Source organism: Martinezella miluonensis, assembly GCF_900094545.1.
Classification (GTDB): domain Bacteria; phylum Pseudomonadota; class Alphaproteobacteria; order Rhizobiales; family Rhizobiaceae; genus Rhizobium; species Rhizobium miluonense.
Genome location: NZ_FMAH01000042.1, coordinates 1 through 56,034, shown reverse-complemented (window position 1 = coordinate 56,034; position 56,034 = coordinate 1). Strand labels below are relative to the sequence as shown.

51 protein-coding genes and 2 pseudogenes are annotated in these 56,034 nt (G+C 58.6%); 23 read left to right on the top strand and 30 right to left on the bottom strand.

The genetic code is table 11. The features are described 5' to 3' along the window. Positions 1-309: integrase core domain-containing protein (locus tag GA0061102_RS26135; RefSeq protein ID WP_139115033.1), on the top strand; the 309-nt coding region annotated here is incomplete at its 5' end. On the opposite strand, the pseudogene GA0061102_RS26130 reads toward GA0061102_RS26135, so the two are convergent. Then, positions 306-1,183 (bottom strand): annotated as a pseudogene (locus GA0061102_RS26130) (IS5 family transposase). The gene GA0061102_RS26135 and the pseudogene GA0061102_RS26130 overlap by 4 nt on opposite strands. Positions 1,184-1,930: 747 nt before the next feature. Beyond that, the gene (locus GA0061102_RS26125) at positions 1,931-2,788 is read right to left on the bottom strand and encodes a GNAT family N-acetyltransferase (RefSeq protein WP_092854625.1); all 858 of its coding nucleotides are present in this window, start codon (positions 2,786-2,788) and stop codon (positions 1,931-1,933) included. Between the two features lie 262 nt (positions 2,789-3,050). Between GA0061102_RS26125 and GA0061102_RS26120 the strand changes: the two genes are divergently transcribed. From GA0061102_RS26120 to GA0061102_RS26070, 11 genes are all read left to right on the top strand, one after another. After that, on the top strand, positions 3,051-4,379 hold the full coding sequence (locus GA0061102_RS26120; RefSeq protein ID WP_092854613.1) for an NAD(P)/FAD-dependent oxidoreductase: 1,329 nt from the start codon (positions 3,051-3,053) through the stop codon (positions 4,377-4,379). A gap of 8 nt (positions 4,380-4,387) precedes the next feature. Beyond that, the gene (argE, locus tag GA0061102_RS26115; RefSeq protein WP_092854623.1) at positions 4,388-5,515 is read left to right on the top strand and encodes an acetylornithine deacetylase; all 1,128 of its coding nucleotides are present in this window, start codon (positions 4,388-4,390) and stop codon (positions 5,513-5,515) included. A 30-nt stretch (positions 5,516-5,545) separates the two neighbouring features. Beyond that, a complete protein-coding gene (locus GA0061102_RS26110) occupies positions 5,546-6,469 on the top strand; it encodes a 2-hydroxyacid dehydrogenase (protein ID WP_092854611.1) in 924 nt (307 codons plus the stop codon). A 24-nt stretch (positions 6,470-6,493) separates the two neighbouring features. Continuing rightward, complete coding sequence (locus tag GA0061102_RS26105) at positions 6,494-6,847, top strand: cupin domain-containing protein (protein WP_092854609.1); 354 nt, start codon at positions 6,494-6,496, stop codon at positions 6,845-6,847. A 17-nt stretch (positions 6,848-6,864) separates the two neighbouring features. Beyond that, complete coding sequence (locus GA0061102_RS26100) at positions 6,865-7,299, top strand: GNAT family N-acetyltransferase (RefSeq protein WP_092854621.1); 435 nt, start codon at positions 6,865-6,867, stop codon at positions 7,297-7,299. A 100-nt stretch (positions 7,300-7,399) separates the two neighbouring features. Further along, complete coding sequence (locus GA0061102_RS26095) at positions 7,400-9,442, top strand: hydantoinase/oxoprolinase family protein (RefSeq protein WP_092854607.1); 2,043 nt, start codon at positions 7,400-7,402, stop codon at positions 9,440-9,442. 2 nt (positions 9,443-9,444) lie between these two features. Then, complete coding sequence (locus GA0061102_RS26090) at positions 9,445-11,412, top strand: hydantoinase B/oxoprolinase family protein (RefSeq protein WP_092854605.1); 1,968 nt, start codon at positions 9,445-9,447, stop codon at positions 11,410-11,412. Between the two features lie 21 nt (positions 11,413-11,433). Then, positions 11,434-12,336 (top strand): LysR family transcriptional regulator, encoded by a 903-nt coding sequence (locus GA0061102_RS26085; RefSeq protein ID WP_092854619.1) that lies wholly within the window; start codon positions 11,434-11,436, stop codon positions 12,334-12,336. Positions 12,337-12,429: 93 nt separating this feature from the next. Then, a complete protein-coding gene (locus tag GA0061102_RS26080) occupies positions 12,430-13,893 on the top strand; it encodes an aldehyde dehydrogenase family protein (RefSeq protein WP_092854603.1) in 1,464 nt (487 codons plus the stop codon). Between the two features lie 12 nt (positions 13,894-13,905). Next, positions 13,906-14,949 (top strand): tartrate dehydrogenase, encoded by a 1,044-nt coding sequence (locus tag GA0061102_RS26075; protein ID WP_092854601.1) that lies wholly within the window; start codon positions 13,906-13,908, stop codon positions 14,947-14,949. Positions 14,950-14,963: 14 nt separating this feature from the next. Further along, positions 14,964-16,421, top strand: a complete 1,458-nt coding sequence (locus GA0061102_RS26070) for an NAD-dependent succinate-semialdehyde dehydrogenase (protein WP_092854599.1) — start codon at positions 14,964-14,966, stop codon at positions 16,419-16,421. Between the two features lie 68 nt (positions 16,422-16,489). Here the strand turns inward: GA0061102_RS26070 and GA0061102_RS26065 are convergent, their stop codons facing one another. Further along, positions 16,490-17,764 carry an NAD(P)/FAD-dependent oxidoreductase gene (locus GA0061102_RS26065; protein WP_092854597.1) on the bottom strand — a complete coding sequence of 425 codons (1,275 nt, stop codon included), beginning with the start codon at positions 17,762-17,764 and terminating at the stop codon, positions 16,490-16,492. Positions 17,765-17,779: 15 nt separating this feature from the next. After that, on the bottom strand, positions 17,780-18,448 hold the full coding sequence (locus tag GA0061102_RS26060) for a haloacid dehalogenase type II (protein ID WP_092854595.1): 669 nt from the start codon (positions 18,446-18,448) through the stop codon (positions 17,780-17,782). Positions 18,449-18,768: 320 nt separating this feature from the next. Here GA0061102_RS26060 and GA0061102_RS26055 point away from each other — a divergent pair, with 320 nt between their 5' ends. From GA0061102_RS26055 to GA0061102_RS26025, 7 genes are all read left to right on the top strand, one after another. Beyond that, the gene (locus tag GA0061102_RS26055) at positions 18,769-19,608 is read left to right on the top strand and encodes a GNAT family N-acetyltransferase (RefSeq protein ID WP_092854593.1); all 840 of its coding nucleotides are present in this window, start codon (positions 18,769-18,771) and stop codon (positions 19,606-19,608) included. 13 nt (positions 19,609-19,621) lie between these two features. After that, positions 19,622-20,995, top strand: a complete 1,374-nt coding sequence (locus GA0061102_RS26050; protein WP_092854591.1) for an aspartate aminotransferase family protein — start codon at positions 19,622-19,624, stop codon at positions 20,993-20,995. Positions 20,996-21,230: 235 nt separating this feature from the next. Then, positions 21,231-21,953: an HAD-IA family hydrolase gene (locus tag GA0061102_RS26045; RefSeq protein WP_092854589.1), complete on the top strand. Its 723-nt coding sequence runs from the start codon at positions 21,231-21,233 to the stop codon at positions 21,951-21,953. Positions 21,954-22,022: 69 nt separating this feature from the next. Continuing rightward, positions 22,023-23,633 carry an ABC transporter substrate-binding protein gene (locus GA0061102_RS26040; RefSeq protein WP_092854587.1) on the top strand — a complete coding sequence of 537 codons (1,611 nt, stop codon included), beginning with the start codon at positions 22,023-22,025 and terminating at the stop codon, positions 23,631-23,633. A gap of 93 nt (positions 23,634-23,726) precedes the next feature. Next, complete coding sequence (locus GA0061102_RS26035) at positions 23,727-24,677, top strand: ABC transporter permease (protein ID WP_092854585.1); 951 nt, start codon at positions 23,727-23,729, stop codon at positions 24,675-24,677. Continuing rightward, positions 24,674-25,525, top strand: a complete 852-nt coding sequence (locus tag GA0061102_RS26030; RefSeq protein WP_092854583.1) for an ABC transporter permease — start codon at positions 24,674-24,676, stop codon at positions 25,523-25,525. Before GA0061102_RS26035 ends, GA0061102_RS26030 begins: the two co-directional genes overlap by 4 nt. A gap of 2 nt (positions 25,526-25,527) precedes the next feature. Further along, complete coding sequence (locus GA0061102_RS26025) at positions 25,528-27,183, top strand: ABC transporter ATP-binding protein (RefSeq protein ID WP_092854581.1); 1,656 nt, start codon at positions 25,528-25,530, stop codon at positions 27,181-27,183. Positions 27,184-27,208: 25 nt separating this feature from the next. Here GA0061102_RS26025 and GA0061102_RS26020 read toward each other — a convergent pair whose 3' ends face one another. Next, the gene (locus GA0061102_RS26020; RefSeq protein ID WP_092854579.1) at positions 27,209-27,685 is read right to left on the bottom strand and encodes an Lrp/AsnC family transcriptional regulator; all 477 of its coding nucleotides are present in this window, start codon (positions 27,683-27,685) and stop codon (positions 27,209-27,211) included. 234 nt (positions 27,686-27,919) lie between these two features. Between GA0061102_RS26020 and GA0061102_RS26015 the strand changes: the two genes are divergently transcribed. Next, positions 27,920-29,245: an NAD(P)/FAD-dependent oxidoreductase gene (locus GA0061102_RS26015; protein ID WP_092854577.1), complete on the top strand. Its 1,326-nt coding sequence runs from the start codon at positions 27,920-27,922 to the stop codon at positions 29,243-29,245. A gap of 178 nt (positions 29,246-29,423) precedes the next feature. Here the strand turns inward: GA0061102_RS26015 and GA0061102_RS26010 are convergent, their stop codons facing one another. From GA0061102_RS26010 to GA0061102_RS26000, 3 genes and pseudogenes are all read right to left on the bottom strand, one after another. Further along, a complete protein-coding gene (locus GA0061102_RS26010) occupies positions 29,424-30,851 on the bottom strand; it encodes an aldehyde dehydrogenase family protein (RefSeq protein ID WP_092854575.1) in 1,428 nt (475 codons plus the stop codon). A gap of 312 nt (positions 30,852-31,163) precedes the next feature. Then, positions 31,164-31,418 (bottom strand): annotated as a pseudogene (locus GA0061102_RS33685) (Lrp/AsnC family transcriptional regulator); the annotation flags it as partial. A 171-nt stretch (positions 31,419-31,589) separates the two neighbouring features. Next, positions 31,590-32,315, bottom strand: a complete 726-nt coding sequence (locus GA0061102_RS26000) for an SDR family oxidoreductase (protein ID WP_092854573.1) — start codon at positions 32,313-32,315, stop codon at positions 31,590-31,592. A 215-nt stretch (positions 32,316-32,530) separates the two neighbouring features. Between GA0061102_RS26000 and GA0061102_RS25995 the strand changes: the two genes are divergently transcribed. Continuing rightward, complete coding sequence (locus GA0061102_RS25995; RefSeq protein ID WP_092854571.1) at positions 32,531-33,424, top strand: NAD-dependent epimerase/dehydratase family protein; 894 nt, start codon at positions 32,531-32,533, stop codon at positions 33,422-33,424. Positions 33,425-33,587: 163 nt separating this feature from the next. Here the strand turns inward: GA0061102_RS25995 and GA0061102_RS25990 are convergent, their stop codons facing one another. The 17 genes from GA0061102_RS25990 to GA0061102_RS25905 all read right to left on the bottom strand — a co-directional run bounded on the left by GA0061102_RS25990 (position 33,588) and on the right by GA0061102_RS25905 (position 49,064). Continuing rightward, on the bottom strand, positions 33,588-34,313 hold the full coding sequence (locus GA0061102_RS25990) for an amino acid ABC transporter ATP-binding protein (RefSeq protein ID WP_092854569.1): 726 nt from the start codon (positions 34,311-34,313) through the stop codon (positions 33,588-33,590). Next, positions 34,291-34,950, bottom strand: a complete 660-nt coding sequence (locus GA0061102_RS25985; RefSeq protein ID WP_092854567.1) for an amino acid ABC transporter permease — start codon at positions 34,948-34,950, stop codon at positions 34,291-34,293. Before GA0061102_RS25985 ends, GA0061102_RS25990 begins: the two co-directional genes overlap by 23 nt. Further along, on the bottom strand, positions 34,947-35,618 hold the full coding sequence (locus GA0061102_RS25980; protein ID WP_092854565.1) for an amino acid ABC transporter permease: 672 nt from the start codon (positions 35,616-35,618) through the stop codon (positions 34,947-34,949). Before GA0061102_RS25980 ends, GA0061102_RS25985 begins: the two co-directional genes overlap by 4 nt. A gap of 63 nt (positions 35,619-35,681) precedes the next feature. Next, on the bottom strand, positions 35,682-36,455 hold the full coding sequence (locus GA0061102_RS25975; RefSeq protein ID WP_245298142.1) for a transporter substrate-binding domain-containing protein: 774 nt from the start codon (positions 36,453-36,455) through the stop codon (positions 35,682-35,684). A gap of 1,099 nt (positions 36,456-37,554) precedes the next feature. Beyond that, positions 37,555-37,842, bottom strand: a complete 288-nt coding sequence (locus tag GA0061102_RS25965) for a hypothetical protein (RefSeq protein ID WP_092854561.1) — start codon at positions 37,840-37,842, stop codon at positions 37,555-37,557. 164 nt (positions 37,843-38,006) lie between these two features. Continuing rightward, positions 38,007-38,207 (bottom strand): hypothetical protein, encoded by a 201-nt coding sequence (locus GA0061102_RS33995; RefSeq protein ID WP_159432211.1) that lies wholly within the window; start codon positions 38,205-38,207, stop codon positions 38,007-38,009. Between the two features lie 294 nt (positions 38,208-38,501). Beyond that, entirely contained in the window at positions 38,502-39,983 is a 1,482-nt protein-coding gene (locus GA0061102_RS25955; protein WP_092854559.1) for an NAD-dependent succinate-semialdehyde dehydrogenase, read from the bottom strand. 72 nt (positions 39,984-40,055) lie between these two features. Further along, positions 40,056-41,132, bottom strand: a complete 1,077-nt coding sequence (locus GA0061102_RS25950) for an ABC transporter ATP-binding protein (protein WP_092854557.1) — start codon at positions 41,130-41,132, stop codon at positions 40,056-40,058. Next, a complete protein-coding gene (locus tag GA0061102_RS25945; RefSeq protein WP_092854555.1) occupies positions 41,129-41,929 on the bottom strand; it encodes an ABC transporter permease in 801 nt (266 codons plus the stop codon). The genes GA0061102_RS25950 and GA0061102_RS25945 overlap by 4 nt, the downstream gene beginning before the upstream one ends. Before the next feature lie 3 nt (positions 41,930-41,932). Next, complete coding sequence (locus GA0061102_RS25940) at positions 41,933-42,790, bottom strand: ABC transporter permease (protein WP_092854553.1); 858 nt, start codon at positions 42,788-42,790, stop codon at positions 41,933-41,935. Positions 42,791-42,864: 74 nt separating this feature from the next. Continuing rightward, positions 42,865-43,875, bottom strand: a complete 1,011-nt coding sequence (locus GA0061102_RS25935) for an ABC transporter substrate-binding protein (protein ID WP_092854551.1) — start codon at positions 43,873-43,875, stop codon at positions 42,865-42,867. Positions 43,876-43,912: 37 nt separating this feature from the next. Continuing rightward, positions 43,913-44,242, bottom strand: a complete 330-nt coding sequence (locus GA0061102_RS25930) for an NIPSNAP family protein (protein ID WP_092854549.1) — start codon at positions 44,240-44,242, stop codon at positions 43,913-43,915. Positions 44,243-44,246: 4 nt separating this feature from the next. Beyond that, positions 44,247-45,710 carry an aldehyde dehydrogenase gene (locus tag GA0061102_RS25925; RefSeq protein ID WP_092854547.1) on the bottom strand — a complete coding sequence of 488 codons (1,464 nt, stop codon included), beginning with the start codon at positions 45,708-45,710 and terminating at the stop codon, positions 44,247-44,249. Between the two features lie 8 nt (positions 45,711-45,718). After that, the gene (locus GA0061102_RS25920; protein WP_092854545.1) at positions 45,719-46,756 is read right to left on the bottom strand and encodes an LLM class flavin-dependent oxidoreductase; all 1,038 of its coding nucleotides are present in this window, start codon (positions 46,754-46,756) and stop codon (positions 45,719-45,721) included. Continuing rightward, the gene (locus GA0061102_RS25915) at positions 46,753-47,679 is read right to left on the bottom strand and encodes a flavin reductase (RefSeq protein WP_092854544.1); all 927 of its coding nucleotides are present in this window, start codon (positions 47,677-47,679) and stop codon (positions 46,753-46,755) included. Before GA0061102_RS25915 ends, GA0061102_RS25920 begins: the two co-directional genes overlap by 4 nt. A gap of 13 nt (positions 47,680-47,692) precedes the next feature. After that, complete coding sequence (locus tag GA0061102_RS25910; RefSeq protein ID WP_092854542.1) at positions 47,693-48,487, bottom strand: alpha/beta fold hydrolase; 795 nt, start codon at positions 48,485-48,487, stop codon at positions 47,693-47,695. Then, on the bottom strand, positions 48,462-49,064 hold the full coding sequence (locus GA0061102_RS25905) for an amino acid synthesis family protein (RefSeq protein WP_092854540.1): 603 nt from the start codon (positions 49,062-49,064) through the stop codon (positions 48,462-48,464). The genes GA0061102_RS25910 and GA0061102_RS25905 overlap by 26 nt, the downstream gene beginning before the upstream one ends. 98 nt (positions 49,065-49,162) lie before the next feature. On the opposite strand from GA0061102_RS25905, the gene GA0061102_RS25900 reads away from it, so the two are divergent. Continuing rightward, positions 49,163-49,852, top strand: coding sequence for a GntR family transcriptional regulator (locus GA0061102_RS25900; RefSeq protein ID WP_092854538.1), 690 nt, complete (start codon positions 49,163-49,165; stop codon positions 49,850-49,852). Between the two features lie 583 nt (positions 49,853-50,435). Here the strand turns inward: GA0061102_RS25900 and GA0061102_RS25890 are convergent. The 5 genes from GA0061102_RS25890 to GA0061102_RS25870 form a co-directional block, all read right to left on the bottom strand. Continuing rightward, on the bottom strand, positions 50,436-50,900 hold the full coding sequence (locus tag GA0061102_RS25890; protein WP_092854534.1) for a hypothetical protein: 465 nt from the start codon (positions 50,898-50,900) through the stop codon (positions 50,436-50,438). A gap of 144 nt (positions 50,901-51,044) precedes the next feature. Next, positions 51,045-51,638 carry a hypothetical protein gene (locus GA0061102_RS25885; protein ID WP_139115106.1) on the bottom strand — a complete coding sequence of 198 codons (594 nt, stop codon included), beginning with the start codon at positions 51,636-51,638 and terminating at the stop codon, positions 51,045-51,047. 99 nt (positions 51,639-51,737) lie between these two features. Then, positions 51,738-53,516 carry a ShlB/FhaC/HecB family hemolysin secretion/activation protein gene (locus GA0061102_RS25880; protein ID WP_092854530.1) on the bottom strand — a complete coding sequence of 593 codons (1,779 nt, stop codon included), beginning with the start codon at positions 53,514-53,516 and terminating at the stop codon, positions 51,738-51,740. Between the two features lie 18 nt (positions 53,517-53,534). Then, entirely contained in the window at positions 53,535-54,125 is a 591-nt protein-coding gene (locus tag GA0061102_RS25875; RefSeq protein ID WP_245298141.1) for an invasion associated locus B family protein, read from the bottom strand. Between the two features lie 472 nt (positions 54,126-54,597). Beyond that, positions 54,598-54,957 carry an SPW repeat protein gene (locus GA0061102_RS25870; RefSeq protein WP_092854617.1) on the bottom strand — a complete coding sequence of 120 codons (360 nt, stop codon included), beginning with the start codon at positions 54,955-54,957 and terminating at the stop codon, positions 54,598-54,600. Positions 54,958-55,767: 810 nt separating this feature from the next. On the opposite strand from GA0061102_RS25870, the gene GA0061102_RS33340 reads away from it, so the two are divergent. After that, the coding region (locus GA0061102_RS33340; RefSeq protein WP_208858705.1) for a hypothetical protein at positions 55,768-56,034 on the top strand (267 nt) is incomplete at its 3' end.

Genomic DNA, 56,034 nt, shown 5'->3' with positions numbered 1-56,034 from the left:
TGCATTCACCACACGGATCGCGGATGCCAATACGCAAGTGAGACCTATCGACGGGCGCTCGATGCCGCTGGTCTACAGGGTTCCATGAGCGCCGTCGGCAACCCTTATCATAATGCGCAGGCAGAGAGCTTCATGAAGACCTTGAAAGTGGAAGATATCTACCCCGCTGGCTACGAGACCTTCGCGGACGTGGCTGACCGCTTGCCCAGGTTCATCGAGGAGATCTACAATGCCAGGCGGTTGCACTCAGCCCTTGGCTATCGATCGCCAGCAGAATTTGAAACCCAACTCGCCCAGCAGGCGGCTTAGTTTGACGCGCATCGCTGGTCCAGCCCCAGGGGTTCACTCCAGCGTCGGGTCAGTATTCGGATGTGGGCGATGACGATCCAGGCTTCGGCTGATGCGATCGATTTCTCCCAATCCTTTGCCAAACGTCGGCATCTGCCAAGCCATGCGAAGGTGCGCTCCACGACCCAGCGGCGCGGTAGGACTTCGAAACCCTTGGCCTTATCGGTCCGTTTGACGATCTGAAGCGTGAACGCCGCGACCTTCTGCAATGCGCCCCTCAGTTTTGGTCCGGCATAGCCGCCATCGGCGAAGATGTGCCTCAGCCAGGGCCAGCGCTTGAGAATGGTTTTGAGAACGGCAGGTGCGCCGTCGCGATCCTGGATATCGGCACTGTGAACCACGAGCCCAACCATCAATCCGAGCGTGTCAACGACGATGTGCCGCTTGCGACCCTTGATGTCAGCGCAAACGCAGTTTGTCGCGTCTTACCGGCGTCATAGCCGGCAACTCCTCCGCTTTCGGTGGTTTTAACGCTCTGGCTGTCGATCACCCCAGCAGATGGGGAGGCCTGTCTGCCTTCCAGCTCGCGCGTTTCCATCACAAGCCGGTGGCTGATCCGGCCCCATAATCCAATGGCTCGCCATTCGTAGAAGTAAGCCTGAACCGTCGTAAAGGGCGGAAAATCCTTCGGCAGCATCCGCCACTGGCACCCCGTCGTGGCAATGTAAAGCAACGCATTCACGACCTCGCGAAGATCGGTGCTGCGCGGCCTGCCCAACCGCCTCGGGCCGGGCAGGCAAGATGAAATTAACCCCCATTCCCGGTCCGTCAGATCGCCTGCATACCGCCTTGCACGTCGGGCATATTGCCCACGGGTGAAATCAGTCCAGCCCATTGTGGTCTCCGTTCGTCCTAAGCAAACAAACAGAATCACAAACGATTGATTTCACTCAACTCTTTTTCGGTCAGGCTCTAAGACTGGCCGATCGCGCCAGAAGTGCCTTTGACATGCCCAAGCCCAAGCCTGCGGGAGCTTTTTAGCAAGCGAGGCAACCCAGCAACGGGAGGAAGCCAGGGTTCTCGGCGAACCGTTCAGACCTCCGGCATCGGCTTGATGTCGTAGGGGCTGGTCCGGAGTTTCGAGGAAGATTTCGACACCGCCGTAGAACTGAGGAAATGGCGCGAACCGCTTAGAGGGTCGCAGCAATTCACCCAGGCGATCATCTTACGGAGCATGTTGTGGTGTTGACCTGCCACTGAACTTTCATCCCGCGGCGATTAGACCGCATGTTCGCAATAGAACCGTCTTCCCTTTTCTCCACGGGAGAAACGTTCAAGAGAATATGCCGAACCTCGCCGTCGCAAGCCGTGTCAACATCGTCTACAGTCAGATCGAAAGGACAAAGACAAGCTGTTTGTAACTGCCGTTGCAGTAGGCAAAGACGGCAAGCCTCCGGGATCCTATCGAGAGACTTAACTTTCGCAGCGAGATAAACCTTGGGCGACCGCAGGCGATCAACTTCCAGTGTTCTATCTTCTAGATTTCGGTAACAAGATGAGCATCAGCGGGAAGGCCCATCGCAACATCGTACATAACGGCTCCCGCTACAAAAGACACCGCAACGGCAACAGCAGTTAGACGTCAACCAAGCGTCTGACTGGCAAGTGCATATGTGGTCGTTGTCTCAGTTGCTGCCCTGTTTCTATTGGGGGGATGTTTTCCAAGCGACATGGTCAGGACGGTATCGTCGACGATCATTCCAGATTGCACGAGGTAAGACGCAAAATCACCTGCGCCCACATGCGTATCGAGACGAAGAAATTGGCCGGTATTGCGGACCACATGCGGAGAGACGACTGCAATTGCGTCGGCATCATTCGACGCAACGACCGGTCCGACGACATGGCCGCGTCCAAACGGCCGGCATAGAGAAAAAGCATGCAAATCCTGGCCATGAAACAGGCCATAGCCGATCGACTGCTCATCGAGACGCCCGATCAGTTCCGACCGATCGACACCGAATGCAACGGCGTCGAGCTGGGAGATCGCCGCAAGATCGTCGGCAACAAGCTGCCGTACCGCGCCCTTCAAAGGCAGCGAAGCAAAACCCTTTGCGATCCTTGCCTCCCCCTGGCATTGGTAGACCGTTTTCTCCGGCTTGAAATCTAGCGAAAGATACAAGCGACGCGACGCCCGCGTTGCGCTGAGGCTAAGATGGCGACCGGCAACCGCATCGAGAATCTGGTTCATCAGCCATTGGCCGGTGCCATTGGTCTGCAGGCGTGGCGAAGTAATCACCATGCCAACGGTGGCAAACCCGTCTCCATGCGGAAACCACATGGCAGATCCCATTACGCGCCCGATCTCATCGAGTGCGACGATCCCACTGCCCGTCTGTCGCAAGAACTCCCAGTCCTCGGCTCGATGCGGCCACTGGACCGAGATCGACAGCGCGTGCAACTGGTCGAGCTCCACGTCTTTAATGTCGCCGATATGCATCGAGAAAGCATCGACCCGCAAACTGTCTGATACCTTCACTGGATCACCTCAAAGATTGCCACCCATAGCCACGCGCCAAATTGAGGCGCTCCCCGCAAACAAGGATAGGCGATGCGGGTCGGTACAATTTGCTCGAATTGCCCATGCCAACACAACAATTGACTGAAACACTCCGACATTCGGCATGCAATCACGAATATAGACGGCGATCCTCTTGGGCGAAGTATGTGCAAATTGCCATATCTACCGACGAGATCGAACAATGTCTCCACCCGTGCGGAAAGTCGCTACCGCCAGCCAGATCCCCCAATCTGCGGATGTCGTTATCGTTGGTGCTGGCATGGCAGGCATCGCGGCCGCACTCTATTTGGCACGCCGTGGTACTTCAGTCGCCGTTGTCGAAAAGGGCATCATCTCCGGCGAACAATCCTGCCGAAACTGGGGCTGGTGCCGGCAGCAGAACCGCGATCCCCGCGAGTTGCCGCTCGCACAGCTTGCCCTTCGTGTCTGGAGGGATATCAACCAGGAGATCGGAGAGGAAACCGGCTTTCGTGAAACGGGCCTAGTCTATGCCTCCAACAGCGCTGCGGACATCGCGACCTGGGAAAACTGGGGCAGGACTGCTCGCGAACACGGTGTGGACACACGCATGCTCTCAAGCGCCGAGGTCAAGGCGAAGCTGCCCGGCAACAGCCGGCACTGGCTCGGAGGCGTCCATTCTCCGAAGGACGGTCGGGCGGAGCCGGCCCTTGCGGTTGCCGCACTCGCAAAAGCTGCAATGGCCGCCGGAGCAACCATCGTGCAGAATTGCGCCGTCCGCGCCTTCGAGACGAGCGGCGGTTCCATTTGCGGCGTGGTAACGGAACAGGGACTGATCCGCTGCCAGGCGCTGCTGGTGGCCGGCGGCGCATGGAGCGGCATGCTGCTTCGCCATCACGGCATAAAATTTCTTCAGGCATCGGTGAAATCGACATCCTTCTATACCGAAGCCGCCGAGGCTGTCACCGAAGGCGGAGTGTCCATGCAGGATGTGACGATCCGGCGTCGCCTCGATGGCGGTTACACCGTGGGCTTAAGCGGCCGGGGCCAATTGCAGGTGACGCCTTGGGGCCTCCTGCAGGCCAAAGCCTTCTGGCGAACATTCAAAGCCCGTCGAAAAGGCCTGACCTACGCGATCGGACGCCAGTTCATCGATGGCCCCGAGGCACTGACACGCTGGCGTGCCGACGGCATCTCGCCGTTCGAGCGCATACGCACACTCGATCCGGCACCAGATCTGCATCTGGTGAGGAAAGGACTGGCCAAACTTCAGGAGATCTATCCTGCGCTCACCGGCATCAAGGCAGCACAAAGCTGGGGCGGCATGGTGGACTCGACACCCGATGCCATTCCCGTGATAGCGCCGGTCCGCTCCAGGCCCGGGCTGTTCATCGCTTCCGGCTTCAGCGGCCATGGGTTTGGCATAGGCCCAGCCGCGGGCCAGCTTGCTGCCGATCTCATTCGCGGCGACAGGCCTTGCGTCGATCCCGCGCCCTATCGCTACGAACGCATGGTCGACGGCTCCGATCTCGGCAAGCCTGGCATGCTGTGAGGGACATCGTGGACACTGTTGAAATCCTTGCTCGCCTTGTTGCCTTTCAAAGCGTCGTCGGTACGCCGAATGCAGCGATCGTTGATTGGATCAGGACATATCTGGAAGGCCTCGACATCCACGTCACCGTGCTTCCTGGACCCGAAGGCGACCGATCCAACCTCTTCGCCACGATCGGTCCCCGGGATGTCGCTGGCTATGTCCTGTCCGGACACATGGATGTCGTCCCCGCCGCACAGCCAAACTGGAGCTCGGAGCCTTTCACGCTCAGAAGGGAGACCGGCCGGCTTTACGGGCGTGGAACGACCGATATGAAAGGGTTTCTTGCCGCTGCGCTCGCTGCTGCGCCGGAACTTGCCAGGGCAAATCTTAGCCGACCTATTCATCTGGCATTCTCTTATGATGAGGAGGCCGGATGCCGTGGCGTGCCGCATCTGCTAGCGCGCTTGAAGGAGCTTTGTGCTCATCCGCTAGGCGCTATCATCGGCGAGCCAAGTCGCATGCAGGCCGTGCGTGCGCACAAGGGCAAGGCAGCGGCTCGCGTCACGATCGGTGGACGCGCGGGCCATTCCTCTCGGCCAGATATCGCGCTCAATGCCATTCATGCCATGTCGAAAGTGCTCAACACCGCGGTCGACGAAGCCCAGAAACTGACGCGTGGCCCATTCGACCTCGTATTCGAGCCCCCTTATTCGACGCTTCAGGTCGGGATCATTTCCGGCGGACTGGCGCTGAATATCGTTCCCGACAATTGTCGGCTCGAGCTTGAGGCACGCGGCATTGCCAATGCGAAGCCCGAGGAACTGCTCGCCCCCGTTCGGCGTAGCGCCGAGATACTGACGCAACAGGGCTTCTCCGTGGAGTGGACCCCGCTCAGCGTCTATCCTGCGCTGTCGCTTGCAAAGGAGGCACTGCTCGCAACCTTGCTGGAGGAGATCACCGGCAGGCCATCGCTTGCAGCAGTCAGCTACGGGACCGAGGCCGGCCTCTATCAGGCGGCCGGGATCGATGCAATCATCTGCGGGCCTGGCGACATAGATCGCGCACACAAGCCCGACGAATATATTCTGGAGGATGAGCTCGACGAGTGCCGCCGAACAATCCTGGCCTTGGCCATGCGATGTGCACGAGCATAACGGAGCGATCACCATGAGAAAGCGATTGTCATGACATTTCTCTTCAATTCAGACGCCAAGCGCGGTGCGATTTTTGCCCGGGCCTTTGCCGACGAACTGCCGGATCTAGTCTTCTCCATGGATGCGGCGAGCGTCGATCCCGATGAGGTGCATTTTCTGATCACATGGACGGTACCGGAGGATCTTGCCCGTTATCGCAATCTGGAAATCCTGTTTTCAATCGGGGCCGGCGTCGACCAGTTCAAGACGGAGCTCGTGCCCGATCATGTGAAGATCGTCCGCATGGTCGAGGATGGCATCGTCAAGATGATGCAGGAATATGTGACGCTTGCCGTGCTTGCGCTGCATCGCGACCTTCTCTCCTATCTTGCCCAGCAACGCGCCGGAGAATGGCGCGGCCTGCCTCAACGTCAGGCGCATGAAAGACGGATCGGTGTTCTGGGATTGGGTGTATTGGGAACGGCGGTGCTCGAGCGGCTGAAGCCCTTCGGCTTTCCGCTTGCGGGTTGGAGCAGATCCGCCCGAACAATCGAAGGTGTCGAGTGCTATCAAGGCGAGGCTGGCCTCAAGACCATGGTAGCGACGACGGACATTCTCATTTGCCTGCTGCCTTTGACCCAAGAGACCATGGGCTTCCTGGATGCCAGATTGCTTGGCACCCTTCCTGCAGGTGCGATGCTCGTGCATGCCGGCCGTGGCCAACAGCTCGATGCGCCGGCCCTGATCGAAGCGCTTGATACCGGTCATCTCACAGCAGCAGTGATTGACGTTACCGACCCGGAGCCCCTGCCCCCTGATCACCCTTTGTGGAGACATCCGAGAATAATGCTTACCCCGCATATCGCCAGCGTGACGCAGCCCGGCACAGCGGCGCATACGGTGATCGACAACATCAAACGTCATCGCGCCGGCCTTGCCCCCATCGGGCTCGTCGATCGGCGGCGCGGATATTGAACCCACTGCAATGAAAGGATCAACATGTCTCTCCTCAAGACCGTTATGACCAACCCCGGTTCGGCCCCGCGTGAATCCAAAGCCTTGCCAGAAAGACTGATTGCCGGCGATCCATCATTCAGGACCTGGGCACAGGACGAGGCGAAGGACGGTGCAGTGCGCACCGGCATCTGGGAGGCTACGCCCGGCGAGACCCGGTCGATCAAAGGCGAGACCTTCGAATTCTGCCACATCCTGTCCGGTATCGTCGAAATCACCCCTGACGGCGGTGAACCTGTGGTCTACAAGGCTGGCGACAGCTTTGTGATGAAACCGGGGTTCGTGGGCCGATGGAAAACGATCGAGACTGTTCGCAAGATCTACGTAACGGTAGGATAATGGCTGGAGGCGGCCGCATGTCTATCCACGTCGCCCATCGGAACGGTTATATCTTGAGTACGGATCCTGCATTGATCGATATCGGTATCGTGCATGGCTTTCTCGCCAACGACTCCTATTGGGCAAAGGATCTGAAGCTCTCGACGCTTCGGCGCGCGCTCGATCATTCACTGGTGATCGGCATGTATGCTGCCGGCGGAGCGATGGTGGGTTTCGGCCGCCTCGTCACCGATTATGCGATATTCGCCTATCTCCGCGATGTTTTCATCCTTCCCGACCATCGCGGTCAAGGGCTTGCGTCATGGCTTGCCCAGGAAATACGCAATCATCCTGAACTTGCGACCGTGGAAAGCTGGATGCTGGCGACGCAGGATGCGCATGCGGTCTATGAAAAGGCTGGATACCGGCCCGCACCTCGGCCGGGCAACTATATGACGGTGCCTAAGCTCTGAGATCACCCATAACTCCTGGTTATGGATTCCCCTCGAGTTTTCTGTGGTGCCCTTCGTACCGGTTTGCGAAGCTTCCCCTCGCAAACAACGGAGTGGAAGCATGACCTATCGGGTTGGCGTAGATGTCGGCGGTTCGTTCACGGACTTTGCCGTCTTCGATGAAGCAACGAATGCGCTATCCACGCTCAAGGTCTTTTCTCGACCGGACGCGCCCGGCGAGGAAATTCTCCTCGCCCTCGACAGGCTTCAGGCCCGAGATGGCATGGACCCGGCCGATATCGCCTATTTCACCCACGGCACCACGGTCGGCATCAATACGGTCATCCAGCGCAATGGTGACGACATCGCACTGTTCACCACGCAGAACTTTGAGGACGTACTGGAAGTCGCCCGGCTAAAAATCCCTCAGATCCACAACCTATATTCGGCGCGGCCACGGCCGCTCGTGCCGCGTGAGCGCGTCTTTGGCATCAAAGAGCGGATGCTTGCGACCGGGGAGGTCTTGCGTGCGCCCGACGAAGCCGATGTCGCGCGCGCCGTTGAAGCGGTCGTCGCGGCGGGCTGCAACGGCATTGTGCTCGCCTTTCTGCACGCCTACCGCAATCCGGCCAACGAAAAAACCGTGAAGGCAATGATCAAGCGTACCGCGCCACATTTGAACGTCATCTCTTCGGCTGAGACCTGGCCGGTGATCCGCGAATACGAACGGACCATCACAGCCGTCATTAGCGGCTATGTGCAGCCGCGGGTCTCGCATTATCTTGATAGGTTCGAAGCCGTCCTGCGCGGAAAGGGCGTCACCGGCCCTCTGACCACCACCAAGAGCAATGGCGGCCTGATGAGCATCGATCAGGCACGGGCGGAATGCGTACAAATGATCCTTTCAGGGACTGCGTCTGGCGTTATCGGAGCGAGCTACCTCGCTCATGCCAGCGGTTTCGATCGCATCCTGAGCCTCGATATCGGTGGCACCAGCGCGGATGTCGCCGTCATCATCGACGGACAGGCACAATATGGGAGCGGCGAACTGATCGGCGATTTCCAGATTCATATCCCATCGGTCTCTGTCAGTTCCGTCGGTCAGGGCGGCGGCTCCCTTGCGTGGCTCGATACGCTCGGGACATTGCATGTCGGCCCGCAAAGTGCCGGTTCGACGCCCGGCCCTGCCTGTTATGGCCGAGGCGGTAAGAGCCCGACGATTACCGATGCAATGGCCGCAGCCAATCTCATCGGCCACATGCCGCTCGGCTATGGCGCGGTGACGGTGGATCATGCAGCTGCCAGGCAAGCGCTGGCGCCGATTGCGCGTAAGCTCGAAACACATGTCGAGACTTTGGCTGGCAACATCATCGATATTTCCGTTTCCGGCATGTATGCCGAAGTCAGCGCTCTGCTTTCCCGCTACGCCATCGATCCGCGCGAGTTCCATCTCTTCGCCTTCGGCGGTGCAGGCGCGATGTTGGCCTGTTTCCTGGCCAAGGAACTCGACATGAGGGGTGTCATCGTGCCGCTTGCACCCGGCGTCGTGTCGGCACTTGGAGGCCTCGTCGCCGACTTGAAGAACGATTTCATCCGGACCGTGTATTGCGGCGTCACCGACGACCAACTCGCCGCACTCGCACCGGTACTCGACGAACTCGAAACCAATGCTCGGACTTGGCTCGCCGCACAAGGATACAATCGTCCCGGTATCATGCGACTGACGGCGGATATGCGGTATGAGGGACAGTCCTTCGAGATCGAGACTGACATCGAAGCCGATTGGCTGCGCATCGGCGATGCACGAACCGTTGCGGCGGCGTTCCACCGGGAGCACGAGAGGCTTTACGGCCATGCCGACACGGATGGCTCCGTGCAACTCGTCAACCTTCGCCTCGTGATCGTCGGCAAAACGCAAAAGCCTGTGTTGCGGGAAATGCTCGCCACCGGACGCCCGCTTCTGCCTCTGAAACAAGTCGAAGGCTGGTTTAATGGTCGCTCCTGGCTGACCGGCGTCTATCAACGCCAGGATTTCGGGGCCGGCGACAAGCTGACAGGTCCGGCGATCATCGCGCAGGACGACACGACAACAGTCGTTCCTCCCGGCTTTGAGCTTGTGGTCGATCGCTTCGGCAATCTCGTCATCACCAAGTCGGAGTCCTGATCGTGACGATAGACAGACGCAACATCAAGGTCCTCGCCAACTTCTGCGCAGCCGCAGCCGACGCCATGGCGTTCACGCTGATGCGCACCGCCCATTCGGCCTTCGTCAAAGAGACGGAGGACTTCTCTTGCCAGGTGGTGACCCGAGAAGGGCTAGCATTTGCCAATCCGCGCCAATTCGGCGCACCGTGGTATTCCGGCATCGATTATGCACCGCTACTACAGGCATTCGACAGCTATGCCGAGAACGATATCTGCATCACCAACGACCCCTATAGCGGCTTCGTCGCAACACACTCGCCCGACATCCATATCTGGAAGCCGGTCTTCTTCGAAGGCAAGATCGCTTGCTTTGTCGTCGGCCATATCCACAACACGGATGTCGGCGGCGCGGTGCCGGCTTCCCTGTCGCGGTCGCTGTCGGAAATCGAACAGGAAGGATTGCGGATCCCGCCGGTTAAGCTTGTCGAAGCTGGAACGGTAAATCCGGTAATGCTAGCGCTGATCGGCGCCAATGTCCGCATGCCGGAACAGAACCTCGGCGATCTTCACGCGCAGATCGCCTCCGTCAATATCGGCGAACGCAAGATGCACGACATCATACGCCGTTTCGGCTTCGACACTTTCATTGAAGGGGTCGGGCAGATACTCAACCTTGCTGAGGCACAGACCAGGCAAATCATTGCTGGTGTGCCGGACGGTGACTATTTCTTTGCCGACTATGCCGACGAGGACTCCGTCGGCGGCAAACCCTGCCGGATTGCGCTCACCCTCAAGGTGCGCGGCGACGAGGTGATCCTCGACTATACCGGCAGCGATCCGCAGCTCGGCTCCTCGCTGAACATGCCGACCGGTGGCCGCGAACGCCATCCGCTTGTCATGGTCGGGCTCACCTATGTGCTTTATACACTGGACAATAACCTACTTCTGAATGCCGGCACACTGCGCCCGACGAAAGCGGTCTTGCCGGAAGGCACGGTGGTCAACTGCAATCGGCCGGCCGCAGTCGGCATGCGCTCGCTCACATGTGCCATGACCCAGATCGTCACGCTCGGTGCCTTCGCTCAGGCACTTCCCGACTTGATGCCGGCTGCCTCGCCGGGTGGCAATGCCATCATGAACATCAAAACCACCGGCCGAAACGGCAGACCCGTCATGGCCTCCATCGGCCCGGTCGGCGGCGGCGGTGGCGGAACGCCCTTTTGCGACGGCGGCGACGGCGCCGGGGGCGCCACCGGCTTCTTGCGCAATACCCCGATCGAAATCAGCGAGGCCGAGGTTCCCATTCGCTTCCATCGCTATGGGCTCCAGCCAGACACAGGAGGCCCTGGCCGCCATCGCGGCGGACTGTCGGCCATCATGGAGTTCGAGGTTTCGTCTCCCGAGACAGTGGTGACGGCGCGCAACCGAAACCGCTCGATCATGCCGTCCTGGGGGGTAGTGGGAGCAAAGGCCGGCGCAATTTCGCTGTTCGTGCGCAATCCCGACCGTCCGGATGCCCTCTCGCTTGGAAATACGGATGTGGTCCATTGCGGCCCCGGCGACATCATTCGGATCATTGGTCCCGGCGCTGGCGGCTATGGCGATCCCTTTGACCGCCCCTTGGAAGAAGTGCTCGCGGACGTAAGCAAAGGCGCCGTCAGCATTGAGCGGGCGCAGTTCGATTACGGCGTCGTGATCCGCAAAGGTCGGATCGAAGAGAAGGCGACTAACGAACTCCGAACGAGAAACGCCCAAGCTCCGACCGGCATCATCACCTATGGTGCAGAACGCATAGCCTTTGAATCCACGTGGACACGCGAACGCTATGATCTTCTCACTGAGTTCCTGGCAAAGGCTCCGGTGGGCTGGCGCTTTTTCCTCAAACACCGCGCATTCGAGCAAGTCGAGGTCATGCGGGGCGACCTGCGCCCCGTCGCCGAACAAATGGAGGGGCTGTTTGCGCAGATGCGAATCCGCTACGCTTTCTAAAACCCGTGTGACCGGATGAAGATGAATCTGCGCCAATTCGAAGTCTTCCGTGCCATCATGCGCGATGGAACGATAACGGCTGCCGCCAATTCGCTCGGCATCTCGCAGCCGGCGGTCAGCAAGCTCCTCGCCCATCTTGAAGATGAGCTTGGCTACGCCTTGTTTGACCGCATTGCCGGCCGGCTGGTGGCAACGATGGAAGCGCAGCTTATCTATGCCGATGTGGATCGTGCCTTTCGGCAATTCGACAAGCTTTCGGCCCTCACGCGAGACGTCGGCGCAGCCCGTATCGGCTTGCTGAGGATAGGCTCTAGCCTGCCAATCGCCTATTCGCTGCTGCCGGAAGCACTCGCCTTGTTTCAACATCAAAGAAGTGAGGTGAAGATCCATCTTCACACGCTGCCCAAGCGCGAAATCGCCGACGCTCTGCTGCTCGGCGATATCGACGTTGCAATCACACTCAGCCCGATCCTGGCGCCTACCGTCCGCGTCGAAACCCTGTGCGATATCCCGATCGTCGTCGTCTGCACCGCAGACGATTCGTTGCAGGCATTGGAACTCGTCCGGCCGGCGGATCTATCGGGTCGACGATTGATCTCCTACGGCTCGCATGCCGAGATTGGCGCCGCGCTCGACAGGGCTTTCGAAGCCGAGGGCGAGAAGCGTGACGTTTCCATCCAGATCGCATCGTCGATCGGTGCCTTGCCTCTCGTACGCCGAGGGCTCGGCGTGGCGCTCGTGGACACCCTGTCCATCTGGCGGGCCGATGATGTTATTGCCCGGCGCTTCCTGCCCGAAGTCACCATGCAGCTTAGCGTTTCAGTCAACCAATCCCGGCCTGAGGCGCGCTTCGCACCGCCGTTTCTCCGCTGCCTGCGCGAAGCGCTGGCATCCGCAAAAGAAATCACTGTCCGCTCCCGCTAAAACGCAAGAATCGTCGGCAACCGTACCGTCAACGACGCATGCTGCTCGCGGGGCCGCGCTAGGCTTCGGTAAATTCCCCTGGGAGAGCTTAGCATGAGCTTGAGTTTCGATCCTGATACGTTGCCATTGCCAATCGGCCATTTCATCGACGGCGAGCTCGTAAGGGCCTCTGGTGAGATCGGCATGAACAGGCCTTCCGACGGCAAGTCCTATGCTGACTGCCCGATCGCCGCTCCGGAAATGGTGGATCGGGCCGTTGAATCTGCCAAGGCCGCATTGAAGGCCAGCAACTGGAGCGGCCTGCGGCCGCGAGAACGCGTCCGAGTGCTGCATGCCTGGGCTGACCTGATCGAGGCTGAGGCGGAAAATTTGGCCCGGATCGAAGCTCTGTCGTCCACCCGCCTGATCAATCAATTGGTGGCAGGTGACATAGCGGTCACGGCTGAGCAGATCCGCTTCTTTGCCGAATTCGCCGACAAGGAAGGCAGCGATGTCGTGCCTACCGATGACAAGACCTTCGGCATGATCCTCAGCGAGCCCTACGGCGTCGTCGGTGCAATCACGCCCTGGAACTTCCCAGTCTCGATGGCCGGCTGGAAACTCGGCCCTGCGCTTGCAGCCGGCAATGCCGTCGTCCTCAAACCGTCCGAAATGACACCGTTTTCGACGGTCTATCTGGCTGAACTTGCCGTAAGGGCGGGATTGCCGGCCGGTCTCTTCAACGTCGTCCTCGGAGATGGGCTCGCCACCGGCACTGCGCTGACCGGTCATCCCGATGTCGCCAAGGTCAGCTTCACCGGCTCGACGCGTGCCGGATCGGCGATCATGGAGAATATCGCCCGCTCGGGCATCAAGCCGGTGACCCTGGAGCTCGGTGGCAAGAGCCCACAGATCGTTTTCAGCGATGCCGACCTCTCGAAGGCAGCCGATGCGATCGTCGGCAGCCTTCTCTTCAATGCCGGCCAGGCTTGCGTCGCCGCGACGCGCGTGATCGTGGAGGCAAGCGTGGCCGAAGAGTTCACCGACGCGCTTGTCGCGCGGATGGCCGATGTCGGGCACGGCCCGACCTGGGATGAAGCGACCCGCTATTCGCCGATCATCTCCGAGCGTCAACGCGACCGGATCGACGCGATCGTCGGCGCTGCGATCGACGCCGGCAGCCGCTGCGTCGCCGGCGGCAAGCCCATCGATAGACAGGGCTACTTCTACGAGCCGACGCTTCTGACCGACCTCGACCCGTCTTCTCCGGCCATCCTTGAGGAAATTTTCGGGCCGGTCTTAACGCTGCAGACCTTCGTAGACGAGGAGGACGCGATGAGGCTTGCCGATCATCCGACCTACGGACTTGCCGCGGGCCTGTTTACATCGGACTTGTCGCGGACCATCCGCCTGAGCAGGCTGATCCAGGCAGGCACGGTCTGGGTCAATCGCTACAGCCGCTCGCGGGATCACATCCTGCCGACCGGTGGCTACAAGCGCTCCGGTATCGGCAAGGACTTGGGGCGAGAGGCCTACCTTGCCAACCGCAAGACGAAGAGCGTGCTCATCAGCCTTTGAGGATTTAAAGCCATGAAGACCTATTCCATTGCCGTGATCCCTGGCGACGGCATCGGCGCGGACGTGACAGACGCTGCCTGGTCAGTCCTACAAGTCGCCGCCAGAACCTGCGGCTTCGCATTGAACGGCACTGAATTCCCCTGGTCATGCGCATTCTACAAGGAAACCGGGCGGATGATGCCTGAAGACGGCATCGAGACGCTGAGAGCGTTCGACGCCATCCTGCTCGGCGCCGTCGGCTGGCCGGCCGAAGTGCCGGATTCGGTCTCCCTGCACGGCCTGTTGCTGCCGATCCGCAAGGCTTTCGTGCAATATGCCAATATCCGGCCACACAGGTTGCTGCCGGGGGTACAGGGACCGCTGCGGGCGGAGAAATTCGACATCCTCTGCATCCGTGAAAACACCGAGGGCGAGTATTCAGGTGCCGGCGGTCGCGTCCATCAGGGTACAGTCGATGAAGTCGCGGTGGAGACATCGATCTTTACCCGCACCGGTGTCGAGCGGATCCTGCGCTTCGGCTTCGAACAGGCGCGCGCCCGGCGCGGCAGGCTCGCCTCGGTCACGAAGTCCAATGCCCAGAAATATTCCATGGTATTCTGGGATGAGATCACGGCTGAGCTCTCTGCCGAATATCCAGATGTCGAGGTTTCGAGCTATCACATCGACGCCATGGCAGCCCGTATGGTGATGGCGCCGGAAAGCCTGGATGTCGTCGTCGCCTCCAACCTGTTCGGCGATATACTGACCGATCTTGGAGCCGCCATTCAGGGTGGGCTCGGATTTGCGGCATCGGCCAATATCAATCCGCAGCGCAGCGCCCCCTCGATGTTCGAGCCGGTTCATGGCTCGGCCCCGGATATTGCCGCACTCGGCATCGCCAATCCGATAGCCGCCATCTGGTCCGGCGCAATGATGCTGGATCATCTAGGCGAAAAGGATGTAGCCGTGCGCATCATCGCGGCCATAGAGGCAGCAACGGCGCGTGGCATCGGCATCTTTCCGGGCAGGGATCGGACAGAAACCATCACCAACGGCATCATCGCCGCACTCTCCTGACTGCAGAGGACATCATGTTGGATTTGAAAGACAAGCAGCTTTTCCGTGACAAGGGATTGATTGACGGGCTCTGGGTCGCGGCAGCGTCAGGCGCGACAGTGGATGTTCACGACCCGGCGAAACAAGCTGTGATCGCCACGGTGCCCGATATGGGCTCCGCTGAGACGCGCAATGCAATCGCGGCGGCCGAGGGCGCGCAACGAAGCTGGAAGCGCAAGACCAATGCAGAGCGTGCCGCCCTTCTCGAGGCCTGGCACGATCTCATGCTTGAAAACATCGACGATCTTGCCCTCATTCTGACAACGGAACAGGGCAAGCCGCTCGACGAAGCTCGTGGTGAAATCCGTTACGGCGCCTCTTTCGTAAAATGGTTCGCCGAGGAGGCGCGCCGAATTAACGGTCACACGATACCGGCTCCCACACCCGATCGCCGTATCATCGTGCTCAAGGAACCGGTTGGTGTCTGCGGCATCATCACACCCTGGAATTTTCCCAATGCGATGATCACCCGCAAGGTCGCGCCGGCCCTTGCCGCCGGTTGCACGGTCGTCATCAAGCCTTCGGAATTCACTCCCTATTCTGCCTTGGCGCTCGGGGTTCTGGCCGAGCGCGCCGGCATCCCGGCCGGCGTCATCAATATCGTCACCGGCATGCCGACCGAGATCGGCAATGAGATCATGCGCAACGAAACCGTGCGCAAGATCTCCTTTACCGGCTCGACCCGAGTGGGTGCGCTGTTGATGCGCGGCGCTGCCGACAGCATCAAGCGGCTCAGCCTCGAGCTCGGCGGCAACGCGCCCTTCATCGTCTTCGACGACGCCGACCTCGACCTTGCCGTCGATGGCGCGCTTGCCTCAAAGTTCCGCAATGGCGGCCAGACCTGCGTCTGCGCCAACCGGCTTCTGGTTCAATCGAGCGTTTACGATGCCTTCGCGGCAAAGCTGAAGGCGAAGGTCGATGCCATGAAGGTCGGCCCGGGCACCGAAGCCGGCGTGTCGATTGGCCCGATGATAAACCAGGCGGCAATCGAGAAGATCGACCGGCATGTCCGCGACGCCTTGGCGAAAGGCGCAACGATCATAACTGCCGCTCGACAGCTACCCGATGGCGGGCAATATACCGCTCCAACCATCTTGACCGGGGCGACGACGGACATGGAGCTTGCCAGCGAAGAGACCTTCGGGCCGGTGGCGCCGCTCTTCCGCTTCGAGACCGAAGAGGAGGCCATCGCGATCGCCAACGGCACGCCCTTTGGATTGGCGTCCTATTTCTATACCGATAATCTGAAGCGCGCCTGGCGCGTAGGCGAAGTTCTGGAATTCGGCATGGTCGGGCTCAATACCGGATCCGTTTCGATGGAAGTCGCACCTTTCGGCGGCATCAAGCAATCGGGCATCGGCCGCGAGGGCGCACAGGCCGGCATCGAGGAATATCTCGAAATGAAGAGCTTTCACATTGGCGGACTTAGCTAGGTCGGCAGCCAAAGCAACAGCGGGCCAATCGGTTCTTGATCGGCCCGCTGTAAAGTTGATAGCTGTCGTTACTGGAACCTGTCCTTCATCTTGTAATAAAGGCCCACGAGCGGCAGGAACCACGGCTTGCCGAAATGGCCGGGCACTGCGGGCCAATCGACGTCCTTCATGGGATTGCGATCTTCGCGGCCAAGCATGGCATCAGCCATGATCATGCCGAGATGCGTCGACAGCTGCGCACCGTGGCCAGAATAGCCCATCGCATACCAGGCTCCATCGTGATAACCAGCGCGCGGATAGCGATCCTTGGTCATGTCGACGAGACCGCCCCAGCAATAATCAACGTCGATGCCAGAGAGCTGGGGGAAGATTTCAGCCAGGCCCGCCGTCAAGATTGCACCGCTCTTGGCATCTGAGCGATGATCGGACGCAGCGGAAAATCGCGCCCGACCGCCAAACAGCAGCCGATTGTCGGGCGACAGGCGGAAGTAGTTGCCGATATTCATCGAGGTGACGCAGGTGCGGTTTCCCGGCATGACTGCAGCCACCTCATCCGCTGTCAGCGGCCGGGTCGCGATCAGGAAGCTGCCGACGGAGATGATCCGCCGACGGAAGTAGCCGAAATTCGGGGTCGTGTAGGCGCCAGTCGCCACCAGTACATTGTCGGCGGTGATCTCGCCACGTGGCGTCATCAACCGATGCCGGCCGTTGTCCTGGATCTTGTTCGTCACCGGCGCCGCTTCATAGATCACTGCCCCATGGCGGACCGCAGCATCCGCAAGACCGACGGCATAGCGGCCCATATGCATCATCGCACTTTTCTTGAAGAGCATCGCTCCATGGAAGGGTGAGCCGATCTCTTGTTTGAGATCGTTTGGCGTAAGCAGCGCCGTATCCGGATCGACCTCGGCATGAACAGCTTCGAAATTGCGGGCGATCGGCCCGAAATGTTGCGGCTTCGATGCCAGCTTCAGCTTTCCGGCCCGGCGAAAATTGCAATCGATCCCTTCCTCGGCAACGAGCGTCTCGATCGTATCGATGGAAGCATCAATCGCCTTATAGAGCGCAATCGCCCTCTCCTTGCCGAGTTCAGCCTTGGCGGCGGGATAGCTGTGGGCGAGACCGTTGTTCAGATGACCACCATTGCGGCCCGAAGCGCCCCAGCCGACGCGCTCAGCTTCAAGAACGACGACGCTCGCACCGGCCTTCGCCAATTGCCGCGCTGCGGACAATCCGGTGAAGCCGCCTCCTATGACACAAGCGTCGTATTGCCCTTCGACCGGACCTTGCCGGCCTCCGGCAAAGGCAGGCGCAGTATCGTGCCAATAAGAGACGAGTTTCATAGAGCGATCCTCCCCTTATAACCCAACGACGCCGGGCAAGCCGGATATGTCTGCTATCTCGACATATCCATAATAGGGATTTGCGGGCTCATGGCCGCGATTGACCCAGACCTTGTTCTTGATGCCGAGATCATGCGCCGACATCAAGTCATAGCGGAATGACGACGAGCAGTGCAGAATATCCTCCGGCCCGCAACCCAGCATGTCGAACATATATTCGAATGCCTTGAAGCGCGGTTTGTAGGCATTAGCTTGCTCTGCCGTGTAGACGGCATGGAAGGGCGCGCCGAGTTTCTCCACATTCGACATGATCTGGCTGTTCATTGCGTTGGAAAGGATCACCAAAGGTATCTCCCTGGCAACCTTCGCAAGCCCGGCCGGCACGTCGGGATGCGGCCCCCAGCCGGGTACACGCTCATAGATCGTCTTGGCGTCTTCTGGGTGAAACTTGACGCCGTTCGCGCGGCAGGTTCGTTCGACGGCGTTATGAACCACATCAGCGTAGGGCTTCCAATCACCGAGAATCTCGTCCAGCCGATAAGCAGCAAAGTTCCTGGTGAACTGCTGCATCTTCGCTTCATCGAGCTCAGAGCCATAGATGTCGCGCGCTGCCTCGGCCATCTCGAAATTGGTGAGCGTGCCGTAGCAGTCAAAGGTGATGTATTTCGGCCGGAAAGGCGCCATGTCCGTTCGTCCTCTATCTAAAGGGCATTTGCGTTCTTTGCTGAAACGATCATAGGCTCAAGTCTTGCGACGGACATGATCGAATTGGCGTCTCCTCAAAGCATATTGTTTCGTATGCACGGCGTCCTTTGGCACAGTGTTGCAGCGGGTTTGCAATGCGATGCTGTTTTTGGACCGTTGGAGGGCGACCGAAAGATTGTCGACAGCATAAGATGCGGCGAATCGCATCCGCTACGGCGAAAGATATCACGATGAACCACGCCTTCAGATGATCTCCCCCGCAAGGATCACCGAGACTTGAGGCAAGGAAAGGATACCTCATGCGAACCGACGACATAAATTTGGTCAGCTTCACATCAGAGCATATAGACGGCGCGGTCGCCCTTTCACGCCAGGCCAACTGGCCCCATCGCGCCGAAGACTGGCATCTGGTCTTGCGGTTGAGCCACGGCGTAGCGGCGGTCGACGAGGCCGGCCGTGTCGTGGGGACCATTTTCATGACCCCCTATGGAGGCGATTGTGCGACGATCAGCATGGTGATCGTGGATGAGGGGATGCGCGGCCGCGGCCTTGGTCGCAAGCTCATGGATGAGGCCATCACGCTTGCAGGCGATCGATCACTGAGGCTCATTGCGACGGCAGAGGGGCTGCCACTTTATTGCAAGCTCGGCTTTGTCGTTGAAGGCGAGATTTTTCAACATCAGGGTCACCTCGTCCACCTTGCTCAGGGCGGGGAAGTCGAGACTGCGACTGCAGGTGATTTTTCCGCAATCAAAGCGCTCGATCGTGCAGCCTTTGGCGCCGACCGCAGCGCTTTGATCGATTTCCTTGCGGACGTCGCACAAGCGGTTGTCATTCGGCGGAACGGCCGCATCGAAGCCTATGGCGCGCTTCGCGCCTTTGGCCGCGGCGATGTGATCGGACCTGTGATCGCACCGAGTGCCGAGGACGCGAAGTCGTTGATAACAGCGCTCGCATTTCGCAGGTCGAGTGATTTCCTGCGTGTCGATACGAACGACGGCTCGGGGCTGGGCGATTGGCTGGCTGAGATCGGCCTCAACCTTGTGGGTGGTGGGATCGCGATGCGGCGGCCGGCCGGCGGAGTGGCGGTCAGCCAAGACGCAAGAATATTTGCATTGGCCAATCAGGCCCTCGGATAATCTGGAGATCACTATGCTCGCCAACTCTCTCATCGAACTCGACCGCGCACATCTCATCCATCCGGTTTCATCCTATCGCGGCCATGAAAAGCTGGGCGTGCGGGTATTGAGATCCGCAAAGGGCGCGACCGTCACCGATGCATCCGGTCACCAGCTCGTCGATGGATTTGCCGGGCTCTGGTGCGTCAATGCCGGCTATGGGCATGAGAGCATCGTCGAGGCGGCCGCCCGCCAGATGCGCGAACTGCCCTATGCGACCGGCTATTTCGATCTCGGCTGCGAAGTCGCCATTCGTCTCGCTGCCGAGCTTGCCGACCGCGCCCCTGGCGATCTCAATCATGTCTTCTTCACGCTCGGTGGATCAGATGCGGTCGACAGCACAGTGCGTTTTGTACGCTACTACTGGCATGCCAAGGGCAAGCCGGAGCGCGACCAGTTCATTTCGATCGAGCAAGGCTATCACGGCTCCTCGACCGTCGGGGCCGGCCTCACTGCGTTGCCCGGATTTCATGCAGGCTTCGGCGTCCCCTTCGATTGGCAGCATAAGATCCCCTCGCCTTACCCATATCGAAACCCAGTTGGTACCGATGCGGATGCGATTATTGCCGCATCCGTCGCCGATCTAAAAGCGAAGATCGAGGCTATTGGCGCGGACCGAGTGGCGGCATTTTATGCCGAGCCGATCCAGGGATCCGGCGGTGTGATCGTGCCGCCGAAAGGCTGGATCAAGGCGATCCGCAATCTCTGCAGCCAATATGACATTCTCTTCATCGCCGACGAAGTGATAACGGGCTTTGGGCGGACGGGACCGCTATTTGCCTGCACGCATGACGAAATCGTGCCGGATTTCATGACTACCGCCAAGGGCCTGACCTCCGGCTATGTGCCTATGGGCGCTGTGTTCATGTCCGATCGCGTCTATGATGTCATCGCCGACGGCGCCGGAAATGCAGCGGTCGGCCATGGCTACACCTATTCTGCCCATCCCGTCAGTGCAGCGGTCGGGCTCGAGGTGCTGAAGCTCTATGAGGGCGGTCTATTGCAAAACGGCATCAAGGCAGGCACGCGTCTGATGGCGGGGTTGGAAAGCCTGCGTGATCACCCACTGGTCGGCGACGTCCGTGGTCGGGGACTGCTGGCCGCAGTGGAACTCGTCGTCGACAAAGCCAAGAAGACACCACTGCCAAGTAACGCCGCACCGGCACGCCGGATTTTCGACCGGGCCTGGGACAACGGCCTTGTCATCCGCGCATTCGCCCAAGGCGTGCTTGGATATGCGCCGCCGCTTTGCTGCACGGACGACGACATCGACGCCATCCTGGAGCGCACTCGCAAGACCCTCGACCAGACCCTGGAGGATCCGGACGTTCGAGAAGCCATGCGTTGATGTGATAATTGCCATTCTCCATCGGCGAAATGTCGGACAGACCCGGAAATTCGAAATTTTGTGCCGCAGCATACCATTGATTCGGCGACTCCGCCGCTCAGGAACTGCCAAACTGCCTCCCAGAACGGCTGAAACCGGCTTTTCCGGGCCTTGGCAGGAAGAATTCCGCCCCTTGGGCCAGAATTTTATGCTGCAAGCGATTTGTCCGCGAGCAGATCATGAAGGAGAGCATGACTTGGCCAGAGACTTTCAAGATTTCAAGTATCTTACCTTCGACGTCGTCGGTACGCTCATCGACTTCGAGGGTGGCATAAAGGCCTGCCTTGCCGAGATTGCGACAGAGAGCGGTATCGCCATCGATGGCGAGGAAGCGCTGAGGCTCTATCGCCAGGCGCGCTACAGCGAAGATGCGGATCTCTTTCCGGACGATCTCGCACGGGTCTATATGGTCATCGCGCCCGCACTTGGCCTGCCGCCGGAAGATCGATACGCACAGCGGCTGCGCGATTCCGTGGCAAGCTGGAAAGCGTTTGACGACAGTGCGGCAGCACTCGCCGAGCTTGCCAAGACTCATCGCCTCGTTGCGATGACCAATGCCCGCCGCTGGGCGCTCGATCATTTCGAAAAGAAACTGGGCTCGCCGTTCTTTGCGACCTTTACCGCCGACGATACCGGCACGGAAAAGCCGGATCCCGCCTTCTTCGAACAGGTATTCGAATTCGTTGCCGGCGAAGGGGCGAGCAAGAACGATATTCTTCATGTTGCTCAAAGCCAGTATCACGATATCGGTATTTCGCGAAAGCTTGGCCTGACCAATTGCTGGATCGAGCGCCGTCATGCCCAGAACGGTTATGGCGGGACGATAGAACCCGACACATTCACTCAACCCGACTACCACTTTAAGTCGATGGCGGCCTTCGCTTGCGCCGTCAGGGAAAGGCCAACCGAAAGACAGTGACCCAACCCGGGAAAGCTCGCGGTCAAGACGGGCATCCCATCAATCAATCAACAGAAAAAGGGGAATTAGATGACTGACAAAATTGCAAACTGGACCGCTGCTGACGATGCGATGGTGGAGAACGCCATCAGGCGCGGCGCAACGCGGCGCGATCTCCTGAAGCTGATGCTGGCAGGAGGCGTGGCGGTATCATCGGCGGGCATTATTCTCGGCCGGGCTTCCCAGGCCGTTGCGGCCACGCCGGTCTCAGGCGGAGCTTTCAAGGCGGCCGGCTGGTCGTCCTCGACGGCTGACACACTGGACCCCGCAAAAGCGTCGCTGTCCACCGACTATGTGCGCTGCTGTTCGCTCTACAATCGCCTGACCTTCATCGACAAGGCCGGCGTGACACAAATGGAGCTTGCCGAGAGCATCGAGAGCAAGGATGCCAAGACCTGGACGGTCAAGCTGCGCAAGGGCGTGACATTCCATGACGGCAAGGCGCTGACAGCCGACGACGTGGTCTTTTCCCTTAAACGCCATCTCGATCCAGGGGTCGGCTCGAAAGTCGCCAAGATTGCAGCACAGATGACCGGCTTCAAGGCTGTCGACAAGTCGACGGTCGAGATCACCCTGGCCGACCCGAATGCCGACCTGCCGACCATTCTGGCCCTACATCACTTCATGATCGTTGCCAACGGCACGACGGACTTCTCGAAGGGCAACGGGACCGGAGCTTTCGTTCTTGAGACCTTCGACCCCGGCAATCGCTCGATCGTAGTGAAGAACAAGAACTACTGGAAGTCTGGCCAACCCTATCTCGACTCCTTCGAGTTCTTTGCGATCAGCGATGACAATGCCCGCGTGAATGCCTTGCTTTCCGGCGACATTCATCTTGCTGCGGCGATCAATCCGCGTGCCATGAAGCTCATCGACGGTCAGTCGGGCTTTGCATTGTCGAAGACGACGAGCGGCAATTATACCAATCTCAACATGCGCCTCGACATGGCTCCGGGGAACAAGAAAGATTTCGTCGACGGGATGAAGTCACTTGTCAATCGCGAGCAGATCGTCAAGTCAGCCTTGCGTGGCCTTGGCGAAGTCGCCAATGATCAGCCCGTTTCTCCGGCCAACATCTATCACAACAACGATCTGAAGCCGAAAACCTTCGACCCCGACAAGGCGAAATTCCACTTCCAGAAGGCGGGCGTGCTCGGGCAGTCTATTCCGGTCATAGCGTCCGACGCAGCGACCTCGTCGATCGACATGGCCATGATCATCCAAGCCGCCGGCGCCGACATCGGCATGAAGCTCGATGTCCAGCGTGTTCCCTCCGATGGCTATTGGGATAATTACTGGCTGAAGGCGCCGATCCATTTCGGTAACATCAATCCGCGCCCGACGCCCGACATTCTGTTTTCGCTGCTTTACGCCTCGAACGCTCCGTGGAACGAGAGCCAGTACAAATCCGAAAAATTCGACAGGATGCTTGTCGAGGCCCGTGGCTTGCTGGATCAAGCCAAGCGCAAGCAAATCTATGGCGAAATGCAGACGATGATTGCCGAAGAGGCAGGTACTATCATCCCTGCCTACATCTCGAATGTGGATGCCATTTCGAGCAAGGTGAACGGATTGGAAGCCAACCCGCTCGGTGGCATGATGGGTTATGCAATGGCGGAGTATCTCTGGCTCCAGGCCTGACGGCTGTGGAACCTCCCCGGGCGGCACAAGCCGCTCGGGGACTTCCGTCCCGCGAACGCCATTCGTTTCGTAGACCGCCGCAGGAGTATTCGTTTGAGATCCGAGGTTTCCATTCTTGTCCTAAACCGGCTCTTCATCGCGATCATCACCTTGCTGATCGTGTCGTTCGCCGTCTTTTTTGCAACGAGTATGCTGCCAGGAGACACCGCCTCCATTCTGCTCGGTCAGGCGGCCACGCCCGAGGCGGTTGCAGGCCTGCGCAAGGCCATGCATCTCGACGAGCCTGCGATTCTGCGGTTCATGGCTTGGCTTTTGGGACTGGTGAAGGGTGACCTTGGAACATCCTATGCCAACAACATGCCCGTTGCGCAGCTGATCGGTGGTCGCCTGGTGGCGACGCTGGAGCTTGCCGCCATCACGACGCTCGTTTCGGTCCCACTTGCACTGCTACTCGGCATTACCTCAGCCATGCTCCGTGGCTCCTACTACGATCGCATTGTCACGATCATTTCGATCGGCGTCATATCGGTGCCCGAGTTCATGGTTGCAACGCTTGCCGTGCTCGTGTTCGCCGTCTATCTGCGCTGGCTGCCTGCACTCTCCTCCATTAATGAAGCGCATACATTCTTCGACCTCCTGAAGATCTATGCCATGCCGGTCATTACGCTCACCTTCGTCATCTCGGCGCAGATGATCCGCATGACCCGAGCGGCCTTGATCGAAACGCTAAAGACGCCCTATGTGGAAATGGCCCTGCTCAAGGGCGCCTCGCGCGGCCGAATGGTGTTTATGCATGCATTGCCCAACGCCCTTGGTCCGATCGTCAATGCGATCGCGCTTTCGCTCTCCTACCTCGTCGGCGGCGTCATCATCGTCGAGACTATCTTCAACTACCCGGGTGTCGCCAAGCTGATGGTCGACGCCGTCGCAACCCGAGACCTGCCACTCATCCAAAGCTGTGCGATGATTTTTTGCCTTGGTTATCTCTTGCTGATCACCGCTGCCGACATCGTTGCTATCCTGTCAAATCCGAGGCTGCGATGACCACGAAAAGCCTGCTTCGCCACGCTCCGTCCATGTTCGGCTACAACGTCAGCCCTGTTGGCGTCTTTGCCTTTGCCATCATCCTCGGCTGGACGATCGTCGCCCTGTTCGCACCCTATATGATCCCCTATTCCGTCGGTGAAATCGTCGATACGGACTATTTCGGCCCCATGAGCCATCAATTGTGGCTCGGCTCGGACTATCTCGGCCGCGACATGCTTTCGCGCGTGATGATGGGTGCCCGCTACACCGTGGGCATTTCGCTTGCAGCTGTCGCACTTTGCTGCTTTTGCGGCGTGACGCTCGGCATGATCGCTGCGGTTATCGGCGGATGGTTTGACATAATCCTGAGCCGGTTTCTCGACGCCCTGAACTCGATCCCGAGCAAGCTTTTTGGCCTCGTGGTCGTTGCTGCCGTCGGATCGTCCATTCCGGTGCTGATCATCACCCTCGCCGTCATCTACACGCCGGGTGCTTACCGCTTTGCCCGCGCGCTCGCCGTCAACATCAATACGATGGATTTCATCACAGTTGCGCGCACCCGCGGTGAGCGGGTCGGCTATATTATCTCCTCTGAAATCCTGCCGAACATTATCCGACCGGTCCTGGCCGACTTTGGGCTGCGCTTCGTGTTTGTTGTGCTCCTGCTATCAGGCCTTTCCTTCCTCGGCCTTGGCCTGCAGCCGCCCTATGCCGACTGGGGCGCTCTGGTTCGCGAAAATATCGGCGGACTGCCCTTCGCAGCACCTGCCGTGATCGTACCCTCCTTTGCCATCGCCAGCCTCACCATCAGCGTCAACCTGCTGATCGACAACCTGCCGCGCAGGATCAGAGACAGGAGCGCGTGACAATGGCCAACCTCGTTGAAATCAAAAATCTGAAGGTCGAAGCCACGACTGACTCCGGCCGCGTGGTGGAAATCATCAAGGACGTCAGTTTCGATATCGCCAAGGGAGAAATCGTCGCGCTGATCGGCGAAAGCGGCTCGGGCAAGACGACGATAGCGTTGACTCTCATGGGGCATGCACGAGAGGGTTGCCGCATATCCGGCGGCAAGGTCCATGTCGACGGGCAGGACATGGCCGCTCTGTCGGAAAGCGAACGCTCAAAGGTCCGCGGCACCACAGTTGCCTATATTCCGCAAAGCGCGGCTGCGGCCTTTAATCCGGCCTCGAAGATCATGGAGCAGGTCATCGAGGTCACCCGCATTCACAGACTGATGTCGCCGGAGCAAGCACGCCGGCGCGCGATCGAACTTTTCCGGGCGCTGTCGCTGCCGAGCCCGGAAACGATCGGCGAACGATATCCACATCAGGTCTCCGGCGGCCAGCTGCAGCGATTGGCTGCCGCCATGGCCCTGATCGGCGAACCAAAGCTGATTATTTTTGACGAACCGACCACCGCGCTCGACGTGACGACGCAGATCGACGTACTGAAGGCGTTCAAGTCCGTCATCCGCGCTGGCGATATTGCCGGTGTTTACGTTTCGCACGATCTAGCGGTCGTGGCGCAGATCGCCGACCGCATTGCCGTGCTTAAGGGCGGCGAAATCCAGGAATTGGCGTCCACCGAAGCGATCCTTACGCGACCGAGCCATCCCTATACGCGCGAGCTACTGGCGGCCTTCGAACCGAAACAAGCGTTCCGTAGAGGGAGTATCGCAGGGTCGATCGCACCCATGCTGAGGATCGACGGCCTGGTTGCGGGCTATGGTGATATGCAGGCCAATGGCCTGCCGGCAGTCTGTGCAGTTCAATCCGTCAGCCTTGAAGTGGAGAAGGGCAGGAATCTCGGCATCATCGGCGAATCCGGATGCGGAAAGTCGACGCTGGCTCGTGCAATCGCAGGCATTCTGCCCGCCGTATCAGGCACCATCGGCTTCAATGGCAGCGACATGAATCGCGCCGCAAAGTTGCGCTCGCGCGACCAACTGCGTGAGATGCAGATTGTCTTTCAATATGCCGACACGGCGCTCAACCCGGCAAAGTCCGTCGGCGATATTCTCGAGCGGCCGCTGGTCTTCTACCATGGCATGGGCAGCAAGGCTCGAGAGGCCAGGGTCGACGAACTGCTTGACATGGTGCGATTGCCGCGCGCGCTTCGCTATCGCTATCCGTCGGAACTGTCCGGCGGACAGAAGCAGCGCGTGAATTTTGCCCGCGCGCTGGCAGCAGAACCGCGCCTGATCATCTGTGATGAAATCACCTCTGCTCTCGACACCGTTGTCGCAGCGGCAATCATCGAGCTCTTGAAGGAACTGCAGCGTGAGCTGCATTTGTCTTACATCTTCATCAGCCATGATCTCTCGGTCGTCGAGGCAATTTGCGACGAAATCGTCGTGATGTATGGCGGCCGGAAGGTGGAGCAAATCACACGCGAATCCGCCAATGCGCCCCGCCACCCCTATTCGCAACTGCTGTTCCAGTCCGTTCCGAAACTCGATCCGAAATGGCTCGACAGTCTTGTTCAGGACCCGGAACTCAAGCGTGAATACGGCCATGGCTAACCGATGACATGACCTCGGATGCCGATCACATGGGAAACAGGCTGGTCAACGGCATGTGCGCCTTGACGATCGGCGACTTGAGCACGACGAAGCTGAAGTACTTGTCGATCCCAATATCCATATCGGTCAGCCGTTCCATAATGGTCTGATACTCACCGATCCCGGCGGTGACAAATTTGATGAGATAGTCGTAGCCGCCGGAAACGAGATGGCACTCGATCACTTGATCAATTTTCTCGACCACGTTTAGGAAGCGAGCAAAATCGATCTGCCTGTGGTTCTTGAGGGTGATCTCGGTAAAGACGGTTAGTGTTTGACCGAGTTTTGCGAGGTTGATCTGGGCGGAATAGCCTTCGATGTATCCTTCAGCCTGGAGGCGCTTGACGCGCATGAGGCATGGACTAGGAGAAAGAGCCACAAGCTCGGCCAGCTCGACATTGGTGATGCGGCCATTTCTCTGAAGCTCGTAGAGGATTTTGATATCGATCCGATCCAGTTTCATGAGTGAGGTCCGCCGTTGAGAAAGTGCCGGGAAAAGGCGGCACAAAATGCTGTTACCAAGTGGCGTTGAGGGTAGCACATCGCCTGAACATGTCTATGCGGAAGACAAATCTCCATTGAAGCACAATAGTTTATAGACCGTATCGGGTACGGCATAAAATTCGGCGGTCCGGTGATCTCCAGCAACGTTTGGCCGAACAATGGGTTAGGGTTGGGTAGAATTTGGAGGTCACGCATGCCTGCACCGCTTTGTCTCATCGAAAGCTCGCCGATATTGCCGAAGTCAGCCGACACGGTGGTGATCGGCGGCGGTATTGTCGGTGTTTTCGCAGCATATTATCTCGCAAGATCGGGCCTACGCGTTGCCCTTGTCGAGAAAGGCCTGATCGGTGCGGAACAATCCAGCCGCAACTGGGGTTGGTGCCGGCAGCAAAATCGCGATGCCCGAGAACTGCCGATGGCGACGAAGAGCCTCGATCTGTGGGAGAGATTTGCCGGCGATACCGGCGAAAACGCGGGCTTCCGGCGTTGCGGGTTATTCTATCTCAGCAATGACGAACAGGAGATCGCCGGTTGGGCGCGCTGGCACGACTTTGCCCAGACGGTTGATGTCACCACCCATATGCTCGACGGCGCCACCGCAACCGAGCGCGGCCGAGCAACGGGGCGTGTGTGGAAGGGAGGCGTCTTCTCGCCAACCGATGGAATAGCCGATCCGGCCAATGCGGCGCCTGCGGTGGCGCGCGCGATTGTGAAGCTCGGCAGCACCGTTCATCAGAATTGTGCCGCCCGCGGCCTGGAAACAGAGGGCGGGCGCGTCAGCGGTGTGGTCACCGAGAGCGGCGTGATCCGCACCAAGACGGTGATCCTTGCCGGTGGCGCTTGGGCATCATCTTTCTGCCGGCAATTGGGGATCCGCTTTCCCCAGGCTTCCATTCGCTCCTCGATCCTGGCGGTCTCCTCTGGCGCCGAGGGGCTGCCGGATACATTGCACACCAGCGGTGTATCGATTACCCGCCGCGGCGACGGTGGGTATACGCTCGCCATCAGCGGCCGCGGTCGGGTCGACCTGACAGCCCAACAATTGCGGTTCTCGTCGCAATTCATTCCGATGTTCCTCAAGCGACGAAAAAGCCTATCGCCCGGTGGGCTCGAAGGCTTCCGCTCCGGACATGAATCGTTGAAACATTGGCGGCTCGACCGGCCGACGCCAATGGAACATATGCGCATTCTCGATCCGAGGCCGGATCGCGCTACGATCGAACTGACGCACGCAAGGGCAGTTGAACTTCTGCCGGAGCTTCGCAAGACCGAGATCACGGCCGCTTGGGCAGGCTATATCGACAGCACACCGGATGGTGTTCCCGGCATTGGCGAAATCCCGACGCTCCCTGGCTTTATTCTCGCCGCCGGATTTTCCGGTCACGGTTTTGGGATCGGACCCGGGGCCGGCCATTTAATTGCCGATATGGTGACCGGCGCGGAACCCATCGTCGATCCGCTGCCTTATCATCCAAGTCGGTTTGCGTCATCCGTTTGGGGGAAAGTCGCGGATTTCTGATGGGAAAGAAGAGCCCCATTTCCTGAGTCCCTCACTATGCATGCACTGCAAGCTCAGCGCTGTGCAAAGCAAACAGATCCCCCAGCGAAAGCACCAATAGCCGGTTCGGAAATGGGTTTCGAAAGAGGTTGACCCGTTATTCTTCCCAGATACCGGCCTATCGAGGTCAACAATTGGCTCAGTGCGATACGAAGCCGACGATACCCTTGATCTCGGTAAATTCATGCAGGCCAAACTTCCCATACTCCCGACCATTGCCGGATTGCTTGTATCCTCCAAATGGCGCGGCGCCATCCCATGCCGATTGATTAAGACGAACAGTGCCGGCTCGAAGCCTGCAAGCGACCGACCGCGCCTCCAGGGGGTCGCCCTGAATGTAAGCGGCGAGTCCATAGGGCGTATCGTTGGCAATTGCCACCGCCTCGTCCTCGTTTTGATAGCCGATAATCGACAGCACGGGACCGAAGATTTCTTCGCGCGCAACCGTCATCGAATTTGTCACGCGAGCAAAAACGGTTGGGCGCACGTAGTAACCTATGTTGAGATGTGAGGGGCGCCCGATACCGCCGGCGACAAGTTCAGCTCCTTCCGCGATACCTGCCGCGATCAGCGCCTGGATTTTTGCGAATTGGGCCGCGCTTGCCACCGGCCCCAGGTCGGTGTGAGTATCCGAAGGGGGACCGACAACAAGCATGGCCGCTTCTCTCGCGGCTATTGAACTTGCTTCATCCATTCGCTCGGCTGGCACGAGCATTCGCGTCGGCGCATTGCACGACTGCCCGGAATTGCCAAAGCACCGGCGCACGCCTGCGCTGATGGATGCGGCGAAATCGGCGCTCCGTAAGATGATGTTTGGCGACTTGCCGCCGAGTTCCTGATGCACCCGCTTGACCGTCGGTGCAGCTGCCTGCGCGACGGCGATGCCGGCACGCGTTGAGCCCGTGAAGGACACCATGTCAACATCCGGATGGCTGGCGAGTATCGTTCCGACGGTTGGACCGTCACCTTGGACCAGATTGAAGACTCCTGCCGGTACGCCAGCTTCAGCCATGATCTCAGCAAAGACGATTGCGTTGAACGGAGCGATCTCTGAGGGTTTGAGCACCATCGTGCAGCCGGTCGCGAGTGCCGCTGCGACCTTGCACGCGATCTGGTTGATCGGCCAGTTCCAAGGCGTGATCATTGCTACCACGCCAACCGGTTCGTGCACGATGCGAGTCGAGCCTTGCATGTATTCGAAGGCGAATGTTTCGCAGGCCTTGATCGTTTGCTCGAAATGAATAGCGCCGAGGGCAGCTTGTTCAGCCCGGGCCATGGCAAGCGGCGCTCCCATTTCGTGAGATATGACGTCGCCAATCTCGTCGTTACGACGCTTGAGGATTGCCAGAATTCGCTTCAAAAGCGCCAAGCGTTCTTCCTTCGTCGTCTGAGAGAAAGAAACAAAGGCGCTACGCGCAGCTGCGATTGCCTTATGGGCGTCTGCGGCACAGCCCATCGCAATCGCTCCTATCGGCTGCTCGGTGGACGGGTCGATGACCTCGCGAGTGGTTGAGAGCGTAGGGTCGATCCAGTTTCCACCGATATAGAACTTATGCGCATGTTTCACAGCTTTCTCCGTCGGTTGGCCGCGCTGTTTACCGTTTCGGTGATGCTCTCGGCGAGGTTCCCCAATCCTATTGCCCGGACGGTTCTCCAATGCGGGGGCGCTGACGTCGGTTCTGGCCTATCGATCTACCGCAAGATAGCTCATAGGGATCGTCCTCTGATTTCGTCTGCCTGCCGATGGTACGCGGCTCCATTCAGCGCAATCTGCCTATGTTGTACCGTAAGGCAGAACTTCATTGCGAATGTCCACCGTGTTGTGAAGGTCCGAAGTCGTTCAAAGCGAGCAGGCTCAATGACCGTCGGCGCCGTGTCACTACGTGGTCAACGGCAACTCATAGATTCGTTTCAGGGTTCCCATCGGGACGTCAGTCTTCATGTTCAATGCGCTCGGGATATGCGTGAAATGGTCGGCCGTGACAATGCGCGCGACAGCATCATGCTCTCTCGTTGTCAGATAACATTCCATGGCTTCGGAAAACCGCCCTACAGCCTCAGCAAATTGCAGAGTGATTTGTGCATCCTGTGTCTTGAACCAGACGCGAGCAAACACCGTGAGGCCTGCGCCCACAGCGCAACAATATGAACGCCGTCGTTGCAGCCCCGCAGCATTCGGCCTGGCCGTCGGGAATTTAGAGCAAAACGCAGCTTCCCGGCCTAGACGTTCGCCGTCGCGCCGAGATCAGCAGCGACATTTTTGAAGATCTTTGCGGGCTGGCCAAATTGCCGCCCGTCGCCTTGATCAGATGTCGAAAGCGCTCGGCAATATTACGACGTCGCGGATCGTCACATTGCGCGGCCGCGTCAACATGAAGATGACCGCATCCGCGACCTCTTTAGGCTCAATCAACGCTCCCGCCTCCTTTGCCTTTCGCAGGTTCTCTTCGGGCCAGTCTGCAAGGAGGGCACTGACAACAGGTCCAGGGGATACAGAACCAACCCTGATGCCGTTCTTGAGAAGCTGGCGCCGCATCGTCTGTACGAAGCAGTGCATCGCCCATTTGGAAGGGGAATAGACCGGCTCCCAAGGAACCGGGGAATGGCCCGCTACCGAGCTCGTCACGACAATGTCGCCAGTGCCCCGCTCGATCATATGGGGGATTACCGTTCGGACGTTTTTTATCACGACGTTGACATTTAGATTGAGCATTCGATCGATCGCATCGAGATCTGCGTCGACAAGATCCCCACCGATGTAGGTGCCGGCATTTGCGTGGAAGATATCGAGGTGGCCCACCTTTGAGAGCACTCCTTCGAGCAGAGAAGCGCAGCTTGCCGGATCCAGCAAATCGATGACGAGCGGGATCGCGCCTTGTCCAAGACGCTCACGAGCGATGTCCAGCGCCTTCTGATCCCGATCGATCATTACAACTTTCGCGCCTGCTGCGATCAACGCTTCGGTCGACGCCAGGCCAATCCCAGATGCCGCCCCCGTAACGGCAGCGATTTTACCTTCGAGCTCGTGCATGCGGTCTCCTTCCCAGATCCGAACCTATCCAAGGTCGCATACGGGCAGATATTTTACGAGTGTTTCGACGGCTTTCTTCGATATTCCCTGCCAACGGTCAGCTACCCCGCGCCCCGGAATGCCGCGGATTTCGATCGTGTCGGATCACAAAGTCGTATCTTGCGAAAAAGGTGTGAGAGCCTATCTTCCGCTCAATTTCATGCGGAGGAAATTTCATGAAGAAACGTATTTTATTTACCGGCGGAAGCGGCAAGGCGGGACGTCATGCTGTGCCCTGGCTGGTCAACGCCGGCTATGAGGTTCACAACATCGACTTGGTGCCGCTGAACAGCCCTGGCGTCACCAATCTGCAGGCCGATGTCACCGATGCCGGGCAAGTCTATAATGTCCTGACTATGCATCGCGACTTTCCGGATCTCGATCACGGCAAAGGCACGCAGCCTTTCGACGCCGTCGTGCATTTCGCCGCCATACCGCGCATTTTGATCAAACCTGACAACGAGACATTTCGCATCAATACGATGAGTACCTATAATGTCATCGAGGCGGCTGCGAAGCTTGGCGTGAAAAAGATCATTATCGCCTCCAGCGAGACGACTTATGGCGTCTGCTTCGCCGAGGGCCATCGTGATTTTCATCAGTTCCCACTCGAAGAGGACTACGACGTTAATCCGATGGATTCCTATGGCCTGTCGAAGGTCGTGAACGAGAAGACGGCGCGCGCCTTTGCAGAACGCTTCGGCATCGATATCTATGCGCTACGCATCGGCAACGTCATAGAGCCACATGAGTATGAGCGCTTCCCCGAATATTTCGCCAATAGCGAAATCCGCAAGCGGATTGCCTGGAGTTATATCGACGCTCGCGACCTTGGCCAGATCGTCTACCTCTGCATCGAAAAGAGCGGCCTGGGCTTTCAGGTGTTCAATGCTGCGAATGACACCGTGTCAGCCAATACGCCATCGCGCGAGCTTGCCGCCAGGCATTTTCCCAACGTCCCGTTCACGCGCGAGATCGGGGAGTATGAAGGCCTCTTGTCCAACCGCAAGATTCGCGGGGTGCTGGATTTCAAGGAAGAGCACAATTGGCGGCGCTATGTGAACGTCTAATAAGGATGCCTCAATAAGATTGCCGGACGAGGCAGCAAGCGGCTCCTAATAGGTCGCTCCTGGAAGACTCGCTTTCTCTCGTCACCTGAATCCAAAGTTCGGTTCATTGGTTTCTGACAGAAGCGAGGATTTCATCGGCGGATTGAAAGATCAGATCAATCCTTCAGTGAAGGCCGAGGAACTGCTTGAGTTCCGGCGTCTGCGGATTGGCAAAGACTTCGCCGGGTGGGCCGATTTCGTGCACCCGGCCCTGATGCATAAAGACGACACGGGAGCAGACGTCGCGGGCGAATTTCATCTCATGCGTTACCATCAGCAGCGTCATGCCTTCGCTTGCCAGTTCGCGGACAACGGCGAGAACCTCTGCCACCAGTTCCGGGTCAAGGGCCGAGGTGATCTCGTCGCAGAGAAGCGCGATTGGCTGCATGGCGAGCGCTCTTGCGATGGCGACGCGTTGCTGCTGACCGCCGGAGAGCTCATCCGGATAGGCGTCGAACTTGTGCCCAAGGCCGACGCGGTCGAGCATTCGCCGCGCCATGGCCTCGGCTTCGGCCCTGGCTATCTTCTTGACGACCATCTGCGAGAGCATGACGTTGCGTCCCGCGCTCAAATGCGGGAAGAGATTGAATTGCTGGAAGATCATGCCGACCTTCAGCCGGAGCGCCTTCAGGTGCAGGTCGTCAGGCAGGAGTTGCGCGCCTGCGACCGAGATCGAGCCGTCATTTATCGTCTCCAGCCCGTTGATGCAGCGCAGAAGCGTCGACTTTCCCGAGCCGCTCTTGCCGATAATCGCGATCACTTCGCCTGGTTCGACATCGAGGTTGATGCCTTTCAGCACCTCGTTGGTGCCAAAGCTCTTGCGGACTTCAGTGACCTCGATGAGCGACATTGAGCTTCCTTTCCAGAATCTGGCTGCTTTTCGACAGCGGCCAGCACAGGGCAAAATAGATGAGCGCGACGAAGCCATAGACGGTAAATGGCTGGAAGGTCGCATTGGTGATGATGGTGCCGGCCTTCGACAGCTCCACGAAGCCGATGATGGACGTGAGCGCGGTGCCTTTGACGACCTGCACGGAGAAGCCGACCGTCGGCGGCACCGCGATGCGCAGTGCCTGCGGCAGGATGACGTAGCGCATCTGCTGGATATAGCCCATGCCGAGGCTGGCTGAGGCCTCCCACTGGCCCTTGGCGACGGCCTCGACGCAGCCGCGCCAGATTTCGGTGAGGAAGGCGGCCGACCAGAGGGTGAGCGCGACACCGGCGGCCAGCCACGCCGGCACGTCGATGCCGAACAAGCCCAGCCCGAAGAATGCGAGGAAAAGCTGCATCAGCAGCGGCGTGCCCTGAAACAGCTCGACGAAATATCTGACGGCGACGCGGCCGGCCTTGCGTTTGCCGATGCGCAGGAACAGCAGGATGGCGCCGGCGATCGCGCCGCCTGCAAAGGAGACCAGCGACAGAAGTATCGTCCAGCGCGTGGCCAGCAGCAGGCCGCGGAGAACATCCCATGTGGTGAATTGGATCATCGGCGGGCCCTGCGTGGAAAGATCAATGCGCCCACGCCCGCAAGCGTCTGCCGGAGCAGGATCGCGAGCACCAGATAGATCGCCGTGGACACGAAATAGGCTTCGAAGGCACGGAACGAGCGGGACTGGATGAAGTTTGCCGCGAAGGTGAGATCCTCTGCGGCGATCTGCGAGACAACCGAGGAGCCGAGCATGACGATGACGACCTGCGACGACAGCGCCGGCCAGATGCGTTGCAGGGATGGGATGAGGACGACATGGCGGAAGGTCTCGAATGGCGTCATCGCGAGGCTCGCGCCGGCCTCGAACTGGCCGCGCGGCGTTGCCTGTATGCCGGCGCGGATGATCTCGCAGCTATAGGCGCCGAGATTGATGATCATGGCGAGATTGGCCGCCGTCATCTCATTCATCTGGACGCCGATGCCGGGCAGGCCGAAGAAGATGAAGAAGAGCTGGATCAGGAACGGCGTGTTGCGGATCAGCTCGACATAGGTGGCGACAAGGGGCTTGAGCCTGCGCGGGCCGAGCGCACGCACCCAGGCGCAGGCGATGCCGAGGATAATGCCGAGCACGGCGCCGATCAGGGTCAGCTCGAGCGTGACGAGGACGCCCTTGATCAGGACCGGGTAATATTCGGCGAGCCAGCCGAAGTCGAAATGATAGCGCATGGGAAGATGCCTCGCTCGGACAGACTGCGCCGCCAAGCTGGCGGTGCGTCCGTCGTGCGTTGATCAGAAGCCGGCAGGAAGGTCGGCGCCGAGCCACTTCTGCGAGATCTTGTTCAGCGTCCCATCGGCCTTGGCGGCGGCGATGATCTCATCGACCTTCTTCTGCAAGGCCGGCTCGCTCTTGTTGAGGCCGATATAGCAGGGCGAGTTGGTGATGAGGAATTTCATCTCGGGCTTTTTCGGCGGGTTCTTGGCAAGGATCGCCGCGGCGACGACGTTGCCGGTGGCGATCAGCTGCACCTGGCCCGAGAGGAAGGCCGAAATGGTGCCGTTATTATCTTCGTAGCGCTTGATCGTCGCGTCCTGCGGTGCGACCTTCGTCAGAGCGAGGTCCTCGATCGCACCGCGGGTGACGCCGATCGTCTTGCCGGAAAGATCCTCCGGCTTGGCAGCGGCAGCGTCGGCAGGACCGAAGATCCCGTTGAAGAAGGGTGCATAGGCGTCGGAGAAATCGATAACGGCCTGGCGCTCGGCGTTCTTGCCGAGGCTCGAAATCACCAGATCGACCTTGTTCGTCTGCAGGTAGGGAATTCGGTTGGCGCTGGTGACCGGCACAAGCTCCGTCTTCACGCCAAGCTTTTCGCCGATCAGATTGGCCATGTCGATGTCATAGCCCATTGGTGCCATATCCGTACCGACGCTGCCGAAGGGCGGAAAATCCTGCGGAACGGCGACGCGGAGCGTACCGCGCGATGCTATATCGCTCAGGGCATCCGCCCTTACTGCTTGCGGGGCGGAAAGCGATCCCATCGCGAATATCGCGATGCCGAGTGCCATGAGCAATTGTCTGCGCTTCATCAAATGTCCTTCCAATCAGGCTATGTACGCTGAAGGACAAAGCAAGACCTGGGCCAATCGACTGAATGCCGCCGTCAACCGTACTGTGATCCGGACAGATCGCTCATCTCCGGCCGATCGGTGATTGAATATTGCTCAAGAATTGGGCGCGGTGCTGTCACATAAACCAGGTGTCAGTGAATTGTGTCGATTTAGGCCCGGAGCAATGCGCTGAGCCGGATGCTGCGCCGCACGAATTCCTATGTCGTTTCCCGCACGAATAGGTCAGTCATACTGTACTGTTTTGTTGCCCGCGCGAAGTTGCGATGCGGCGTCGGTTAATTGCCTCCAAGCTAGACCAACGCTACGCCCTGTAGATCACAGTCGATGGCACCGGCGCCGGCCATGCTCATTCTAACTTTTATGCCACCCAGATCGGCGGTGGGCACTTTATGGTCTCCCGCACCGCGACATCGAAATCGCGGCTGGACTTCCTGTCGTTGCTACACGGCAATTATCGGGATTACGTTCTCAACGACGCGGCGTGCGATTATTTGGAGGGCCTCAATGCCGACTGAGGTCTTACTGCCACACTGCGCGCATTCGAGCCGCAAGGCTTCTGTAATGAGGTGCCGTTTTGGGAGCATCTCTCCGGCAAGGGTATTGCGCCGTCGCCCCACGCGGCGGAAACCAACTCGCCCGTCTGCCGGTCAACGCTAACGGTGATATCATTGCCGTCGTTGTCCGTTCCGTCGACAATGAACCGGTCTCTCTTGCGGTCGATATTTTCGACCTCCTGCAAGCCCTCATGCCGGGCTATTCGAACAGCCTGGCGCTGGCTGAGCCTATGTCCATGTCCGCAGGAGGTCGTGGTGGCAGATCCCTATTCGGATCCACAAGACGCACGCCGCCAGGTCCTATTTCGATGGCCTGTGAAAACGATGGCGTCGCATATACAGCCATAACAGCTGCCATGGCCACAACAGTAAGGCTTTCAACAAGTCGACCGTCCAAGCGCTATTGACGCCTCCGGTCACATTTTTCGTTGTGACCAGAGGCAAATTGGCCCGATCCCTATGCAGCTTTCAGCATGCGCCGCTCAGTAGCGATAGTAGCGGTGATGAGGGTGGTGGCGATGGTGCTTGTACCAGCCGTAGTGATGGCCGCGCCAGTAATGGCTCCGGTAGCTGCGATGCGATCTCCAGTGGTGATGCCGGTGATGTCGATAGCCATGCCAATGGCGGCGGTGATGATAACGGACCGTCTGAACGGATGACTGGACCTCCGGCTTGGCCATATTCATCATCGGCGCAGCGGATGCAGAACCCGCACCGATCAACAGACCGATACCGAGTAGCGCGGCAAGCAGATTTCTAAAGATTTTCATAGTGAACCTCCGTCATTGTCATCATCCTGAAACCGGACGGCTGAACAGGGGATGAATAATTTTCAGTCGGCCGCGCAACTTGTGGGCAGTTCAATCGCCTCGGTCGCCGACCACCTCGACATAACAGGCGAGGAATTCGAGAGCACCAACACCAAGGCGCCCGTCTATGCCTTTTCGCCAAGAGCCCACGCGGCGGGCATATCGAGATCGGCGGCATCTGGAAAAAGCGGAACCAGAATAGCGGCGACTATTTCACCCTCAGCGTCAACACAGGCCACGCCAGGCTCAACGCCAATCTCGGCCGCGATCCTGGCCAGGACGACGATGACCTGATGGCCATCATCCCCTGGGACTGATCCCAACAAGCGCAGTATCCCGGCCCTCGGCTGAGGTACCGCGGGCAACAGTAGCCTTCGGCTTGACCCTTGGGCCGACCGGAACTTAATGAGAATCCCTAAGAGACATGCAGGAACTGTCTCCGAACGGAAACCGTCATAGTGTGGGAGATGACAACTTGCCGCAAAATCCCATTAATCTCAGATGAATTACTACAGCCGATAAAAACAAAGCAGTTTTGTGAGTTTATCCCGTCGGATATCCTTCAGCACACCGAACCCTCGTCGCCGGATTTTGTTGCATGGCGAAACTCAGCGGCGAGACTAACCTATGTCCAGACACATGTATTTTAGCTCAACATAATCTTCCATGCCGTATTTGGAGCCTTCGCGGCCCTGGCCGGACTGCTTGATCCCGCCGAAGGGGGCGACTTCGGTGGAAATCAAGCCGGTATTGATACCGACCATGCCATATTCGAGCGCTTCAGCTACGCGGAAGACTTTCGACAGATCCCGGGAATAGAAGTAGGATGCAAGGCCAAACTCGGTGTTGTTGGCCATGGAGATAACCTCGTCCTCCGTCTCGAACCTGAAGAGCGGTGCGACGGGACCGAACGTCTCCACGCCCGCTACTTTCATCTCCGTTGTGACCCCGGTCAGGATCGTCGGCTGGAAGAACAGGCCGCCGCGTTCGCTTGGTTTGCCGCCAAGTATCACGGTAGCCCCCTTCGACAAGGCGTCTTCGATGTGCTCCTCAACCTTGACTAGCGCTTTTTGCGAGATCAGCGGCCCGGCTGCGACACCCTCCTCAAATCCATCGCCGATCTTGAGGGCGCGAACCTTCTCGGCAAGCTTTTCGGCGAAGGCATCATAGACGCCGGCCTGAACATAAAGCCGGTTGGCGCAGACGCAGGTTTGGCCATTGTTGCGGTATTTCGAGACCATGGCACCTTCGACGGCAGCATCAAGATCGGCATCATCGAAAACGATAAACGGAGCGTTGCCACCGAGCTCCAGGCCCAGTTTCATGATCTGCTCAGCACCTTGGCGCATGAGGATCTTTCCGACATTGGTCGAGCCGGTAAAGGTCAGCTTGCGTACTTTGTCATTCTCAGTGAACGCCTTGCCGACCGCGGAGGACTCTGTCGAAGTAATAATGCTGAAGACGCCCGCGGGAATGCCGGCGCGTTCGGCAAGTAGCGCAAACGACAAGGCCGAAAGCGGTGTCTCCGCCGCCGGTTTTGCCACCATCGCACAGCCAGCGGCAATCGCTGGGGCGAACTTACGCGCCAACATGGCGTTTGGGAAATTCCAGGGCGTAATGGCAGCAACGACGCCGACCGGCTGCTTGATGACGATGATGCGTTTGTCGGCCTGATGGCCGGGAATGGTATCGCCGTAGACTCGCTTCGCCTCCTCGCCGAACCATTCGACATAGGATGCACCATAAAGAATTTCGCCCCTCGCTTCGGCAAGCGGCTTGCCCATTTCCGTCGTCAGGATCGTCGCCAGATCGTCGGCATTGGCAATCATCAGCTCGAACAGATTGCGCAGGATGGCGGCGCGCTCCTTGCCAGTCTTCTTCGCCCATTGCTTCTGCGCTCCATGGGCTGCTTCGATGGCGCGATCGACCTCGACCCTGTTCATGTCGGGCAAAACGGCGATCGTCTCCCCGGTCGAAGGGTTAAATACGTCGAAGGTCTTGGCTGCCTCGCTTGCCGCGACCCACTTGCCGCCGATAAGCGCTTTGTCGATGAGCAGCGAAGGGTCCTTCAGCCGACCACGGAGGGATTCAGAAAGGGTCATTGGTAACATCCTCACGGATTCAAAAAGGCGCGATCGACGGAGGCGACCGCCCGGCCGCCTAAGGTTGCCCGTTCAGGCGAAAGCGTGTGCCGAATTGGCTTCGAAGCCGAGCCAGGCTTGATCACCGCGAGCAAGGTGCGAAATCGCTTCATGTCCAAACGGCAACCGAACGGACAAGCTGTCGCCGCTTGCAGTCCGCGTGCTGACCTCGACGTTGTTGCCCAGAAAGGTGATGTCGCTGATCGTAACGACGAGGCCGGCGTCGATCTGAGCCCGCGACAAAGACAGTCTTTCGGGTCGGAGCAACAACGATGCCTTCGTGCCGCCAGCGCCGCCGCTACGCATTGGCACGCCATCGATTATGGCACCGCCCGGAAGCGCCAGACGCGCCTTGCCGTCGCTGCGTCCAACAACCTCAGCATCGATGAAGTTGCTGTCGCCGATGAAGCCGGCGACGAAATGGGTCGCCGGGTTCGCATAAAGCTCTTGCCCGGAGCCGATCTGATCAATCTCGCCGTGACTGAAGACCGCAATGCGATCTGAAAGGCGCAAGGCCTCCTCCTGGTCGTGCGTGACATAGAGAATGGTGACGCCGGTTTCCTGATGAATGCGTCGGATCTCGAATTGGATTTCCTCGCGAAGCTTTTTATCGAGCGCCGACAGCGGCTCGTCCATCAAGAGCACGGGCGGATTGTAGACGAGCGAGCGAGCGAGCGCGACGCGCTGTTGCTGACCACCCGACATCAGAGCGGGCTTTCGATCTTCAAATCCTTCGAGGCGCACCAACCGCAAAGCCGCCTTCACGCGTTCGGCTATCTCGGCTTGCGGGGTACGGCGCACCCGCAATGGAAAGGCAACGTTCTCGCCGACTGTCAGATGCGGGAAAAGCGTGTAACGCTGGAACACCATTCCGATACTACGCTTGTGCGAGGGCGTCGAAAGAAGGCTTTGGCCCCTTAGAAGAATGTCCCCTTCCGTTGGATCTTGAAACCCAGCGAGAATGTAGAGCGTTGTCGACTTTCCCGACCCGGAGGGGCCAAGGAATGTCATGAACTCGCCTTCGGCAATGTCCAACGTCACGTTCTTGACTGCCGTAACTTGGCCATAGACCTTGCGAATGCCGCGGATAGAGAGAAATGCGTCGGTCATGCTTTGTGTCCCTTGCGGAAGATGGCTGCCAGGACCATGAGGACGATGGTGAAGGCGATGAGTATAGTGGAAGCTGCGGCGATCACGGGCGTCAGGTCCTGACGCAAGGTCGACCAGATCTTGACCGGGAGCGTCTGAAGCGTCGGGCTGGCCATGAATATCGCCAGGACCACCTCATCCCAGGAGGCCAGGAAGGAAAAAATGGCGGCGGCAAAGATTCCGTGGCTGATCGCCGGCACGGTGACCCGAAGGCGCGCTTCCCAAGGGCTGGCGCCGCATAGAACCGCAGCATCCTCGATGGACTTGTCGAAACCTTCCAGGGCGTTTCCGATTGAAATAATGGAGAACGGCAGCGCGATCAGTAGATGTGCGATGATGAAGGCGATCGTCGTTCCGGCCAGGCCGAGCTGCAGGAACAAGGCATAAAGCGCAACAGCGAGAACCACCACCGGCAGGATCATCGGCGTCAGGAAGAGAGCCCGCAGTGCCTCACGTCCAAAGAAGGTACTGCGGTTCAGGCCGAATGCGGCCAGGAAACCAATGATGACGGATAGAGCCGTAACGACGGCCGCGATCTCAAGACTTGTCAACGCGGAATAGAGCCAGCGCGGGTCGGCAAATAATTCCTGATACCATTTGAATGTCCAGGACGGTGGCGGAAAGATCAGCCATTGCGACGAACCGAACGAGAGTGCAGCGATGAACGCAATCGGAAGGATCAGGAAAAGACAGACGATAACCGTCAATCCGATCAGAAAAAGCTTGAGCCCGCCGAGCTTTTCGAAATCGAGCAACATGACTTACCTCGCCCGATTGGTGTTGAAAAATTTAAGCTGGATCGCATAAAGTGCCAGCGTTACCAGCAACAAGACGAAGGCGGCGGCTCCGCCCATACCCCAGTCAACAAGTGACTGAACAAACTGGGCGACAAGCCCGGCGAGCATCATGTTGGAGGTTCCGCCTAGCAATGCAGGTGTCACGTAGTAGCCAAGCGACATCACGAAGACCATCAGCGCCCCGGCGGCTACGCCAGGCAAAGACAACGGCAGCAGGACGTGCATGAAACATTGGCGCTTGTTGGCCCCACACAGCGCTGCCGCTCGCAAGATGCCGGGATCGATCGAGCGCAGAACGCCCATAAGCGGCAGGATGACGAAGGGCAGCATGATGTAAGTCATGCCGATAGTCACACCAACGAGATTGTTGACGAGAGCAAGCGGCTTGTCGATCAATCCGAGCCCAATCAGCAGCTTGTTGACGACGCCCGTCCGCTGCAGCAGAACCATCCAGGCGTAGGTTCTCGCCAGGAGGTTGGTCCACATGGACAGGATGATGATTGCCAGCACCAACCGCGACCAGCGTTCCGGCATGATGGCCAGGAGCCATGCGATCGGGTAGCCAATGACGATCGACACGATCGTAACCAAGCCCGCTACCAGGAAGGTATTGAGGAAAACCCGCAGATATGTTGTCGAGCCAAGCAGTGTGGCGTAGTTCTGCAGTCCGAGTTGGGGCTCGAGCAGACTCCGCATCAGGAGCATGCAGACTGGGACGATAAAGAACAACGCGATGATGAGAAGCGCCGGCAGAAGATAACCGAAGCTACCTTGCCGTGGCGATCTGCGTAAAGCGCTGCCGATCGTTGCCGTTAGAGCCATTTGCATCTCCCGAGATTCTGGCGATCTCGACGGCCCGGCGGTGCCGGCCCGTCGACAGATGAGCCATGAGCGACTTACTTCGCCTGCCAGGCATACCAGCGTGTACCGATCTCATCTCGGTGCTGTGCCCAGTAGTTCATGTCCGCGTTGACCTGCGTTGCCGCCTGTTGGTCTGGCAGCGAGTTGCGCAAGGCGGGATCCATCATTTCAGGCGAGCCAAGATTGATCGGCGCATAGCTGGTTTTCGCAGCGAACTTGGCCTGAGCCTCCGCACTTGTCGCGTTGGCAATGAACTTCATCGCCGCCTCCTTGTTCTTCGCACCCTTTGGAACGACGAGCGCGTCTGCAGCCGTGATATTGTTCGTCCAGGATGTTTCGACTTTCACCCCGGTCTGCGCAAGCGCTGTCAAGCGGCCGTTCCAGAAGGATCCAAACGGTGTCTCCGCAGATGCCAGCAACTGCTGCGATTGCGCGCCGCTATCCCACCAGACGATATCCGACTTGATCGTGTCGAGCTTCTTGAAGGCGCGGTCGAGATCGAGCGGATAAAGCTTGTCGGCCGGCACGCCGTCGGCCAGAAGTGCCGCCTCGATCACGCCTGGTGCCGACCATTTGTAGAAGGTGCGCTTACCGGGGAACTTCTTGGCGTCGAACAGATCTGCCCAGCTTTTCGGACATGCATCGACTGCATCCTTGTTGCAGCCGATGACGAAGGAATAGTAGAAGCTGCCGACGGAATAGTCAGTCACGAACCGCGGGTCGAGCTTGCTCTTGTCGATGACTGAAAAGTCCAGCTTCTCCAAGAGGCCCTTGCTACCCGCCTGAACCGCGTAGTCTCCTTCGACGTCGACAACGTCCCAGCCGACTGCTTTCGCCTCAACCATGGCTTTCAGCTTGCCGTAGTCGGTCGGACCGTCCTGCGTTACGTTCACCTTCGCGGCTTTGCTGAAGGTTTCTGCCCAATATTCCTTTTGGGCATCCTGGGTGGTGCCACCCCAGCTGGTAAACACCATGTCCTGCGCCACAGCGGCTCCGGCAAAGCCGAGACCGGCGGTAAGAACTGCAATTGCGAATGTCTTAGTCATGTTCCCTCTTTCTTTTTCTGTTGGATAGTTACTTGCTTCAGATCGGATCTTTTCCGCCGAGCGGCGAAAACGACGCCGGCGACATGATCTTGCTTTCCGCGGTGACGATCAGATCGCGTATTTTTGGCAGGAAAGCCTGCCATTCGGAATCGGCTGCCAGCTGAGCGCGCCGTGTCTGGCGATCATCCAATGTCGCGTAGCCCCAGATGTGGACGATCTCGTTGATCGGACCGATCTCCGAGGAGAAATAGCCGATGAGATGGCCGAGATGCTTTTTCTGGATTGCGATCCCAATTTCCCCGACGACCCGCAGGTATTCGGGAGTGCCGCCGTTCTTCAAACGATATGTCCTGATCTCGTAATACATGAGCTCACCGCATGACGAAGGGATCGGGGAATGGATCGTCCGAGGTTCTAAGCCAGACGGTCTTGGTCCGCGTGAAATCGAGAGCCGCGGCGAGGCCTCCCTCCCGGCCATGGCCGGACGAGCCAAATCCGCCAAATGGAGCGATCGGCGAGACGGCACGGTAGGTGTTTACCCAGACGATGCCGGCGCGGATCCTCCTGATCATCCGGTGGGCTCGCGTAAGGTTCTGGGTAAAAACGCCGGAAGCCAGGCCGTAGGGAGTATCGTTTGCCAGGGCAACCGCCTCCTCCTCATTGGTGAAGGAGACGACCGACAGGACAGGGCCGAACAATTCGGCTTCGAACGACGGCGCCTTGACGCCGTCGCAATCAATGATCGTCGGAAGGTAGTAGAAGCCCTCACCTGCTCGCGCCTTGCCGCCAGTCACGATCCTGGCGCCGGCATTGACCGACGCGGCCACCACGTTCTCGATGTGCGCCCGCTGACGCGCAGTGCAAAGGGGTCCGACCTCGGTGGCCATATCGAGGGGCGTTCCAATCCGGATCGCTTCGGCCTTTGCCTTCAGCACGGCTATGAACTTGTCCTTGATGGAGGCTTCCACCAGCAGGCGGGAACCAGCGACGCAGCTCTGGCCCGTCGCTGCGAAGATGCCAGCGACCTGGGCGTTGGCAGCACTTTCGAGGTCGGCATCGGCAAACACGATGAAGGGAGACTTGCCGCCAAGCTCCAGCGACGTGCTTGCGAGGTTTTCAGCGGAGTTGCGAACGACATGTGCCGCGGTCGCAGGGCCGCCGGTAAACGCGATGTGTGCGATGCCCGGATGACGCGTGAGTGCACTGCCGCAGGACGGTCCAAAACCGGTAATGATGTTGACGACCCCTTTGGGAAACCCCGCCTCATGCACGAGACGTGCGAATTCCAGCATCGGCGCCGGTCCGTCCTCGGATGCTTTGATCACGAGCGTGCAACCGGCGGCAAGCGCAGGTCCGATCTTGACGGCGGAAAGGAAAAGCTGGCTGTTCCATGGCACGATAGCGGCGACGACGCCGACCGGTTCGCGACGGGTCCAGACCTCCATGTCAGCCTTGTCGATCGGCAAGGTCGATCCCTCGATCTTGTCGGCGAGCCCAGCATAATAACGATAGTAGTCGGCGACATAGGCAATCTGTGCCGAGGTCTCACGGATGATCTTGCCGGTATCGAGAGTCTCGAGTTCGGCAAGACGCGCGGCATTCGCCTGGACCAAGTCAGCAAGCTTGAGCAGGAGCTTGCCCCTTACGCTCGCCGTCATGGCCGGCCATGCACCTGTCCAGAGCGCCTGCTCCGCAGCCTTGACCGCGCGATCGACATCGTCCTCCCGCGCCTCCGGCATGGACACCCAGACATGGCCCGTTGCCGGATCGATACTGTCGAAACGCGCCGAGCCGTCATCAAAAACGCCATCGATATACTGCTGGAACCTTTGCATCTTAGTCCTCACTGGAATGCGGGCATGACGTTGGCTATGAAGCGCTCGAGCGATGCCTTCTTGCGCTCAAAGCTCATGCCGGTGTCGATCCAAAAGGAATATTCGTTCCAACCCTGGTTCTCGTAGACCTTGAGACGATCGATCACCGTTGCAGCGTTTCCGATCGGCATGTTCGCGATCATCTTGTCCGGAGACAGGTTCGCATTCGCGACGAGTTCGTCCTCGGTCAATCGCTGAATAAGCCCCTGTTGAATGGGCCGCTCATTCTTGAACCAGGCAAAGAAGTAGTTGTAGTAGATGCTGATTTCTTTGGCCGCCTGCGCGATATCGGCTTCGTCGGAGCCGACATAAGTATGCTGCAGCAGCATGATCTTGGGACGCTTCACATTCGAAGCCTTTTCGCAGGCCGCATTGAAGCGATCCATCAGGCTTGCAATTTCAGTTTCACCGTTCGCCAGCGGCGTGCACTGCACATTGCAGCCATTGGCCACTGCAAATTCATGACTGTTTGGATCTCGCGCAGCCACCCAGATCGGCGGATGCGGCGCCTGAACCGGCTTAGGGGCTGATGTCGTTGCAGGAAACTTCCAGAATTCGCCGTCATGAGTATAGTCGCCCGCCCAGAGCCCCTTGATCGCCGGGATCAGCTCGCGCATCCTCTGTCCCGCGCCCCAGGCGTCAAGCCCCGGCAGCAGCCGCTCATATTCGAAGCCATAGGCTCCACGGGCAATACCGAGATCCAGGCGACCATCGCTTATGATGTCGGTCATGGCGGCTTCACCAGCAAGCTTGATCGGATGCCAGAATGGGGCGATTACAGTGCCGGTGCCCAGTCGAACGTTTTTCGTACGGCGCGCGAGATCGGCAAGGTTGACGAATGGGTTCGGCGCGATCGTGAAATCCATACCATGGTGTTCGCCGGTCCAGATTGCGTGCATCCCGCCCTTGTCGGCGATTTCGCAGAGCTGAATGAATTCTTCGTATAGTTCCTGATGATTTTGGCTGGCGTTCAGCCGCTCCATGTGAACGAAAAGCGAGAATTTCATGCGTCACCTTTTTTGGCCACGGCGTGAACCCGGCCCTTTTCGTGGTTGCCAAAATAAATGCCGAAGTTGCCCAGCATGCTTTCCTGCGCGTAACGCTTCACGGTCTCGCGCACGGCGCTGTCGGATATTTCAGCGAACGGAAGATCGTGGAGCGGAAAAAGCCGGCCGACTTTCGCTGTCCCGGCGCCCAAGCTTGCGCGATAAACGATATGTTGGCAGCCGGTCTTCGTATCCTCGTAGATAGAGTATAGAAGGCCAGTCTGGATTTGCAGGCCGATCTCGTCGGCGAATTGTCGTTCGAGAACGTCCATCCCTTCGCTTTCGGCCCTGTCGACAAAGGGGAGTGTCCAGCCGCTCGACGCTGCCGGGACAAGAAGCATCTCTCCAGCTCGTTCGGCGACTGCGCCGATAGACAGGCTTCCCTCAACATTGGAGAGAAGATCTTTTTCGGTCGCCGCCGGTGTAAAATAGCCGCCGCGGGCGTAACCCAGCCCGGTTTTGCCCGTATTCTCCAGGGCCTCGATACGGCCGACCAATATGACATGGTCGCCAGCATCAATGCGCTCATGCATGGAGCAGTCGAACCATGCGGCAACGTCGGAAAACACGGGTGAGCCGAATGGTCCAGGCGTCCATGCCACGGCTGCAAAGCGATCTTCGACAGGGCGGGCAAACGTATTCGACACATCCTTTTGATCTTCGGACAGGATGTTGACCGCAAAACCGCGGGCAGTGGTCAGTGTCTGGTAGTTTCGCGAGGTCTTGGCCAAACACACGAGCAGCAACGGCGGGTCGAGCGATACGCTCGTGAAACTATTTGCGGTGAAACCTATCGGAGCTCCGGCCTCATTCGTCGTCGTCACGACGGTCACGCCAGTGAGAAATGCGCCGAATGCGTCTCTCAGAGCCCTTGCTTCAAGCATTTCTTCCTCCTCGTTAGGCTGTCCAGGTCAACCAATTAGCCAAGGCCGCGGTCACCTCCTCCGGTGCCGTCAGATTGACCATATGACGGTGACCCTTGATGACCACCGCTCTGCCATTCCGTGCGGCTTTTGCCATGTCCTTAGCCATCTCCGGCGTCGAATTCGGGTCGCCATCACCGGTCAGAAACAGGGCGGGACTGGCGACGGCCGGCCAGCAATCGCAGTAAAGCGTGTCCCCCGTCGCAAAGGCACGATAGGCAGCAGCATACCCTCCAGCATCGACCTGCTGGAGAAGCTCCCGCACCAATCGGTAGGCATCGCTATTCGTCTCATTCGGAGCGAACCATCGGCCCAAAGGCGCTTCCCGATCGAACGCGCCGGTAACTATTTCGTTCGCGCGAGCTTCGACGGCCTGCCGGGCTTCGATTGTCCGCTTGTAGACCCCGTTCAGCAACGCGATCCGGTGAAGCCGCTCGGGCGCCGTTGCAGCCATCCCGGTCGCGATCAGAGCGCCCATGGAGTGGCCGACAACATTGACCACGCCAAGCTCCAGTTCATCGATGACAGCGCCAAACCAGGTCACGAAGTCCGACAGATCCGGCTTGCCCATAAGCGGCGCCGAAGACCCGTGACCTGGAAGATCGACCGCGATGATGCGGTGGCGTATCGACAACTGCTCGATTTGCGGCCTCCAAGCCTCGATCCTCATTCCAACACCGTGGATGAGGACGAGGACTTCGCCCCCGCTGCCGCGGTCGACATAGGCCGAGCCGGACGGTGTCTTAGACCGCTGCAGGGTTTGCGACATCGTGACCCAGCTCCTTGAGATCCTGATAGCGATCACCGATGCGATGGTGCGGGCGACCGCCGATCGAAGCGCCCAGCGCTACGACAATCTCGTCCGCAGCGGGTGCGTCCGGAACTGCGCATTGGATCGTCAGGTAGTGCGAGCGGCGTCCTTCGTCGTTCTTGTCCATGAGCGGGATCATGATCGGAGCATTTGCCGGCCCGCGCGTGTTGCAGAAGGCGAGATAGGATTTGGCGCCGACGGCGGTGCGATAGTGGTTGCCGAAGCGCAGCGTATGGATCAGCGCCGAGGCGTGTTCGATTTCGCCATTGAGGCCGACGATTGCCGATTTTCCGTAGGCTTCGACGGCCTCTCCCGAACCGGCGGTGTCGATGATCATCTTCGTGAGCAGCTCGCCGAGAACGGGGGCGACCGCGTGGATCTCGGGCTTGAGATCTTCCACAAAGCCGCGGCCGGCCCAAGGGTTCTTTATGACGGCGATGGCGGCAATCAGCTTAAGGGGAACGGCGGCTTCCTTCCCCCCTTCGATATGGGTTGCCTCAACCTGCAACAATGTCTTGCGAATAAGTGACGCCATCTGCCTCTCCAGTCCGTTTATCTGCTCATATGTTGGTATACCATAATACAACGTGTCAAGAGCTTGTGCGAAATTTCTTTTCGTTCTAAAAAGCTGTCATGAGCCAGAACGCAAACGACCTCGCCGCGCTTCGCATCGATTCTCCGCCGGCAACCTTGAGAGAAATTGCCCTCGATCGGATGCGACGGGCGATCATCAACGGGTTGTTCGAACCGGGTGCTCGCCTTGTTGAGCGGACCCTTTGTGAACAGCTTGGCGTCTCGCGCTCCGTCATCCGAGAAGTACTGCGGCATCTGGAAGCCGAGGGACTCGTCGAAATGCTGGCCAAACAAGGGCCGATCGTCGCGCGGCTCGAATGGGATGACGCTCGCCAGATCTACGAGATCCGGGCCTCATTGGAATCCACTGCTGTTGCGGACTGCGCGCGAACGGCCGCTGATGGTGTGAAGAGCAGATTGCGGCAGGCGCTGGACGAATTGGATCGCACTTCCCGCCAGCAGTCCCCGCAGGGCATTCTCGATGCGACCACCGAGTTTTACCGGATCATTTTTGAATCAGGCGGCCATAACATTGCCTGGGACATCGTCAGCCGCCTGAACAGTCGAATTTCACGACTGCGCGTGATGACGTTGTCTACGACGAACAGAACGACCACAGGTCCTGCTCAGATCCGGAAAATCTTTGCGGCGATCGAACGGAATGAGCCGGATATTGCGGCTGAAGCGTGTCGAACGCACGTTCAGGCTGCCGCAGCAATTGCAAAAGAGCTGCTGGCAAACGGACGCTGAACGCTATCAAGCCTTGGCATCCGGTCACCGCCAGCGACTTGCCCTTCAATGAGCAGTTCCATTGCCTGGATGCGGATGCGCCTCAAAATAGGTAGCGGCGGCTGTCGCGCATCCTGGACCGACAGACGTTTTTGTGTGAGTTCTGACCGTTGGGCGCAGCACCGATACTCGGTTGATTGGTGGTCGGTGCCGATCCGGCCGCGGAGACGGATTGTGCGTTGGCAATCGCTGGCTGCAGGAACAGGAGAGCGCTAAGGGTGACAGCAAGCGACTGGCGTCCGAGGCGCACAATCCTTGCCACGAGGCCGCCAGCATCCTCCCTGCCCTCAGTTGCAAGCTTCGATCCAACCAATGCGATCTTCCTGCTCATTGTACGCCTTCACTCGCATTTGCGCGGTAAATTAGTCTCGCCGCAGTTGTGAGTAGCCAGCTGAAAGCGACATCACAGCCACAAGACCGGCGTCAATTTCAGCTTCTAGTTGAGGAAAATCTATTCCAAACAAAATATGTCGCTTACGGTACTGGTTCGGCCGATGCGGATGTCGCTCACCGCGGATGACAAACAAACGCTGATCGAACCACCTCAACTGCCTCTTTTGGCCGGCGTCGTCGTCACGCCGCCGTCGAGCTTCTTATAGAGATCACCTAACTGTGACTTCGGTGCCGGGCACTTTCTTGAGCGGGCAAGGTCCGCAAGCACCTGATTGCGATTCCGCAACGCGTCGATCTCGATCTTTTCCGGTGATTTCGGATCCATAAAGAAGAGAGCCGGAAGGAACAGAAGCACACCCGTGGCGCCAAGAATGACATTCTTGCCCTGTGCCTGCGAACGCTCCTTAACAGTTGCAGTGATCTGTCGCTCATTGGCGGCAAATTCGCGCGATATCCCGCTGCACTCAATTCCCCTGTCGCCAACATTGGTCGATGCGATGGGATGCGCTTCACGCCCCCCGCAGCTGGATAGTATGATTGCACAGCTAACAAGCGCGACAGAGGGAAACGATACGAGAGAGACGGTATTGTTAGCCTTTTTTCCAATGGAATGCATAATTCTCTCCTGAATATTCAATCATCACTTTAGGGATGTACCGGGGACTAGAAGCTCTGACTCGCACCGATTAACTTCGGAGCCTAAGACGTCCGAACATCCGCGCGGTTATGTGCCAGAGCCAGTTTGTTGCGGCATATTGAGTTAGCGGCAGCCCGACCTTTCTTTTTCGCAACCGATCCGGTTCATCGTCACGTACACGGGCGGGTAGCTGAATTCGTGCTTCTTCTTGTCCGTAGCAGCGTCGATCAATGCAACAACAACCACACCGGCAAGACCATTGTTGCTTGCGGCTCCCAGTCGCTCTGAAGAGGTCTTGTCAAACGGCTGCACAGTCGCATAGCCAGCCCTGTAACCGGGCGACTGACAGCGAACGGCAACTGGGCGTGAGGCGTAACCATAGTCAGGCACCCGGATTTCGGCCGGTGTCTTCACCGACGCCCGATAGCCCTCGCTTTCCAATGCGCAATCGACACCTTCCATTTCCTCTCTGGTGGAAAATTGTGCGTCTTTCTTGCGAACATCCTCATAGGTCCGCACGGTGACGACACGCTGCCCCTTGAGCGAAGGAATGTCCTGTCCGGCTGCGCGCTGTGGCGCCAGGACATCACCGTATTGCACGCCCTTGGCAGTCGGTAGGGCGTTAACGCTCATCGCGATCGGCTTTGCGGATTGGCATCCAGTCAATGCCAAGGAGACGAGAAGGGAAAGAATACAAACACGAAATTGGGCGTTCATCGGGTGACCTGACGTTCAGAGAGGCGGTTTGGTTGAATGCGTGTGTTCATGAGAAATCATCCGTGACCTTCAATTCATGACCTTCCCCCTGTTCCATGATCACCAACGCAGTGAAGCGCTGACAAAAAGCAGCCCCGAATTCTTTTTCTCGATCGTCCCGCCAAGAACGTCCGAATAGCCGATATCGAAATTCACATTGCCGCCGGCGAGCTTGGCGCCCGCGGTCCAGCCGAGCATGTCACCGCCTTCAATGCGGTAGCGCGCCTGAGATGCGATCCGTCCGTAATCGAGGCCGACATAGGGGCGGAATTCGCCGAAGATCTTGGCAAGTGCGGCATTGTCGGCGAAAGGCTGTGTGCGCCAAACAAGATCGTTGCGGACGAAGAAGCCGTTATTGCCGAAGAGCATAGTCTCGCGCGTCCCGCGCACGGAGGAATAGCCGCCGATCGAGATCTGCTCGGCCCCGAACATATTGTCGGGAGAATATTGCCCGGTGACGACGGAATTGATCTCCAGGCGCTGGTCGGCGAATTCGAACGGCCGCGTCACGGTGATCGTGCCGGTGAACTTGGAAAAACGAGGATCCGCGTCTCCTGCCCCGGCATCGCCAGGAGCAACCGCATCGAAGAGACTGAGCCCCTGGCGGTAGGAAAGGTCGAAAACCCAAAGACCGCCGAGCATGCGGCGTGAATGCGAGATACCGAGATCGCCGACCGTATATTTGCGGCTGCCAACCTCGATCCTGCTGCCGAGCAGAAAGTTGTTGGATTCCTTGTAGGTCAGGCTGCTGTTGAAGGTTGTGATCGAATCCTTGTCGCGGAAAATCACGCGATTGGCGCCGATCCCTGCCTGCTTGGAGTTGCCTGAAGTATCCAGCGGCCCGAAATTCCCGGGAACGGAGCTGGTATATTCGTACCAGGAGCCGTTGAGCGAGAACGTCCAATAGCCGTAGGGAGCGCTGACATTGCCGGAATAGCTGTTGCTCTTGCCTTGGCCATCATCGCGCCACGGGTAGTCCGGGCCGGTATGTTCGTAAGCAAAGTTCCATTGGTCGTTGAGATGCAGGAGATTGTCGTAGCCGACCGAGGCGGAGGATTTGGAATATCCGGTCTGCCATTGGCCAAGATTGCTGTTGCCGACGGAAAGGTGCCAGGGATGATCCGGCTTGCTCTCGATATTGAGGATCGACGTGCCATCCGTCTTCCCGGGCAACATTGCCGTTTTGGCATTGTTGGAGGCGAGACGGTTGATCTGATCGAGACCTTGCTCGATGTCGCGCAGATTGGTGATCTCACCCTTCATGCCGGGAAAGGCGGTGGCAATCATACCAGAGCCTGGCGCCGGCTTGCCGTTGATATAAATGTCCGCAAGCGTGCCTTCGACAGCTACCAGCCGAAGGGCCTTGGTTTTGGCAATGTCCTGCGCCGGCACGTAGACGCGAGAGCTCACATATCCCTTGTCGAGATAGAGATGCGTCAGGTCGCGCAGCAGCGCATTGATCTCGCCGACGCCGACGCAACGGTTCGCATAAGGGGCGGTGATCCTGCCGATAGTGGCCGGCGAAAACTGCTTCACCCCCTCCACCGTGACATGGGCGATCGCAAAGCAGGAGCCGCCATTCTGCGAGGCCGGCGCCTGCTTCTGATCGATCGGAGCTGCTAAAGGTTTCGGCGTTGCGTCGCGCAGCGCATCAAGGCGCTGCTGCTCTGCCTGCTGCACCTGGCGCCGCGCGAAATCATCGCTCGGCGATTGCTGTGCAGCAACCTGAGAGGAAACTAGAGTTGCCGACAGCAACGCGACCGCAAGCGGAGCATTGAGACACGACTTCGAAAAGCCTTGGCCGAACCGTAGACGGATCGGCCCCAAAGCCAAGATCATGGGCTATCCTACCGCCGGTTACCTGGAGGCAGGCTTCTGCAATGCATCCAGGGCGGCTGACAGGCCCTTGAGCGAGAATTTGATGTTGACCTTCTGGCCATTCATCATCTGTACGTGACCGGTGCCGTCTGTCGCCTTGGCTAGGGCTGCAATCATCTTTGCATCCAGCTTTTGCTGCGCCCAGCAGCCCGCCTGATTGCAGTTGCGGTAAGCAAGTTGCACGACCTGCTTGTCGCTGGCATCGATGCTGATGCCGCCGGGCAGATACATGTTGAGCGGCACGAGCGTCGTCAAGATGAGCTCGCTTGCGGGCTGCTTGCTGCCTTTTTGATTTGGGTTCGATGCTGGAACTGGCGTTTTGGCAACCGCCAGGGTGAGGATGTTGACATCCTGATCACCTTGCTTGACCGTCGCGATCTGCGCCACTTCACAGCTCGCTGTTGCCGAGCCGTCCTGAGCTTTTCCATCGATGCAGCGGTAATACCAATCGTCAAATTTCTGAACACGCGCTTGGGGTGCGGGTTGCTGTTCGCTTGCTGCGGGAGTTTTGCTCTCAGCGGCGGTGCCGGAAGTCGTATTCGCAGCCGGTCCCGGCTGCTCTTGCGCCATTGCGGAGAATGCAAGCAACGTCGACGAAAGAAGCGCGACGGATGTCAGAGTCTTGATGGAAAGTGTCTTATTTGCGGGGGACATACAAAACTACCCAAAGTCAAAGCCATTCGCTTGCGCAAGGCGTGCCTTGCTCAAGCGGCATGTCGGTCAAAAATCATGAAGATGCACCTGAAAGCGGTGTAGCCGATCATGGGCCTAATCCACCAATAGCAGGTTTCTAAGAAAATACAGCGGAAAGTGGCGCTTATGAAGGGCTTCGCACGCTCGTTTTTAGATAGCCGTGCGGAATGTGCAACACCCGCGTTTATTGATTAAAATTGTCGCTCTCGATGGAAACTGAACCGCCAACGTCGATTTCCACGGGAGGCTTGGAGGTTGCCCCATAGGCTGTGGCAGACACTTTATAAAGGCTCACGGCGCTTTGCGGGCGCGCCGTGAGTGCTTCTTCTCGTTCTTGCTGGAGCGGCGGCTAAGCGTGGGCGTGTGGATGATGAACGTTCCAGACTCCCCATAGCGATGCAGCCACAACGAGCACACCGAGAACGATATCCGTCCACCTTGCGCTAGCGTTGGCAACAAAACCAAGGAGCCAGGGAGATGCAATCAACCAGACACCGAGCGCCATACTAGCCCATTCCTCCCATTCAGCGAATGCGGAAAGCGCTGCTGACGCCAGCACGATCAGCAAAACGGCAACTATCCATGCGTTCCAGCTTGGCATCATCTCCCCTGTGAACCCGAAGATCCACGGCGAGACAAACAAGCATGCGCCCAAAAGCATACATGCCCAATCCTGGTATCCTTTTCCTTCCCTCATACTGATTGCCATGGCAACCTCCTCACACCAAGAAGCCTGACGGTGGCTTCGTCCGACGTGAATTTCACGTATAAGTATATAAGTAATATCTATAATACCCAATTCAAGATCACTTACAAACCATGCTTCCCTTTGATTTTGGATCGACTCCTCTTCCTTCAATGACCGGACATCATACTCGATGTCCTCGAAAGGGCGGGCCATCAGATAGACGACACTGATCGCGAATCGACTCGGCGGAAATTCGGGCATGAGGTTCATCAGCCTTCCTTCCTTGATGTCATATCCGACAAGAATGTGGGACAGGACGGCAACCGAATTGCTGGCGATGAGGCGCAGCGCGATGCGCACCGTCGCGTCCTCGGCGCCATTGGAAAACGACCATGACCGGCGGTTTCCGGCACGACCGTGTTAGGTGCAATCATGGGCGCTAATATCGTTAGGCGACCCAGGTGCGGCTCTCGTTTGCAGATGGGAGGATGCCTGCGACGGGAAAGGTCGTCGTCCACCCAATTCTGCGACACATCAGACTATACAGTCTGCAACCGCCTCGAGACGCACTTCGAGATCGATCCCCTCTCCGACCAGGTCGGATGGCTCCTCGCGAAGGAGCAAGTCGACGGAAAGTCCCTGATGGCGTTCGTGTGGTATTCCGTCATATGTCTGCGGATCGCAAGACAAAAGAAAAGGCCCCCCGGCGGGGGCCCAGATTGCTGACAAACCCCTGGCCTTGGCTGGGGGTTTTTGATTCTCATGTCCGTTTTCAAGAGTTTGGGCATAGGTTTTTCTTGTCGCCTTTTTCAGCGTCGACGAGGGACAAATATGCTGCCTATTGCAGGACGCGGCGGCATTGAGACGACGGTTGATCAGACTCTGATGCGCGGGTTGAATACCGCAGGACCGTGGTTCGTCTCGGGCCTTCCTCTGTCTCACATGGCGCGTGTTGCCGTTTCAGGCTCGCAGAATCACAACGAGGGTTGCCCTGACCGGCCGCCACGCCCAACAATAAGCAGCGTGATGGAATTAAACCTTTCTCCTTTGTATTTGGCGCCCCTTCGTCAGGCTGCCTTTGTGGGGGGAATGGGAACT

Coding starts and splice junctions, on each gene's coding strand:
- GA0061102_RS26080 (WP_092854603.1), top strand. CDS start 12,430: ATGAGCTTGAGTTTCGATCCTGATACGTTGCCATTGCCAATCGGCCAT.
- GA0061102_RS25930 (WP_092854549.1), bottom strand. CDS start 44,242: ATGTATTACGAGATCAGGACATATCGTTTGAAGAACGGCGGCACTCCC.
- GA0061102_RS25955 (WP_092854559.1), bottom strand. CDS start 39,983: ATGACCCTTTCTGAATCCCTCCGTGGTCGGCTGAAGGACCCTTCGCTG.
- GA0061102_RS25915 (WP_092854544.1), bottom strand. CDS start 47,679: ATGCTTGAAGCAAGGGCTCTGAGAGACGCATTCGGCGCATTTCTCACT.
- GA0061102_RS25965 (WP_092854561.1), bottom strand. CDS start 37,842: ATGAAAATCTTTAGAAATCTGCTTGCCGCGCTACTCGGTATCGGTCTG.
- GA0061102_RS26000 (WP_092854573.1), bottom strand. CDS start 32,315: ATGCACGAGCTCGAAGGTAAAATCGCTGCCGTTACGGGGGCGGCATCT.
- GA0061102_RS26055 (WP_092854593.1), top strand. CDS start 18,769: ATGCGAACCGACGACATAAATTTGGTCAGCTTCACATCAGAGCATATA.
- GA0061102_RS25980 (WP_092854565.1), bottom strand. CDS start 35,618: ATGCGCTATCATTTCGACTTCGGCTGGCTCGCCGAATATTACCCGGTC.
- GA0061102_RS26020 (WP_092854579.1), bottom strand. CDS start 27,685: ATGAAACTGGATCGGATCGATATCAAAATCCTCTACGAGCTTCAGAGA.
- GA0061102_RS26050 (WP_092854591.1), top strand. CDS start 19,622: ATGCTCGCCAACTCTCTCATCGAACTCGACCGCGCACATCTCATCCAT.
- GA0061102_RS26120 (WP_092854613.1), top strand. CDS start 3,051: ATGTCTCCACCCGTGCGGAAAGTCGCTACCGCCAGCCAGATCCCCCAA.
- GA0061102_RS25985 (WP_092854567.1), bottom strand. CDS start 34,950: ATGATCCAATTCACCACATGGGATGTTCTCCGCGGCCTGCTGCTGGCC.
- GA0061102_RS25995 (WP_092854571.1), top strand. CDS start 32,531: ATGAAGAAACGTATTTTATTTACCGGCGGAAGCGGCAAGGCGGGACGT.
- GA0061102_RS26030 (WP_092854583.1), top strand. CDS start 24,674: ATGACCACGAAAAGCCTGCTTCGCCACGCTCCGTCCATGTTCGGCTAC.
- GA0061102_RS25975 (WP_245298142.1), bottom strand. CDS start 36,455: ATGGCACTCGGCATCGCGATATTCGCGATGGGATCGCTTTCCGCCCCG.
- GA0061102_RS26060 (WP_092854595.1), bottom strand. CDS start 18,448: ATGGCGCCTTTCCGGCCGAAATACATCACCTTTGACTGCTACGGCACG.
- GA0061102_RS26110 (WP_092854611.1), top strand. CDS start 5,546: ATGACATTTCTCTTCAATTCAGACGCCAAGCGCGGTGCGATTTTTGCC.
- GA0061102_RS26095 (WP_092854607.1), top strand. CDS start 7,400: ATGACCTATCGGGTTGGCGTAGATGTCGGCGGTTCGTTCACGGACTTT.
- GA0061102_RS26105 (WP_092854609.1), top strand. CDS start 6,494: ATGTCTCTCCTCAAGACCGTTATGACCAACCCCGGTTCGGCCCCGCGT.
- GA0061102_RS25950 (WP_092854557.1), bottom strand. CDS start 41,132: ATGACCGACGCATTTCTCTCTATCCGCGGCATTCGCAAGGTCTATGGC.
- GA0061102_RS25900 (WP_092854538.1), top strand. CDS start 49,163: ATGAGCCAGAACGCAAACGACCTCGCCGCGCTTCGCATCGATTCTCCG.
- GA0061102_RS25880 (WP_092854530.1), bottom strand. CDS start 53,516: ATGATCTTGGCTTTGGGGCCGATCCGTCTACGGTTCGGCCAAGGCTTT.
- GA0061102_RS25920 (WP_092854545.1), bottom strand. CDS start 46,756: ATGAAATTCTCGCTTTTCGTTCACATGGAGCGGCTGAACGCCAGCCAA.
- GA0061102_RS25945 (WP_092854555.1), bottom strand. CDS start 41,929: ATGTTGCTCGATTTCGAAAAGCTCGGCGGGCTCAAGCTTTTTCTGATC.
- GA0061102_RS25910 (WP_092854542.1), bottom strand. CDS start 48,487: ATGTCGCAAACCCTGCAGCGGTCTAAGACACCGTCCGGCTCGGCCTAT.
- GA0061102_RS26025 (WP_092854581.1), top strand. CDS start 25,528: ATGGCCAACCTCGTTGAAATCAAAAATCTGAAGGTCGAAGCCACGACT.
- GA0061102_RS25890 (WP_092854534.1), bottom strand. CDS start 50,900: ATGCATTCCATTGGAAAAAAGGCTAACAATACCGTCTCTCTCGTATCG.
- GA0061102_RS26070 (WP_092854599.1), top strand. CDS start 14,964: ATGTTGGATTTGAAAGACAAGCAGCTTTTCCGTGACAAGGGATTGATT.
- GA0061102_RS25935 (WP_092854551.1), bottom strand. CDS start 43,875: ATGACTAAGACATTCGCAATTGCAGTTCTTACCGCCGGTCTCGGCTTT.
- GA0061102_RS25925 (WP_092854547.1), bottom strand. CDS start 45,710: ATGCAAAGGTTCCAGCAGTATATCGATGGCGTTTTTGATGACGGCTCG.
- GA0061102_RS26100 (WP_092854621.1), top strand. CDS start 6,865: ATGTCTATCCACGTCGCCCATCGGAACGGTTATATCTTGAGTACGGAT.
- GA0061102_RS26040 (WP_092854587.1), top strand. CDS start 22,023: ATGACTGACAAAATTGCAAACTGGACCGCTGCTGACGATGCGATGGTG.
- GA0061102_RS26085 (WP_092854619.1), top strand. CDS start 11,434: ATGAATCTGCGCCAATTCGAAGTCTTCCGTGCCATCATGCGCGATGGA.
- GA0061102_RS25940 (WP_092854553.1), bottom strand. CDS start 42,790: ATGGCTCTAACGGCAACGATCGGCAGCGCTTTACGCAGATCGCCACGG.
- GA0061102_RS26015 (WP_092854577.1), top strand. CDS start 27,920: ATGCCTGCACCGCTTTGTCTCATCGAAAGCTCGCCGATATTGCCGAAG.
- GA0061102_RS25875 (WP_245298141.1), bottom strand. CDS start 54,125: ATGGCGCAAGAGCAGCCGGGACCGGCTGCGAATACGACTTCCGGCACC.
- GA0061102_RS26125 (WP_092854625.1), bottom strand. CDS start 2,788: ATGCATATCGGCGACATTAAAGACGTGGAGCTCGACCAGTTGCACGCG.
- GA0061102_RS26075 (WP_092854601.1), top strand. CDS start 13,906: ATGAAGACCTATTCCATTGCCGTGATCCCTGGCGACGGCATCGGCGCG.
- GA0061102_RS25885 (WP_139115106.1), bottom strand. CDS start 51,638: ATGAACGCCCAATTTCGTGTTTGTATTCTTTCCCTTCTCGTCTCCTTG.
- GA0061102_RS25905 (WP_092854540.1), bottom strand. CDS start 49,064: ATGGCGTCACTTATTCGCAAGACATTGTTGCAGGTTGAGGCAACCCAT.
- GA0061102_RS25990 (WP_092854569.1), bottom strand. CDS start 34,313: ATGTCGCTCATCGAGGTCACTGAAGTCCGCAAGAGCTTTGGCACCAAC.
- GA0061102_RS25870 (WP_092854617.1), bottom strand. CDS start 54,957: ATGGCAATCAGTATGAGGGAAGGAAAAGGATACCAGGATTGGGCATGT.
- GA0061102_RS26065 (WP_092854597.1), bottom strand. CDS start 17,764: ATGAAACTCGTCTCTTATTGGCACGATACTGCGCCTGCCTTTGCCGGA.